Below are 54,932 nucleotides of genomic sequence, written 5' to 3'. Positions count from 1 at the left end.
GCAGTTTGCGTGCTGAATTCCTCAGTACACGAATGCCTTTCACTAACTTAAAGGCTGCACAGCAGGCGTTGGACGAGTGGGTTGACTATTACAACACCGCCCGCCCGCACCAAGGAATCGACATGATCACCCCGGTTGAGCGGTTCACCCCAGGCCCGGCGGGGGCACCGGCGCGGCCCAGCGCGCCGATGGTCGTCGATCGCAGCGGTGATGACTGGGTGTCACGTCGGGTCACCACCAACGGGGTCGTCAGCGTGGCCTGGCAGCAAGTCAGCGTCGGAGCCCACCACGCCGGCGCCCGCTGCGATGTCCACGTCGACGGCGACCTGCTGCGATTTTTCATCGGCGACGATCTGGTCAAGACCGCCGCGCGAACCAGCCACGGCGAGGTAAGAAACAAACGGGCCTTCCGCACCCGCGAACAGGCCCCATCACTAACCTAGGGTGTCAAGGATCAACCGAAGACGATCCGTCAAGGATCAACCGAGGTCGAACAGCGGCTCCAGCTACCAGCAAGTATGACGGTCACAGGGTCGGTTGTACCTCCTTTGGCTCTGGGATCACCGGCCTGTAATGACTCGGCGCTGGCCGAACTGCTGGGGCGGATTTGCCGGCGGGGCACGGCGGGGCCCACGGAGCTTGGGCTTCCGGCGTTCCCGTATCGCTGGTGGTACAGCCATGAGCGTCGGGTTATGCCGCCCGGATACTGTTCGGCTTCCGCTGGCTGTGGCGAGTTTCTGTGGCGAGTGATCAGGTCTTCGACGTCTTCGTGGCCATCCGCAAGTCCGACCGATCTTGTCTTGTAGCCGCGAATCTCACCCTGGTTCATGCAACGAGATAGCCCCAGCGTTCACCATCAGTCCATTCGGGCGGCAGAATCATCTCCGCGACCTCGGCAAGGCTGTAGGGCTTGGATGGGGCGGCGGCACCGTCATCTGGAATGTGGTGTTCCGGCTGTTCATCCATGCTGGTGGATTCTGCACGGCTTGCCCACAATCATGGCTTCAACGTCCGCACTCTTTTTATGCAAAACGCATAGAAGGGCTGGTGGCGGACGGCCTGCGGGGCGGCGACCTGATCGGTCTCGACGGGGTTGGTTGCGCATGAACTGTGGGGCTGAGCGCCGAGCGTGCTCGCGCCGTGGCGGTTCCCACGTTCCTGACCTGCGATTAAGGCGGCTGGCCTGGACGTCTGCTGTGGTTCGATCGGATCGTGTCAGACGTTAGATCTTCGGGGAGGATCTAACGTGATTCGCGATTGACGTTAAATTACATCGCTAGAATTAACGTCAGGCGCTGGAGGTGGCGCCAGATGTAACGCGAGAGGGCTGGTGACGACAAAAATGCAGGTTGAGCTCTTCGAAAACTCGCCAGTCGGCACCTTGGTTCCAATCTCTGGTATGGACCACCTGCTTGGCGAGGCGTACTCGCACTACGCGTTCGTGCCAGAGCCGTTGCCCGACGACATCCAACTTGCAGCACGTTCAGTGAAGGTGTTAGAGGAAGCCGCGCGAGCTTTGGGCAGGCTCGATAGCAAGATTCAACTGCTGCCGAACCCCAACCTGCTGGTTAGGCCATCGCTGCGCAAGGAAGCCGTGTCGACCACTGCGCTCGAAGGCACGTTTGCTCCGCTCTCGGAGGCCCTTGGCGCCGACTATGTCGACGAACAGCACCAAAGTGCCGAGATCAGGGAAGTCATGAACTATGTGCGGGCTGCAACGTTGAGCATGCAGATGCTCGACGAACTTCCCATCTGTCTCAAAATGCTTGGGCAACTTCAAGCGACGCTCGTCCGTGGCACGCGAGGCGATGCATACGACGCCGGTGAACTACGTCAGCGGCAGGTATGTATAGGCCAGCAGGGCGGAGGGGTCGACGCATCACGATTTGTGCCACCGCCGAACGGGGACATCTTGGTCGCTGGAGTGAGTGACTGGGAGAAGTGGGTCAACAAAAGCGACGACCTGCCTTTGCTAGTCAAGGTTGCGTTAGCTCACTACCAGTTCGAGACGCTCCACCCGTTCAGCGACGGTAACGGCCGCCTCGGCCGGCTCATCATCACCCTGCAACTTATGCAGGCCGGCGTGCTGAAGTACCCCATCCTCAACCTGTCTCCCTGGCTCGAGCCTAGGCGGGAGCGCTACATTGACCATTTGCTCGAAGTCAGTATGACGGGCCAATTCGAGCCATGGATCAACTTCTTCTGCCAAGCGGTAGTTGCCAGAGCAGACGCCGCCACAGAAACGATCGCGGCGATGCTCGACGTCAGGGAGCAGTTTGCTGAAGAGTTGCGGGCTGATGGAGCGACTGGGATGGTGCTTCAGCTCGCCTCCGACCTGATCGGATTCCCCTATATCTCTGCTGGTGAAGCCGCTGAGCTCTATGGCGTTGCCTATCCCACGGCCAACAATGCCATTGCAAGACTCGTCAAACTCGGGATCCTCGAGGAGATAACCGGACGTGAATACGGGCGCATTTTCAGATGCCCTCGCGTATACGAAATCATTGCCCGGGCGTAATAAGGCCCGTCCGCAGTAGTCCACGCTCCAAACGTGCAGTTCGCACCGGGTCAATCGACCGGGTGGGGAACCGGGCAGCCGGTCGTGGCCGCCCGGGGCGGGCCGAATCCGCCTCCCGACGTCGAGTCGTCGTGGTGGGTGTACGCCATGGCGATGTCGTGGTAGCGCCGGGCGAAAGACGATATGGCATCCACCAGCTGGTCGACTCCCGGCGGTCCATTGCGATACAGGACACGTCGGGCCAGGTGCACCCCTGGCAGGCGGTCGCGCACGCCCAGGGCACGGGCGTTGAGAACTGCGGTCTGCCGGAACAATTCGCTGTAGATCCGGTATGGCACGTCGAATTCGGGAGCCCCTGCGACGAACTCATGCACTTCGTCAAGGCCGAACACCGGAACCAGCGGCGCGATGGCACTGGCGGCGAAGCCCTTGCAGATCGCGGTCGACAACAGCGAACGGGCCGGCCCCGGGAACCACGGCAGGTAGGTTTCGGACACGGCGTCCAACGGTTGCCGCACGGTGTGCATCAGTTCTTCCCGCCACCCGGACGGGTCGCCGCCGCGCGAGAAGATGTAGTTGAGCGAGCGAATCATCTCGCCGCCATCCCTGGCGCGCAGGCGTTCGGGGGCGCCGATGAGATGGCCGAACCAGCCGGCGAACATCGCTATGTCATCGAGGTCCCGCGCCGACAGGCGGCGGCCCAGCCGGTGATCGACCAGACGAGTCAACAGCGGCCCGTTTCCAAAGCCCAGTAGTGATGTCGCCGCGATCGGCTCCCCGAATTGAAGATAGTGATCGTCGCCCCACGCCCGGCGCAGTCCGCGACTGGCCAAGGCGTGCATGAGACGCACGCGCACGATGGTCTGGAAAACCTCGGTGCGCGGATCGTAGATGTCGGGCTTCATCGCCAGGGCGAACATCCGCAACGTCTCGACATAGCGGCGGACCGAGTCGCGCTTGAACCTGCCGGTCGCGCCGGTGGCGGCCGAGATGTCGGCGGTCATCGCCGTTTCGAACAACGCCCAACCGATGACCAGGCGTTGCGCCGAGAACGACGCGGTGGAGAGGAGCAGCCGGCCCCGGTCGGCGGCCTTGATATCCAGCCATGACGGGCGCGCGGTGACGTGGCCGAAGAAGTCCACGAGCTCGGGGGGAGCGTCGGCCACCGTGTCGATCCCGCGCGTCAACGCCTGCTCGAACATCGGCCGGACCGTCGCGGAGCCGGCGCGGTCGAAGAGATCGACGACCGGGATGACGCGTTCATCGGCCTGCCAGAACATGTCGTCGCGCGTCCTGGTGAAATCGTTCGGCTCCACCGCCTGGTCGATATCGATCCAGGGACCGAACAGGTACTCCCGACTCGGCCGCCACCGGTCGGCGAAGAGATCTCGCCCCGGCGGGATCGGGCGCAGCGGCCGGTCCTCGTGGTCCCGGCGGTTGAAGTCGACGTCGGCGAGGGTCAGCCGAGCCCGTCGAGTGGCCTTCGAGAGTGTCGGCATCTTCTCACGTTTGCACGAATGCAACTAATCCGTCAAGATCATTGCAATTATGCAGACAGCAAATGCGGCCATCATCCCGTTCCCCAGCCTCGCCGAGCGCCTCCCGGTACCGCCGCCGGCGCGGCTTGACCCGCTGCTGGACGCCACCGTGGTGTGCGTGGCCCGCTACGGACTGTCCAAGACGTCGGTCAGCGACATCGCCCGCGAGATGGGTGTCGCGCCCAGCACCGTGTATCGCAACGTCCGCTCGGTCGACAACGCCGTGCTGCTCGCGATCGCCCGTGACGGTCGCCGGCTGATCGACCGCATTCCGGAGGTCGTCGCCGGAATCGACGGGCCTCGGGTGATCACGGTGTTCCTCGCCGAGTCCATCCGGCAGTGCCGCGCACATCCCATGGTCGACAAGATCCTGCGCGACGAGGCCGACTGGGTCGGCAAGCTGGTCACCCGCAAACTCGATGGCATCTTGGAGTCGGGCGCCGAGATGGCCGCACCGCTGCTGGCCGCCGCCATGGAGGTCGGCGTCATCCGCAGGCAGGATCCCTCGGCATTGGCCCACTGGACCGCCCGGCTCGGGTTCACCTGCGTCCTGTCGCCGCCTCCCGGCGATCTGAACGAGGCCCTCGACGCACTGCTCTTGCCGGCGCTGCAGCCCAACTAACGACAATGATTTTCAATAAAACGTGATTCGCGCTACCATCAGACCCGCGCACCTCCCCTGATCCCTGCACCAGCGGTCGTTGCCGGTGCGCGCGACGCCGCGGCGGTGAAGTGAGCAATCCCGTTGTCTACCAACGCCAAACCTAAAGTCTCATCGTTGTTCCGCCACATCGAAATCCTGCACGGCGAGCGGCCATGGGGCAGCATGCTGGATTCCGGCGCCGGGGTGAAGTCCATGCAGTGGATCCAGACACTGGCGACCGACCGCTGGACTGCGGTCACCGCGGCGTCCAACATGGCTGAGTCGACCCGCGCCGCACTGGGCGAGGAGATCCGGCCGCAGGACCGGCTGCTGGTGGGCAACTGGATCGATGAAAGCCTGCTCGCCGGAGAGACCTTCGACACGGTGCTGGCCGACTATCTGGTCGGCGCGATCGAGGGCTTCGCCCCGTACTGGCAGGACCGGGTGTTCGAAAGGCTGCGCCCCCTGGTCGCCGGCGACGGCCGGCTCTATGTCGTCGGTCTGGAGCCCTACGTTCAGTACCGGCCCAGCACCGAGAGCGGCCGCATCGTCTGGGAGATCGGCCGAGTCCGCGACGCGTGCCTGCTCCTGGCCGGCGAGCGGCCCTACCGTGAGTACCCGCTCGAATGGGTGCTCCGGCAGCTGGAGCTGGCGGGTTTCCGGGCCGTGGAGAGCCGGCGCTTCCCGATCCGGTATGGCACCCGATACATCCACGGCCAGCTCGACATGTGCCTGCGGCGGCTCGAACGCTTCAGTTCCCCGGAACTCGGCGACTCGATGCGACAGTACGTCGAAGACCTACGGTCCCAGGCGCTGGCGGTACACGAACGCGAAGGCGGACTCCGGCACGGTCGCGACTACGTGATCGCCGCCGAGCCGATGGCTTGAAAAGCCTCAGATGTGCCTTCAGATATACATCGCCGGGTCGATATAGGTCGTCGGGTCCACCAGCGGCTCACGCTGCTTCTCGGTGCGGTGACGCACCGCGGCTGGGATTCCGGTGGCAATGCAGTCCGCCGGAACATCTTGGGTGACAACGGCATTGGCGCCGATCGCACTGCCGTCGCCGATGCTGATCGGGCCGAGTACCTTGGCGCCGGCGCCGACCGTGACGCCGTTGCCGATGGTCGGGTGGCGTTTGCCGTGACTCAGCGAGCGCCCCCCCAGCGTGACGCCGTGATAGACCATCACGTCATCGCCGATCTCGGTGGTCTCGCCGATCACCACGCCCAGGCCGTGGTCGATGAAGAACCGCCGGCCGATGGTCGCGCCCGGGTGTATCTCGATGCCGGTGGCAAACCGGGTGGCCTGGGCCAGGACTCGGGCCACCCCGCGCAGCGCCGGTCGGGCCCACAGTCGGTGCGCGATCCGATGTGACCAGATCGCGTGCAGGCCGGAATAGACCAGGGCGTTCTCGAAGTCCCCGCGCGCGGCCGGGTCATGATCGCGCGCGTTGCGCAGATCCTCGCGCAGCGTCGCCCATATGCCTGTCATCGACGTGATCATTCCCGAATGTGCTCGAACAGCGCCGTCGAGATGTAGCGCTCGCCGAAGTCGGGGACCACCACCACGATCAGCTTCCCGGCGTTCTCGGGACGTTTGGCCAGCTCCAACGCGGCCCACACGTTGGCGCCGGCCGAGATTCCGCCGAGGATCCCCTCCTCGGTGCCCAGGGCTCGCGACACCCGGATGGCGTCGTCGAACTGCGCGTCGATGATCTCGTCGTAGCAGTCGCGGTCGAGCACCTCGGGCACGAAGTTGGCGCCCAGGCCCTGGATCTTGTGCGGGCCGGGGTCGGCACCGTGCAGGATCGCGGAGTCCTTCGGCTCCACGCCGACGATCTGAACCTCCGGCTTGCGGGCCTTGAGGGCGTGCGAGACGCCGGTCAGCGTGCCGCCGGTGCCGATACCGGCGACAAAGATGTCGACGGCGCCGCCGGTGTCGTTCCACACCTCCTCGCCGGTGGTGCTCTGGTGGATCGCCGGGTTGGCCGGGTTGGCGAACTGGTCTGCGGACAGGGCGTTGTGGGTGTCGGCGACGATCTGCTTGGCCCTTGCCACCGCACCGGCCATGCCCTCGGAGCCGGGAGTCAGCACGATCTCGGCGCCGTAGGCCCGCAACATCACCCGCCGTTCGGTGGACATGGTGTCCGGCATGGTCAGAATCACCTTGTAGCCCCGGGCGGCGCCGACCATCGCCAGCGCAATGCCGGTGTTGCCGCTGGTGGCCTCGACGATGGTGCCGCCGGGGCGCAGCTGACCGGATTTCTCGGCGGCGTCGATGATCGCGACGCCGATACGGTCCTTGACGCTGTTGGCGGGGTTGTAGAACTCGAGTTTGGCCACCACCTGGGCGTCCAGGCCCTCGGTCAGCCGGTTGAGCCGCACCAGCGGGGTGCGGCCCACCAGCTCGGTGACGTTGTCGTAGATCCTGCCCATCAAGCGCCTCCCTCGGCAATGCGCCGCACTGCCCTGATAAACACGTCGATCTCCTCGAAGGTGTTGTAGAACGCGAACGACGGCCGCACGGTCGCCTCCAGGCCGTAACGGCGCAGGATCGGTTGCGCGCAGTGGTGACCCGCGCGCACCGCGATGCCCTCGGTGTTGAGCGCCTTGCCGACGTCGGCCGGGTCATGACCGGCCAGCACGAACGACAAGACACTGGCCTTCTCGTCGGCGGTGCCGATGATCCGCACCCCGGGGATATCGGCAAGGCGCGGCGTGGCGTATTCCAGCAGCGCGTGCTCGTAGGCGGCGATGCGTTCGATGCCCACGCGTTCCACATAGCGCAGCGCTTCGCCCAGGCCGACCGCATCGGCGATGTTGCCGGTGCCCGCCTCGAACTTGTTGGGCGGCTCTTGATACAGCGAGCGTTCCAGGGTGACGTCGGAGATCATGTTGCCTCCACCCTGCCACGGCGGCGTCTCGGCCAACGCCTCCGCGGTGCCGTACAACGCGCCGATCCCGGTGGGTCCGAAGATCTTGTGCCCGGAGAACACGAAGAAATCCGCGCCCAGCGATTGCACGTCGATCGGGATGTGGGGGACCGACTGTGCCCCGTCGATCAGCACCCTGGCGCCGTAACGGTGTCCGAGTTCGACGATGTCGTGTACCGGGGTGATGGTGCCCAGCGCGTTGGAGACGTGCGTGGCGGCCACCAGCTTGGTGCGTGGGCCCAGCAGATCTTCGAACTCACCCAGCAGCAGGTTGCCGGCGTCGTCCACCGGGGCCACCTTCAGGATCGCCCCGGTCTTCTTCGAGATCAATTGCCACGGAACGATATTCGCGTGGTGCTCCAGATGCGTGATGACGATCTCGTCGCCGGGGCCCAAATGCTTGCCGCCCCAGGCGTAGGCGACCAGGTTGATCGCCTCGGTGGTGCCGCGCAGGAAGACGATGTCCTCGCTGCGCGGTGCGCCCAGGAACCGCCGCACGGCGTCGCGGGCGTCCTCGTAGGCATCGGTGGCCCGCGCCGCGAGTTCGTGCGCGGCCCGGTGGATGTTGGAGTTCTCGTGGGTGTAGAAGTGCGACAACCGGTCGATCACGGCCTGCGGCTTCTGGGTGGTGGCGGCGTTGTCGAACCAGATCAACGGCTTCCCGTTGACCGTCTCGCGCAGGATCGGGAAGTCCGCGCGCACCGTGTCGACGTCGAAGACCTCATGGGAGTCCGGGATCTGCGGAACCGGTTCCGCGGTGTGGGCGGACGCCGGTGCGGACAGGAAGTAGTAGTTCGCCTCGTCGCCGCCCCCGGCTGGAGCGGGTGTGCCTCGCCAGTCCAACTGGGGAACCGTGGCGGTGCCCGCCGGCCAACCCGGTGCCGATCCACGCGGTGCGACCGGTGCCGACGCTGTCGCCGGGGCGCCGGCCAGGACAGCGGGCACGGTCGGCACGATGCCGGCCGGCACCGTGAACGCGGTGAGGTCGGCTATCCCGGGGGGCAGCAGCCCGGTGGGGTGCGGAACGGTGCCGCGTGGGGCCACCGCCGTCATCTGCGGCGGTGAGTCCAGGCCGGGCCGGGCGGTGAACAGCTGGTTGGCCAACACCTCCAGCTCGGCCGCGCTGACCGGTAGGCCACCGGTGGCGCCTACCGGTCCCTGGTCACTTGTACTCATGGAACTTGTCCACCGCGACGTCGTCGAGCACGGCAAGCGCATCGTCGGTGAGCACGGCCAGCGAGTTGTACAGCGTGACCAGGTAGGACGCGATCGCCGATCGGTTGATGCCGGTGAACCGCACCGACAGGCCCGGGGCCTGCTCGCCGACCAGGCCGGGCTGGAACAACCCGACGACGCCCTGACGCTCCTCGCCGGTGCGCACCAGCAGGAACTTGGTCTTGGAGCCCTCCACCGGAACCTTGTCGCTGGGCACGATCGGGATGCCGCGCCAGGTGATGAACTGCGCACCGAACAGGCTCACCACCACCGGCGGCACGCCGCGGCGGGTGGCCTCCCGGCCGAACGCGGCCACGCCCAGCGGATGCGTCAAGAAGAACCCCGGGGTCTTCCACACCTTGGTGATCAGCGAATCCAGGTCATCGGGAGTGGGCGGACCGGTCAGCGTGGAGATGGTCTGCTCCGGGGTGACCTGCGACAACAGGCCGTACTCCGGGTTGTTGACCAGCTCGAACTCCTGGCGTTCCTTGATGGTCTCGATGGTGAGCCGCAGCTGCTGGGCGACCTGGTCGTGCGGGCTGGAGTACAGGTCGGAGACCCGGGTGTGCACATCGAGCAGGGTGGAGATGGAGCGCAGCGTGTACTCGCGCGGGCTGGTCTCGTAGTCCACGTACGTCTGGGGGAGCGGCTCCTCCGAGCCGGCTCCCTGCTCGGCCGCAATGGCGACCTGGTCGGGGTTGACCACCCGGTTCACCCGGTAGATGCCGGCCTCGACCGGAACCCAGTTCAGCAGGTGCAACAGCCAGCGCGGGGTGATGGTGGCCAGCTGGGGGACGGTCTTGGTCGCATTGGCGAGTTGCCGTGCTGCGAGATCGCCGAGCGCCTGAGATTCGTTCTGAGCGGACGTCATTGCTTTCCTCCTGATGAGTGCCGGCGCCAATCATGGACCATCTTCCGTGTTTGCCCACCAGTTGCGCTCAGGGCGAATCGAATCCCCCGGTGGTCGCGCCGCTGCGGTACATGACGTAGGGTATGCCCATGTCGTACCTCGCACAGCCGCTGCCGCACGTCTCGTGCCGCCCCGCTGTGTGTTGTTGTTGTTGATTCTCTGACGCCCTGATTCCTCAGCGTTCTCAGCGTCGCAGCCCCGCCCTCCTTGGTGGCGATTCGCTGTCCTGCGCGCATCAGACCAGAAAGTCAACCCGGCATGACACTTGCAACCCCAGATCTGCGGACACGCGGAACCGCCCCCGCGGTGACCGCTCGCCGCAGGGTGCGTCCCCGCCCGGCCGTCGACATCGACCGGCTGACCCGGTACCGGGGCGGCACGTATTCGCACACCGTTGACCGCATCGTGTTCACCGACGGCACCACCGCGCGCACCGACCTGATCCGGCTGAACCCCGGCATCCCGGCGTATTCGCTGGACTTCCACGGCATCGCCCCGACCCGGCCGTCGGCCTACCGGATCGGCACCTGGTCGGCGGTGTCGCACCTGCGCACCTTGGGCCGGGGCGGCCGGGACGGTCGCGAAGTCCAGGTCGACTGGGTCCTGCGCAATTCGGTACCGCGACTCACCACCGTCGAGTTGAGTCGCCGGCTGCGCGCGGCCGGATACCGGCTGGGCAGCGGCAACATCACCGAGCACGAGGCGATCGCCGGCACCCAGGCCGCAATCTGGTGGGTGACCAACGGACTGGAGCTGGACACCCGTGCCCGCACCGAGCCGGTCCGGGTGTGGCGCGATCCAGACGGTGTGACCGTCGAGTTCGCCGAGGCGCTGGAGCTGGGGGGATACCACCTGGAACTGGTCGCGTCCGACTCGGTGACGGTGACTCTGCACAAGTCCGACGACGGCCGCACCTGGCGGGAGGTGCCGTCGTCGCGACTGACCACCGGTGCCGGCGGCAACCACCGCAAGGCGCTCGGAGTGGGAGCCACGGCCGGGGGCCACCGGTACTACCGGATAGCGGTCGAAGGACCGGAGATGCCGGCCACCATCGGCGACGTCGACTTCTGGCCGCACGGCACCAGCACCTATCGCAACGCCGACCGCGTGGTGGCCCTCTACCGGTACCTGCTGGCCGGCGCGGCACGGGCCCGCACCACCGCACCCGCACTGGACGTCTCGGCGGCCACCCTGGCCGACGGTGTGGTCGGGCCGCTGCGGCTGTCGGTCGCTGACTCCGCCGCGCTGAGTGCCGTGGGGGCGGAGCTGCTCGACGCCGAGGGCGCCGAGCTGACCGGGCCGGTGGAACCCGGAGGCGTCTTCTACCTGCGCCCGGATCCGGATGCCGGATCGGCGCGGGTGCGCGTCACGGTGCCCGGAACCGAGGACGGGTACGGCGGACGGGTGCTGACCGCCATCGCCGGTGAGGCGGGGTCGCACATGTTCACCCCGGTGGCGCTGGCGGTTCCGGCGGCGCTGGTCGTCGACTTCTCCGTCACCTGGTCACGGCGGGGGATTGGCCATCGGCAACCGAACCCGGAACACCGTCCAGCCCTCATGTGACTCCGCGCCCACCGAGCCGCGGTGCGCATCCACGATCGAGGCGACGATCGCCAGCCCCAGCCCGGTGCTGCCCAGATGGCCGGAGCGGGCCTTGTCTCCCCGGACGAACCGCTCGAACAGGTGCGGCAGCATCTCGGCGTCGATACCGGGCCCGTCGTTGGCCACCGTCAACTCCGCGGTGGGCCCGCCCACGCCGGCGCGGTCCTCGGTGATGGCCGTCGTGATCGTCACCCCGGGCGGATTGTGCACCCAGGCGTTCTTCAGCAGGTTGGTGACGACCTGGTGCAGCCGGGCCCGATCGCCGCGAACCCACACCGGGATCGCGGGCAGGTCCTTGATCCAGTGGTGGCTCGGGGCGGCCGCCGCCGCGTCGTTGACCGCGTCCAGCACCAGATCGACCAGGTCGACGTCTTCGAGGCGCAGATCCTGACCTTCACCAAGCCGCGACAACAGCAGCAGCTCCTCGACCAGCGACGACATCCGCTGCGCCTCGGACTCGATACGGGCCAGCGCGTATTCGGTGGTCCGCGGCAGGGTCGAACTGTCCTGCCGGGTGAGTTCGGCGTAGCCGTGGATCGCCGCCAGCGGAGTGCGCAGCTCGTGGCTGGCGTCGGTGATGAACTGCCGCATCCGCCGGTCGGCATCACTGCGGTAGGCCAGGGCGCTGTCGACGTTGTCCAGCAGCCGGTTCAGCGCGCCGGCGACGATACCCACCTCGTTTTCGGGGTCGACGTCGCTGTCGTCCACCCGGACGGTGATGCGTTCGTCGCTGTCGGTCAGCGGCATCGCGGCCACCGAGGCGGCGGTGGCGGCGACCCGGCGCAGCGGTCGCAACGCATAGCTGACCACGATGATCGTCAGCCCCGCGGTGATCAACAATGCCAGGGTGTACAGCGCAGCGGCGGCAGCCAGCCGACGCTCGACGGTCCGGTTCGCCAGGTCCAGCGAACCGCCGATGAACAACAGGTCGTCGTCGTCGACGGCGCGAGTGGCCACCCGATAGGAACCCAGGCTGCCCAATTCCACCGTCTGCGGCGGCCCACCGGCCCAGGGCCGCTCCGCGATGGCGGCCACCACGTCGGCAGGCGCGGGGTAGGGATTCTGCTTGGTGAACACCACCGCCCCGATCACCGCGCCGTCGCGCAGCACCGCCAGCACGTTGCCGGGGGTCTGGTCGCTGAAACCGAGCATGGCCTGCCCGATGTTCGACCGGCCGTCGGGTCCGACCACATTGTCGACGTGGCGATAGTCGGCGAAGTAGCGGCTGAAGGCGTTGAGAGACTCATACAGGTCGGCGTCGCTCATCGCGGTGACGTAGGTGCGCAGGCTCAGCACCGACACTGCGCCCACCGCGACGAACACCACGGTCACCACGGCCGACACCCCGAGCACCAACTGCCGTCGCAGGCCGCGCGGACGCCACCGGGGCGGGTTGCTGCTCATTCCGGCGGCTTCAGCATGTACCCCACCCCGCGGACGGTGTGGATCATCGGAGTCCGGCCGGCGTCGATCTTCTTGCGCAGGTAGGAGATGTAGAGGTCGACGATGCTGGTGCGCCCGGCGAAGTCGTAGTTCCAGACCCGGTCCAGGATCTCGGCGCGGCTCAACGCCCGTCCCGGGTTGCGCATCAGGAACCGCAGCAGTTCGAACTCGGTGGTGGTCAGCGCCACCGGCGTGCCGCCGCGGGCGGTCTGCCGGCTCGCGCCATCCAGGGTCAGGTCGCCGACGACGAGCACGTCGTCGACCGGCGGCGCCAACTGGGCGGACCGGCGCAGCAGGCCGCGCAGCCGGGCCACCAACTCCTCCAGGCTGAACGGCTTGGTCATGTAGTCGTCGGCGCCCGAGGTCAGGCCGGTGACCCGGTCGGCGACCGAGTCGCGGGCGGTGAGGAACAGTGTCGGAATGTAGGGGTCGGATTCGCGGACCCGCTCCAGAATCCGCAGCCCGTCGACATCGGGCAGCATGATGTCGAGAACCAGCAGATCGGGTTCGCCACTGTGGAACTTGGCAATCGCATCGCGCCCGTTGTGGGCGACGTCGACAACCCAGCCCTCGTAATGCAGGGCCATCGTCACCAGGTTGGTCAGGGCGGGCTCGTCGTCGACCAGCAGCACCCGGATCGGCGATCCGTCAGGCCGACAGATCCGCGGAAGCTGCCCGAGGATCGCCTTGCGCGGACGCTGATCGTCCGTGTTACCCGCCATCGGTCGCCATTTTCCCCCTCGACGTCTAGGGCAGCGGTGGAACCGCGGTGGAATACAGCCAGGCCTGCCACAACGGCTGCAAGGACTCCGAGGCGTAGCCGGCGGCCAGCCGGGTGAAGTCATCGGTGCCGGCGTTGCCGTGGCGGTAGCGGGTGGTCCAGTCGCGCAGCAGGGCGAAGAAGTCGTCGTCGCCGAGTCGGGTACGCAGCAGGTGCAGGGTGATCGCGCCGCGCTTGTACACCCGGTCGTCGAACATGTCGGCCGGCCCCGGATCGGCCAACAGCAGGTCCTGTGGCAGCCCGGTCAGCTGCCGGTGGTAGCGCCGGGCCAGGTCGTCGGTGCTCGGCCCGCCGGAATGCTCCGACCACAGCCATTCGGCGTAGCAGGCGAACCCTTCATGCAGCCAGATGTCGCGCCAGCGAGCCACGGTGACGCTGTTGCCGAACCACTGGTGGGCCAGCTCGTGGGCGACCAGCCGCTCGGATCCACCGGTCCCGTCGCAGTGATTGGCGCCGAAGATCGAAATCCCCTGTGCCTCAAGGGGGATCTCCAAGCTGTCGTCGGTGACCAACACCGTGTAGCCGGCGGTCAGCGGGTAGGGGCCGAACAGCCGGACGAACAGCTCCATCATCTGCGCCTGCGGTGCGAAATCCCGGTCGAACTCCGCGCCCAGCCGGGCCGGCAGCACCGCGCGGATGGGCACCGCCGAGCCGGGCAGCTGATGGGTGACGTACCGGCCGATCTGCAGGGTGACCAGGTAGGTCGGTGTCGGCTCGGGCTGCTCGTAGGTCCAGGTTGTGCGCGTCGCGCGAACCCGCCGCGACGTCAGCTCGCCGTTGGCGACCGCGTGATAGGGGCTGTCGGTGCTGATCTGGATCAGGTAGCTGGCCTTGGCCGTGGGGTGATCGTCACACGGGAACCAGGACGGTGCGCCGTTGGGCTGCCCGGAGACCAGTACGCCATCGGACAGCTCCTCGAAACCGACTTCCCCCCAAATGGTTTCGCTGGGCCGCGGGGATCCCGAGTACCGGACCGCGATCACCAGCGCGGCACCGGGCGGCAACGGGTTGGCCAGCTTGATCCGCAGTTTGGCCGCCGAATGGGTGAACCGGGCAGGTGGGCGGCCGTTCACCCACACCTTGGTCACCGACAGCGCGTCGGCCAGGTCCAGGGTGACCCCGCGCAGCGTGGCCAGGGCGACCGCGGTGATGGTCGCGGTGCCCGAGAGCCGGTTGCTGTGGACCTTGTACTCCAGATCGAGCTCATAGCGTGACACCCGGTAGCCGCTGTTGCCGCTGCCGGGCAGGTAGGGGTCGACGACAGGCTGGACGGCCTTGGCCGCCTTCGCCGAGGACTTGGCGGGTTTGCTCACGCCGCGGTCTCCTGACCGGTGGCGTCCGACGAGCCACGCTTCTTGCCGGACACCGTCCATGGCGCGATCGGATTGCCCTGCCAGCGGGTCGCCGGGGGCACCTCGTCGCCGCGCATCACCAGCGAGGCCGGCCCGACGGTAGCGCCGGCACCCAGCCGGGCCGCCGGCAACGCCACGCAATTCGGTCCCAGCGTGGCGCCGGCCTCCAGGGTCACGGTGTCCATCTGCATGATCCGATCGTGGAACAGATGGGTCTGCACCACACAGCCCCGGTTGACGGTCGCGCCGGCGGCCAGGGTCACCAGGTCGGCCTCGGGCAGCCAGTACGTCTCGCACCACACTCCCCGGCCGATCGTGGCTCCCAACGCCCGCAGCCACAGGTTTATCACCGGGGTGCCGGTGGCGGCGCGGGCGAACCACGGGGCGGCCACCGTCTCGACGAAGGTGTCGGACACCTCGTTGCGCCACACGAACGACGACCACAGCGGGCGCTGCGTCGCCCGGATCCGGCCGACGGTCAGCCATTTCGCCACCACCGCGACGCCGCCGGCCACCGCGCCCGCGGCCAGCAGCGTCACACCGCTGCCCAGGGCGGTCCAGCCGTAGCCGAACTGCGTTGCCCCCCACTGCAAAACGCCGAGCACCGCCACTCCGATCGCAAAGGTCACCATCACCGGGATCACCCGGAACGTTTCCATGACGGCGCGCATCAGTTTCAGTCGCAGCGGCGGGTGGAACGTCCGCTCGACGTCGAGGTCGGCGGCCTTGCGCCGCAGTCGCACCGGTGGGCTGCCCAACCACGACGAGCCGGTCTTGGCCTTGTGCGGCGCCGTCGACAGCACCGCCACCAAGGAGTTGTCGGGTACCCGCCGGCCCGGCTGGGTGATCCCGGAGTTGCCCAGGAACGCGCGTCTGCCGATGGTGGCCGGCGCGACGTGAATCCAGCCGCCGCCCAGCTCATAGGAGGCGACCATGGTGTCGTCGGCCAGAAAGGCGCCGTCGGCGATCGTGGTGAACTTCGGAATCACCAGCGCGGTGGAGATCTCGGTGCCCTCACCGACCTTCGCGCCCAACAACCGCAGCCACCACGGCGTGATCAGGCTGGCGTACACCGGAAACAGGTAGTCGCGGGCGGCGTCCATCAGGCGTTCGGTCGCCCACAGCTGCCAACCCGACCGGCTGCGCACCGGGTGGTAGCCCTCTTTCAGCCCGATCGACAACAGCCGTACCCCGACGATGGTCAAGATCGCGTAGCTGCCCAGCGCGGTCAGCGCGGCCACCGGTGTCCACAACGCCACCGGGCCGATCACCGCACCCGGTGTGGTGGCGTCGCGGGCGGCCCAACCGAGCACGGCTAGCCCGGCGCCCAGCGCCAGCAACGGCAGGCCGCCAAGCAGGATCGAGGTCAGCCCGTACACCGCCACCCACACCGGGCGCGGCGGCGGCCGGTGATCCGGCCACGGATGGTGCGCCTTGCCGGATTTCACCGCCGGAGAGCCGGTCCAGTACTGGCCCTTCTTCACCTCGCCCACCACGCCTGCCCCGGGGGCGACATCGGCGTCCTTGCCCACCGAGGCACCCGGCAGCAGGGTGCTGCGCGCACCGATGGTGGCGTCGTTGCCCACGGTGACGGGGCCGACGTGGAACTCATCGCCGTCGATCCAGTAGCCGCTCAGGTCCACCTCCGGCTCGATGGAGCAGCGGTGCCCCAGCGTCAGCATCCCGGTCACCGGCGGGGCGGAGTGCAGGTCGACGCCCTTGCCGATCTTGTTGCCCAGCGCCCGCGCGTAGTACACCAGCCACGGCGCCCCGGCCAGATTCTCGGCTCCGCTGGCGGCGGCGAGGCGTTCGGCGATCCACACCCGCAGATGCTCCGGGCCGCCGCGCCGATAGGTTCCCGGCTGCAGGCCGGCCAGCAATGCCCGCGCCCCGATCGCCGCGATGCCCATCCGGCCCAGCGGGGTGACGAACAGCACGAACGCGGTGATCACCCACCACCAGTCCAGCCGTACCAGCCAGCCCACCGGATGCACCGCCGACACCGTGTTGTTGATCAGCGCCAGCCACGTCACCCACTGCAGGCCGGTCAGCGTGGCCAGCGGCACCGACGCCACCACCTGCGCGGCCTGGGCCAGCAGGGGAGTCGGGCGCACCGGGCGCGTGACGGCCTCCGCCGAGGGATCGGTCCGGTCCATGTCGTCGAGGAATCCGGCCAGCGAGCCCAGGCGCGGACGATCGTAGAGCTGGGCGACGGTGGTCTGCGGGTAGCGCTGCCGCAGTGCGGCCACCAGCTGGGCGGCTTGCAGCGATCCACCGCCCAGGGCGAAGAAATCGGCCTGCTCGTCCTCGACCGGGGCACCCAGCACCTCGCGCCACAACCCGGCCAGCCAGCCCAGGGTGGTGTCGGGGTCGCCGGCGCCGGACGACCCGGGTTCCGGCCCCACCGGCCACGGCAGCGCGTCGCGGTCCACCTTGCCCGAGGTTCGGGTGGGCAACTCATCCACCAGCACCAGCCGGGGAATCAGTGCGGCGGGCAGTTGCCGGGCCAGCGCGGCGCGGGCGGCGACCAGATCGAAGTCCGGTTCGGCACTGACCAGATAACCGACCAGCAGCGGTGTGCCGCCGGCACTGGTGCGCACCGCGGCCGCGCCCCCGCTGACCCCGGGCAGCGTCACCAGCGCGGTGTCCACCTCGCCCAGCTCGATGCGCCGCCCGCCGACTTTGACCTGATCGTCGGCGCGTCCGCAGAAGACCAGCCCTTCTGCTTCCAGCCGCACCAGATCGCCGCTGCGGTAGGCGCGCGGCCAATCCAGGGCGGGCAGCGGCGCGTACTTCTCGGCATCCCGGGCGTCGTCGAGATAGCGGCCCAGGCCGACGCCCGCGATCACCAACTCGCCCACCTCGCCGGTGCCCACAGGCTGGCCGTCGGCGCCGATCACGGCCAAGTCCCAGCCGGTCAGCGGCAGCCCGATGCGAACCTGCCCGGAGCCGTCGAGTTGCGCGCCGCAGGCCACCACGGTGGTTTCGGTGGGGCCGTAGGTGTTCCACACTTCGCGGCCGTCGACCACCAGCCGGGCCGCCAGCTCCGGCGGGCAGGCCTCGCCGCCGAAGATCAGCAGCCGCACCGCTTCCAGTGCCTCGGCCGGCCACAATGCGGCCAGGCTGGGCACGGTGGACACCACGGTCACGTCACGCGCCACCAGCCACGGACCCAGGTCCATGCCGCTGCGCACCAGTGACCGCGGTGCGGGCACCAGACACGCGCCGTACCGCCACGCCAGCCACATCTCCTCGCAGGACGCGTCGAACGCGACCGACAGCCCGGCCAGCACTCGGTCGCCGGGACCGATCGGGTTGTCCTGCAGGAACAGCTGTGCCTCGGCGTCGACGAAGGCCGCCGCGTTGCGATGGGTGATCGCCACGCCTTTGGGGGTGCCGGTGGAGCCCGACGTGAAGATGATCCAGGCGTCGTCGCTGGTCGACGGCGCCGTGGCCTGCCACCCGCGCGACACCCCGGGCCCGCGGGTCAGGCCCCGCTCGGTGATCACCGCCGCCACCTGCGCCTCGTTGAACACCAGCTCGGCGCGCTCAAGGGGATCGTCGGCGTCCACCGGCACATAGGCCGCACCGGTGGCCAGCACGGCCAGGATCGCCACGTACAGCGCGTAATTGCCCGACGGCATCCGGATGCCGATGCGGTCACCGCGGCCGAGGCCGCGCGCGGCCAGCCACGCGACGCTGTCGGTGATGTCCTCGATCAGCTCGCCGTAGGTCAACACCACCTTGCCGTCGTCGATGGCGGGAGCGTCGGGGTAGCGGGCCGCGGTCTCTTGCAGGATGTCGATCAGGGTGCGGGGCTGCGGCGCAGAGTCGGCGCGCAGATACTGCGCGGGGACTTGCAGTGTGGGCACGACTGTAGAACGTACCGAGCACGGTCAGGCTGTGCAGCGCGTCGGCGTCACCTCGGCGCGTTGTTGCCGACCCCGGGGGGTGGGACTACCGACGCCCGCTGGGCCGCGCCACCCGACGGTGAGTGCCGTAGGCGGCAACGCCAACGGCGAACACCACAAGACCCGCCAGGACCGAGGTCAGCGGCAAGGCGAAGGCGACAACGGTGCAGCCGAACATGCCGAAGATTGGGATCCAGCGCGGGGGACGGCCCTCGGCGGGGGTCAGGGTCCAGGCCGCGGCGTTGGCCACGGCGTAGTAAACCAGGACCGCGAACGAGGAGAATCCGATGGCGCCACGGATATCGGTCGTGGCGGCCAAGACGGCAATCACCAGACCTACGGCGATCTCGGCGCGGTGCGGCACCCCGAACCGGGGATGCACCGCAGTCAGATACCCGGGCAGATACCGGTCACGGGCCATGGCCAGGGTGGTACGCGAAACCCCCAGAATCAGGGCCAACAAGGACCCGGCCGCGGCGAGTATCGCTCCGATCTGGACCGCTGGAGCCAGGCCTCCCGCTCCCGCGACCGTCACCACCTGCACCAGGGGCGCGGAGGCGCCGGCAAGACCTTCTGGGCCAAGAACATTCAGTGCCGCTATGGCCACCGCCGCGTACACCACCAGCGTGATGGCCAAGGCGATCGGGATCGCGCGCGGAATGGTGCGAGCTGGATCCCGTACCTCCTCGCCCAGTGTGGCGATGCGGGCGTATCCGGCGAAGGCGAAGAACAGCAGGCCCGCCGCCTGCAGCACCCCCGGCACAGACGCACCGGAGTGGTCGAACCGAACGGCTTCGGTACCCGGTCCGCCCAGTGCGGTCACCACAACCGTTGCCAGAACCACCAGCGTCACCACCACGATCACCCGGGTCAGCCATGCCGATTTCCGCACACCCAGCACATTGATGGCGGTCAGCGACAGCACCGCGGCCACCGCGATCGCGTGTCCGTGTGCGGGCCAAGCGTAGAAACCCACGGTCAGTGCCATCGCCGCGCACGAGGCGGTCTTGCCGACGATGAATCCCCACCCGGCCAGATAGCCGAAGAATGGGCCCAGCCGCTCGCGCCCGTAGACGTAGGTACCCCCGGAGGTCGGATACCGGGCAGCCAGCCGCGCCGAGGAAATCGCGTTGCAGTAGGCGATGATCGCCGCCACCACCAGCCCGATCGGCATCGCAGCACCGGCCGCTCGTGCCGCGGGGGCCAACGCGACGAAAATGCCGGCACCGAGCATCGAGCCCAGCCCAATCGTCACCGCGTCGAACATGCCCAGCTGCCGGCGCAGCTCACCGGCAACTGCATTGGTGTCGGGCCGGGGTGCGGACTTCCGCTGCGAATCGGGTGTCCCGTGATCCTCCATCAACCAAACCCGCCGTCTCTTGGCCCCGGTACGTTGAAGGCTAGGCGCAGCAGCGGGGGCAGCGCAGAACTGCTAGCGGGGCGCGACATAGCCGACCGGGCCGACCGCGATGCACACCGACAGCGCCGCGGTGTCGGCCCGCGCGGTCACGCTTGAGCCGGCGCCGGGAAGCCGTACGAAGACACGATTGAGGCCCGGCCGCACCCGGACCCGGACCTCGGGCCCGTCGGACAGCGACAACGTCATCGAACCGTCGACGTTGGCCAGGTAGTTGATCTCGGCGGTCCAGTCCGCCGGCAGCAGCGGACCGTCCAGCCCCATCGTCGCCGGACGGTCCGGCTGGATCAGATAGCCGCATCTGGGCACCGGTCCGGCGTTGATGGACCGAACCCAGGTCACCTGGGCCTCGGCGAGCTCTCCCGAGCTGGTCAGCGTCCGTAATCGCGTTGTGGCCGAAGCAAATTCGGGTCGGTCGCGAACCAGGGCGAACATGTGGCTGGCCAGGTTCTCCGGGTAGACCACCCGCTGCAGCACCAGCGGGTCGACCTCCTGGTCCAGCAGCGGTGCGTCGGATTCGGCCCGGGCAACAGCCAGGCCGTGCCGGGCATTCAGCAGATAGGGGCGAGCCGGGTCGTCACGCCAACGGGACAGGAACGTCGCCGTCGAATACAGGCTGCTCACCGTGAACGCCGCCGCCAGCGCGGTCACGGCCACGGTGCGCAGCGGTGAGGCGTCCAGCCACCGTGACGAATCCCGGTTGGGGGCGCTCAACCCGACGGCGCCCAGGATCGCCAGCACCACGACGAGGTCGGCCAGGTAGCGCAGGGTCTGAGCCAGCTCGAGTGCGGTGAACGCCGAGGACCGCATCAGATAGATCGGGACCTGGCAGGCCGCCGCGTAGCCGACCGCGGCCAGCCACACCGGCACCAGCCGGTGCTTGCGCGCCAGCGACACCGCCACCAGCCCCGCCAGCACCAGCCAGCCCAGCGTCATAACCACCGGTCCCGGCAGCGCCCACGGCGAGGCCGGCGCCCAGCGGGCCCACCGCCACGGCCCACCGGCCAGGCTCGGGATGACGCCGTGGGTGATCGAACGCAGCAGCAGGTCGCGGGTCATCTCCAGGTCGAAACTCCACCGCTTCTGGTTGACCACCGCCAGGTAGACCACGACCCACCCCCCGGTCACCGTCAGCGTCGCGGTCCACAACCGGGTTCCGGCCCGCCACGCCCCGGCCAGCGCGCTGCCCGGCGCCGTGCCGGCCACATAGCGCAGCAGGGCGGTCACCGTGAACGCGACGAACGGGATCACCGCGGCCTTCTCGAAGAACAACAGACCACCCAGATAGGCCAGTGTTCCGGTGAGTGCGTAGCGCCGATTCCCGGTGCGCGCCAACAGGATCGCGTCGGCGCACACCCAGGCCAGCGCCGCGCACATCGGCAGTGAGTTCAGCGCCGCCGCCCACCACGCGAAGGCGGGCAGGCTCAGCGGGCACCACAACGCGAAGGTCAGTGGCACCAGCAGCACCGGTCGCCAGCCCAGGATCACCCACAGCGCACGCAGCAGCGCGGCTGACGCCAGCAGCTGCAGCACCACCAGGCTGACCGCCGGCGCCGCCCACTGCAACGGCCACATCCTGCTGAGCGCGCCCGCCACCAGGAACGCGCCCGGCATCACATGCCCGTCGTGGTCGTCGAACAGATAGGACGGCGACAGCAGCTGGTGAGTGCCGGCCCGGCCGATCAGGATCAGGTCGTCCCAGTAGAAGTAGCCCCCGAACGCCACCACCGCCCGGACCACCAGCTGCGCGGCGATCAACGCAAGCGCCGCCCAGCACACCCACGGCAGGGCGGTGAAACGGGGACGCATTCGTCTTTCTTACCTGTCGGTATGGTGGGCCGGTGCGAGCACTGGTCACCGGGGCAGCCGGGTTCATCGGATCGACGCTGGTCGACCGCCTGCGGGCGGACGGGCATCAGGTGGTCGGGCTGGACAATTTCGCGACCGGGCGGGCCGCCAACATCGAGCACCTGGCCGATGACGCCGACTTCAGCTTCGTCGAGGCCGACATCGTCACCGCCGACCTGAGCGACGTGCTGGCGCGGCACCGCCCCGAGGTCGTCTTCCACCTGGCCGCCCAGATCGACGTGCGCCACTCGGTGGCCGACCCGACCTTCGACGCCTCGGTCAACGTGCTCGGAACGATCCGGCTCGCCGATGCCGCCCGCAGTGCCGGGGTGCGCAAGATCGTGCACACCTCCTCGGGCGGGTCGATCTACGGCACCCCACCGCGCTATCCGACCGGTGAAGACGTTCCGACCGATCCGGCTTCGCCCTATGCCGCCGGGAAGGTGGCCGGCGAGATCTACCTCAACACCTTTGGCCACCTCTACGGGCTGCAGTGCTCCCACATCGCGCCGGCCAACGTCTACGGCCCGCGGCAGGATCCGCACGGCGAGGCCGGGGTGGTGGCGATCTTCGCCCAGGCGCTGCTGGAAGGCCGGCCCACCAAGGTGTTCGGGGACGGATCCAACACCCGCGACTATGTCTTCGTCGACGATGTGGTGGACGCGTTCGTGCGGGCATCCGGCGAGCACGGCGACGGGCAGCGGTTCAACGTCGGCACCGGGGTGGAAACCTCCGACCGGCAACTGCACTCGGCGGTGGCGGCCGCTGTCGGTGCACCCGACGACCCGGAGTTCCACCCGCCGCGGTTGGGCGATCTGAAGCGATCCTGCCTGGACATCTCGCGGGCGGCGGACGTGCTGGGTTGGCAGCCGCAGGTCGCGCTGGCCGACGGCGTGGCCCGCACCGTGGCGTATTTCCGGCAGCTGAAGTCCCGCTGACCGTTGTGGCATACTTGCCCGTCGGAGGGGAGTATTCCCCAAATCGCAGTGTCGTCATCACGTCGCCCGTAACCGGACGACCGGGGCTGCGGGCCGGATAACCGGCGGAAGAGACCTCCAGCGCACCATTGACGCTGGAGGCAATCCATGGACGTTTTCGCGATCGGCCGTTTCGGTCTGGACGCTGTCGGTGCGGTCGCATCGGCCAGCCTGGACCTCGCGGCCATCCCGCTGCGTGAAGGCGCCAAGATCCTCGCCGGTGAGCGTTCCGATCTGACCGGCAGCCGGCGCAGCTGGCGTGGCGCCGGCCGGGCCTGGATCGAGGTTTGCGGGCTGGACGACCAGGACAGCGACGACGTAGCTGCCGAGGTCCTGGAAGCCCTGCGGGCCCAGCCGGGTGTGACCTCGGTGCGGCTGAACCGCCCGTTGTCCCGGGTGATCGTCGAGATCGACGACGAGACCTCGCTGGCCGAGCTGTGCACCATAGTGGAGGCGGCCGAAAAGGGGCTCGAACTGACCGCGCCGCAGACCGCGGCGCTGCCGGGCGACGGCCTGTTGCTGGCCGCCAAGGGTGCTTTGGTGGGCGCCAACGCGGTAGGGCTGGCGATCGCAACCGCGGGCAGCGTGCTGCGCTGGCCCGCCGCCCCCAAGATCTTCGACGCCGCGGCGTCGGTGGCCCGATACCAGCCGCTGGTACGGAACATGCTGGAAAGCCGGATCGGCCCGGCAAACACCGACATGGTGCTCTCGCTGGCCTCGCTCGGCTCACACGTCATCACCATGTCCCCGGTGATCCTGGCGGTGGACCTGATGGTGGAGGGCCTCAAAGCCGCCGAGACCCGTGCCGGAGCGCTGGCCTGGAACCGCTATGAGCCGGAGCTGGCGCGGTATGCCGATCACCCGGACGGGCACCGGGCGCAGCGTCCCGTCCCGATGCCGGAGGGCCCGGCCGAACGCCACCTGAAACGGACGGCGCTCGCGCAGGTGCTCGGCGCCGGGGTGGTGGGCGCGCTGACCCGCAACCTGGACATGACTTCGAACGCGATCCTGGCGGCTTCGCCGAAAGCGGTGCGCACCAGTCGCGAGTCCTTCGCGGCGACGCTGGGGCGCGGGCTGGCGGAGGCGCACGAGGTGCTGCCGCTGCGGCCGGACAGCCTGCGCCGCCTCGACAAGATCGACACCGTGGTCATCGATCCTCGGGTGCTGACCGGCGAGAAGCACCGGGTGGTGCAGATCCGCGGCGCCAACGAGCATGAGCTGCCGCAGGCGTGGAACAACGCGCAGCGTCTGCTGGACAAGCCGGGTCTGCGGCCGGGCTGGCACCGGGTTCCCCGTATGACGACCCGCGGGGCGACCCGCAAGGAGCCGGTGGACGCGCTGATCCTGCCCGCGCACCACGCGCTGGCCTCGGCGGTGGTGCTCGAGGGGCGTGCCTGCGGCGCGGAGCTGGTCACGGTGGACACCGACATCCTCGGTGAGCTGCGCCCCGGTTTCGACGACATCCGCCCCGTTGTCGGCGGAGACGATATGGACGAGATGGACGCCGCACTGGCCGCGGCCGTGACCGACCTGCAGCAGGCCGGGCACACCGTCGCGGTGCTGTCGACTTCCGCGGCGCAGGCACTGTCGGCCGCGGACGTGGCGCTGGGCGTCATGCCGGAGGACGACTCCCTGCCTCCTCCTTTCTATGCCGACCTGCTGCTGGCCGACCTGGCCGGAGCATGGCAGGTGCTGCGCGCGCTGCCGGCCGCCCGGGCGGCCACCGAGCGCGGGGTCGCGATCTCGATCGGGGCGTCGTCCATCGCCGGGCTGCTGCTGGTCCGCGGGGTCCGGGCGACCATCCCCGGTCTCGGGGCGGGACCGAGCCGCGGACCGGGGCCGGTGACGGTCGGTGCGGGCGCCGGAATGCTGTCGGGGTATCTGCTCGCCCGCCGGGTGCTGCGGGCCCACGCGCCGAAGCCGGCACCGGCCTACGAGTGGCATGCCATGACGGTCGAGCAGGCGCGCGAGCTGCTGGCCCCGGACGCGGTGACCCCGCTCGCCGAACGTGCGCCGGTCGACGCGGAGTCGCAGGGCATGTTCTGGCCGTACTTCCACGCCGTGCGTGAGGAACTGTCCGACCCGATGACGCCGATCCTGGCGCTGTGCTCGGCGGCCACCGCCATGCTGGGTTCGCCGATCGACGCCGTGATGGTGGGCACGGTGCTCACCGGCAATGCCATGCTGGCCGCCTACCAGCGGTTGCGGGCCGAGAGCCGGCTGAACGCCCTACTGGCGCAGCAGGCCCCGCCGGCGCGGGTGGTGATGATGGGGCCCGACGGGACTGCGACCTATCACGAGATCGTCGCCGAACAACTGCTGCCCGGTGACCTGATCGAGGTGCGCAGCAACGAGGTGGTGCCCGCGGACGCCCGCGTCATCGAGGTGTCCGACGTCGAGGTCGACGAGTCGTCGCTGACCGGCGAATCGCTGTCGGTCGGCAAGCAGCTGGATCCGACTCCCGGCGCCGAACTGGCCGAGCGCAGCTCCATGCTCTACGCGGGCACCACGGTGATCGCCGGCAAGGCGCTGGCGATGGTGACCGCCGTGGGCGCCGACACCCAGGCCCGCCGCGCCTCGGAACTGGCCTCCGGGGAGCTGTCCGAGGTCGGCCTGCAACACCACTTGTCCCAGCTCATGTACCGGACTTTCCCCTACAGTGCCGCCGGCGGTGTGGCCGTCGGCGCGCTCGGCCTGCTGCGCCAGGGCGGGCTGCGGGTGGCACTCGGCAACGCGATCGCGGTCGCTATCGCCGCCGTCCCGGAGGGCATGCCGTTGATGGCGACCCTGGCCCAGCACGCGTCTTCTCAGCGGTTGACCAAATCCGGTGCACTGGTGCGGATCCCGCGATCCGTGGAGGCACTCGGCCGGGTCGACGTGGTCTGCTTCGACAAGACCGGAACACTCAGCGAGAACCGGCTGCGGGTCACCACGGTGCGCCCGCTAGCCGGATACACCGACGACGACGTGCTCGGTACCGCGGCGCAGGCGGCACCGGCTCCCGAAGGTGCGGCGCATGCGCACGCCACCGACCAGGCCATCGTCGAGGGGGCGGCGGCCGCGCCCGGCGCCCGGGCGTGGATCGAACCGGACGCCCACCTGCCGTTCCGTTCCGGGCGGGCCTTCTCGGCCTCGGTGTTGGGCTCGGAGCTGTTGGTCAAGGGCGCACCGGAAGTGGTGCTGGGAGCGTGCAAGAACGCCACCCCCCGGGTGGAGCAGCAGGTGGCCGAGATGGCGGCCCAGGGGCTGCGGGTGATCGCGGTGGCCCACGGCAAGCTGACCGCCGCTCAGGTACGGGCCGTGAGCGACGATTCCGACCGGCTCGTGGAGGTGAGTGCCTCCGGGCTGACGCTGATCGGGTTCCTCGGTCTGGCCGACACACCCCGGGCCGACGCCCCGCAGTTGCTGGCCGATCTGGCCGCCCGCGGCGTCGACATTCGGATGATCACCGGCGACCATCCGATCACGGCCACCGCGATCGCCGCCGAGATGGGTGTGACCGTCTCCCCCGAGGAGGTCATCACCGGCTCGGAGTGGAACGCGTTGAACCGCAAGGAACAAGAACGGGTGGTCTGCGAACGGGTGATCTTCGCCCGGATGTCGCCGGAGAACAAGGTGCAGATCGTCCAGACCCTGGAGCGCGCCGGCCGGGTCTCGGCGATGGTGGGTGACGGCGCCAACGACGCCGCCGCGATCCGGGCCGCCACGGTGGGGCTCGGTGTGGTGGCGCACGGCAGCGACTCGGCGCACGCCACCGCCGACGTGGTGCTGACCGACGGGAAGATCGGGGCGCTGGTCGACGCGATCGACGAGGGCCGGCGGCTGTGGCGGGGCGTGCAACTCGCCATCTCCGGGCTGCTGGGCGGCAACGCCGGTGAGGTGATGTTCTCCGTTATCGGCACCGCGATCACCGGCAACTCCCCACTGAACACCCGGCAGCTGCTGCTGATGAACACCCTGACCGACGCGCTGCCGGCCACCGCGGTGGCGGTGAGCACACCGGCCGGCCCGATCGGCGGCGCGGTGCCCGGGCTCGATGAGAAGAAACTATGGCGTGCGGTGGCGTTCCGGGGCGGCGTCACCGGCGCGGCGGGCACCGCCGCCTGGGCCATGGCCAGCGTCACCGGCACCCCGCAGCGAGCGTCGACGGTGGGGCTGATCTCGCTGGTGACCGCCGAACTCGGTCAGACCGTGGTGGACTCGCGGGCGCCGCTGGTGCTGGCGACCGCGGCCGGATCCTTCGTGTTGTTCGCCGCGATGGTCTCCACGCCGGGCATCAGCCAGTTGCTGGGTTGCACGCCGGTCGGCCCGATCGGCTGGGCGCAGGGGGTCGGCACGGCCGCGGCGGCCACGGCTGCGGTGGCCGTGGCGAGCCGGTTCTCGGCCCCCGCCCAGGAGATCTCCGCCCCTACGGCGACAGCGGCGCCGGTGACCGAAGCTCCGGTGGCCAGGAAGGCCCCGGTGCAGAAAGCCGTGGCGGCCAAGAAGACCCCGGCGAAGAAAGCGCCGGCGGCCAAGAAGACACCGGCGGCCAAGAACGCCCCGGCTGCCAAGAGGACCCCGGCCAAGAAGACCGCGAAGAAAGGGTCCGCGAAACTGGAACTGGTGCGCTGAGGTGCCGCTGTAGTTGCTTCATCCGGCCGGCCGAAGCTCCTGTATTTCAGATATCTCGGCTGCCGGACGCTTCGCTGCCCGATGCTGAACCTCCAGCAGCCCGGCACGCCAGAGCAGCGCGTACAGCTCTTGTGCGGGCACCGTCAGGAGCATTGCGGTGGCTTCGACCAGTGGATCGGCCAGGATCTCGGTCGCCTTCATGTGTCCCAGCGTGACTGTCACAGCGGGACGGGTGGGAAACCTGTTGTTACCACCAGGCCAACTGTCGCCGAATTACTGGGGCTTATGCGGCGGTTGGGCCTGTGCGAGCGCGACTACTCTCGCCAGCCGGGCATAGCGCAGCTCCAGGTCGCGAAAGCGCATGTAGGTGCTCAGGGTGGTGAAGGCGAACACGATGACCAGGACGTACAGCATCAGGTCGGTGCCGCGCCGCACCCCGAGCCAGTTGGCCACCACCGTGGTGTCGTCCGGCCGCAGCACCGCATAGATGCCGGCCACCACGAACCCCAGGTAGCCGACCTTCACCCAGGCCCGGGACTGGGCGGACCCCCGAGACAGCAGCAGGTAGATCAACAGTGCCAGCACCGCCGCGATCAGCAACACCTTGATCCAGTTCATCGCGACATCCTCTTGCGCAGCAATCCGTCGAACATGATGTTGACGCCGTTGAGCAGCGGCTGCCCCTTCGACTTGGAGTAGTCGGTGTAGAGCACCTCGACCGGTTCTTCGCCCACCCGCCAGTCGTTTTCGGCGATCAGAGCGATGAACTCCCCGGCATGGCTCATGCCGTTCATGGTGATGTCGAGGCGGTCGGCCACCCGCCGGTTGAACACCCGCAGGCCGTTGTGGGCGTCGGAGAGCCCCAGCCGGCGGCTCCGCGGACTCAGCCACACCGCGGCCCGCAACACCAGACGTTTGAGCGGGGGTACCGCCGCGGTCGCCGCGGGCGCGGCGAACCGGGTGCCGATGACGATGTCGAGGTCGGCGGCGTCGAGGCGTTCGATCATGCGCACCACATCGGCCACCCGGTGCTGCCCGTCGGCGTCGAAGGTGGCGAACAGCCGGGCGCCCGGCTGGCTGCGGGCGAACTCGACCCCGGTCTGGATGGCCGCACCCTGACCGAGGTTGACCGGATGGCGCACCACGTAGGCACCGGCGTGCCGGGCCTTGACCGAGGTGTCGTCGGCGCTTCCGTCGTCGACGCAGACCACGAAGTCGAAAACCGACCGCAGCCCGGCGATCACATCACCGATGACGGTCGCCTCGTTGAACGCCGGGACGATGATCCAGATATCGGGGTAGCGGGTGTCGATAGCTAAAAACTACACGCCCTGCGGGTTCAGGAATCGCTGCGCAACGCCACCAGATGCACCCCGATTCCCACCAGCGGCCCGCACAGCAGTGCCACCACCGTCCTGGTCGGCAGGTCCAGCGGGAGCAGCAGAAGCAGCGTCGACGCCACCGTGGCACCCACCCAGCCGAGCGCGTAGGCGCGATGCAGCGCCGCGGCCACCGTCGCCACGCCGGTCAGCGTCAGCAGCGCGATCGCCGTCGCCGCCATGGTCAGTCCCGCCAGCAGCAGCCCGCTGGCGCGGTAATCCGAACCGAACACCGTGCGCAGCAGCCACGGTCCGAGCAGTCCCGCCGCCACCGCGCCCACCGCGCCCAGCGCGGCGACGGCCGCCGCCGGTGTGCTCAGCGCCCGCAACCGCCGCCCGCTCTGGTCGACGAAGTGCGCGATCAGGTTGCCCTGCATAGCGGTCAGCGGCACCAGCAACGGCGCCCGGGTCACGGTGACCGCCAGGATCACCACGCCGCCCGCGGCCCCCAGTTCGCCGTAGGTGGCCTGCAACAGCACCGGAAATCCCATCACCAGGATCGCGCTGGCCCCCGCGGCGGTGATCGAATGTGCCGCGCCGCGCAGGAACTCCCTCGTGCTCACCGGGGTCAGCAGTCGTGCCGCCGATCGGGCCGCGGGGGAGGCGGCCAGCAGCAGCAGCCAGGCCACCGCGCCGGTGACGGTGGCCCACAGGAACCCGACCAGACCCCAGCCGATGAAGAACGTCGCGGTGGCCACTGCCACCCGGATGCCCGCATCGGTCACCATCAGCGCCCCGTACTGGGTCCACCGGTTGGCGCCGGCCAGCATGCCCAGCAGGGTGGCGTGCACCGCGAAGTTGGCCAGTCCGAAGCTGAGCAGGCCGACCGACAGCCAGCGTGCCTCGACGAACACGTGGCCGCTCCACAGCGGCGAGCTGGCGGCCACCACCCCTGCTGCCACCAGACCGGCAAGCCCGGCCACCCGCAGTGGCCGGGTGTGCGCCCCGCCCGAGGTGCCCGGCGAGGCCTCCAGGGCTGCGAGGCCGAACCGGACCTCCCGGGTGGTTTCCTGCAGCAGACCGTTCGCGGCGCCGTTGACCAAGCCGAACGCACCCCAGAACACACCGAAAACCGAGAAGCCGGCCGGATCCAGGTCGCGCGCCGCCAGGTACAGCACCGCATACCCGCAGAGCGCGCTGAGCAGGGTCGCGGTGCCGACCCGGGCCATACTGGCCCGGGCGACGGGGCCGGTGGGGAGCCCACCGGGGAACCGGGGGGATCCGGTACCACCGATATCGGTCACCACGGCGAAAATACTAGGCGGGCCGCGGGGTACGGTCGGTCCGCCCGTTAAAGAATCTGGCACCAGCGCCACCTCGACGACCGGAGGCCCACCGTTGGACCCGTCGCTGTTGGAATGGCTGGTGACGTTCGCAGTCCTGGGCGCGGTGCTCGGATTCGACCTGTTTCTGGTCGCCCGCCGGGTGCATGAGCCGTCGATGCGCGAGGTCGCGACCCGGCTGTCCTTCTACATCGCGTGCGCGTTGGGATTCGGCGTCTGGATCTGGCTGCATTACGGAGCGAAGTACGGCATGCAGTTCTACGCCGGCTGGCTGACCGAGTACAGCCTGTCGGTGGACAACCTGTTCGTGTTCGTGATCATCATGAACAGCTTCAACGTGCCCAAGAAGTATCGGCAGGAGGCGCTGTTCGTCGGCATCGTCCTGGCGCTGTCGTTCCGCTCGGTGTTCATCGCGCTGGGCGGGGTCGCCGTGCAACGGCTGTCGTGGACGTTCTACGTGTTCGGCGCGTTCATGGCCTACACCGCGGTCCGACTGCTCCGCCACAGCGACCACACCGGCGAGGGGGGCGACGAGGGCGAGGGCGGCAACAACTTCGTGGTGCGCTTCGCCCGCACCCACTTCAATGCCACCGACCGCTGGGCGGGCGTGCGGTTCTTCGTCCGCGACTCCACCGGGTCCTGGGCCGTCACCCCGATGTTCCTGGTGGCGCTGGCGCTGGGCACCACCGACCTGGTGTTCGCGATGGACTCCATTCCGGCCATCTACGGGCTGACCAGCCAGCCCTACCTGGTGTTCACCGCCAACGTGTTCGCCCTGATGGGACTGCGGCAGCTGTTCTTCATCCTCGGCAGGATGCTGAACCGGCTGGTGTATCTGTCCCAGGGGCTGGCCGTGATCCTGGGATTCATCGGGGTGCGGATGGTGTTGCACGCGCTGCGCACCAATGAGGTGTGGTTCATCAATTCCGGCCGCAATTTCAACGTCCGGGAGATCCCCACGCCGGTGAGCCTGGCCGTCGTGGTGGGAGTGCTGGTGCTGACGACGGTGGCCAGTCTGTACAAGACCCGCAGCGTGGCGGCCGCTGATTAACGCGGCTAAACCGGCGAATCAGTGACCGGAGGTCTTGAACCGCTCGATCGACCGGGCGATCTCGGCCTCGGCCTCGGCGCGACCCACCCAGTCGGCGGCCTTGACGTACTTGCCCGGCTCCAGGTCCTTGTAGTGCACGAAGAAGTGCTTGATCGCGTCCAGCTCGTAGGACGGGACGTCGCCGATGTCGGCGATGTGGTCCCAGCGGTGGTCGCCGGCGGGCACGCACAGCACCTTGTCGTCGCCGCCGGCTTCGTCGGTCATCCGGAACATCCCGACCGGACGCGCCTCGACCAGCACACCGGGAAACACCGACTGCGGCAGCAGCACCATCGCGTCCAGCGGGTCGCCGTCCTCGCCGAGGGTGTCCTCGATGAAGCCGTAGTCGGCCGGGTAGCCCATCGGCGTGTACAGGTAGCGGTCGAGCTTGACCCGCCCGGTGGCGTGGTCGACCTCGTACTTGTTGCGCTGGCCCTTGGGGATTTCGATGGTCACGTCGAATTGCACCGGGACAGTCTAGAGCGGGCCGGATTGACGCCGGGACTCCGCCCGTCGGGCAGAATTGCGCCTGACAGGCAGGAGAGACATGCAGTCCACTCGGTGGCGACACAGCAGCACCCATTTGGGCATCGCGGCCGCGGTACTGGCACTGGCCGCCGCCGCGGTGGTGGTGGCAGCGGTTGTGCTCCCGGACGAATCCGGGGCGGGTGCGCGCGCCGTGCCGCCGGCGCCGGTGGCGACCGCCGATCCCGGGGTGGTGCCGGTCCCCGACGACGCTCCGGTGCCGACGGGAACCGCCCTGGCGGCGGCCATGGCCACCGCGCTGGCCGACCCGAATCTGGGCCATCTGACCGGCCGGATCACCGATGCGCAGACCGGTAAGGCCCTGTGGACGCAGCAGGAAGACCTGCCGATGCAGCCGGCGTCGACCAACAAGGTGCTCACCGCCGCCGCCGCCCTGCTGGCGCTGGATCCGAGCACCCGCGTCACCACCAGGGTGACGGCCGGGGATCAGCCCGGGGTGGTGGTGCTGGTCGGCGGCGGCGACCCGACACTGTCGACGGCCGAGGTCGACCAGGACACCTGGTATCGCGAGGCGGCGCGCATCGGTGATCTGGCCGATCAGGTCCGCCGCAGCGGGTTCACGGCCACCGAGGTCCAGGTCGACGTGTCGGCTTTCACCGGTCCGACCATGGCGACGGGCTGGGATCCCGAAGACATCGAAGGCGGGGACATCGCCCCGATCGAGTCGGTGATGGTCGACGGCGGCCGAATCCAGCCGACCACGGTCGAGTCCCGGCGGTCGACGACTCCCGCGCTGGACGCCGGGCAGGCGCTGGCCGCGGCCCTGGGCGTCGACCCCGACAGGGTGAGCATCACGAGCTCATCGGTGACCGGACGCGAACTGGGCGCGGTTCGCTCGGCGCCGCTGGTGGTCCGGCTCGGCGAGATGATGAACGCCTCCGACAACGTGATGGCCGAATGCATCGCCCGGGAGGTGGCCGCGGCGATGGGCCGGCCCCGGTCCTTCGCCGGCGCGGTCGACGCGGTGATCAACCGGCTGGCCACCGCCCACATCGCGGTCAGCGGAGCCAACCTGCAGGACTCCAGCGGACTGTCCGTCGATGACCGGCTGTCGGCCCGGACCCTGGACGCGGTGGTGCAGGCGGCGGCCGGACCGGACCAACCGGAGCTGCGGCCGCTGCTGGACATGCTGCCGGTCGCCGGCGGCAGCGGCACGCTTTCGGAGCGGTTCCTCAACCCCAAGACCGGACGCGGAGCGGCCGGCTGGCTGCGCGCCAAAACCGGTTCGCTGACCCGCACCAACGCGCTGGCCGGCATCGTCACCGACCGGGACCGGCGGGTGCTGACCTTCGCCTTCATCTCCAACGACGCCGGGCCCACCGGGCGGACCGCCATCGACGCACTGGCCGCGGTCCTGCGGACCTGCGGATGCGGATGAGCGAATTCGACGTCGGGAGTGCGGTGGACTGGGGGTTCGCCGCGACGGTCGGTGGCTGGCTGGCCCGCCCGGCTCCACCCATGACCGACTACACCCGCCGCCAGGTGGTCGAACAACTGCATGGCAGCGCACGGGCCGCCGAACCCCTGGTGCGGGAGGTGACCGGCCTGGGTCTTGAAGGCTCGGCCGGCGCGATTCCGGAAGCCCGGGTCATCGACCGCCGGGAGTGGATCACCGCCGCCGCCCAGTCGATGCGGGTGATGATGGGCGGCACCGACCAGCCCGCCGGTTTCCTCAGCGGCCGGCTCACCGGGGCGCAGACCGGTGCGGTGCTGGCGTTCGTCTCGTCGGGCATCCTCGGCCAGTACGACCCGTTCTGTGTCGAGAGCGCCGATGGTGCGGGGCAGCTGCTGCTGGTCTACCCCAACGTCGTCGCCGTCGAGCGTCAGCTGCAGGTGACGCCGGCGGACTTCCGGTTGTGGGTGTGCCTGCACGAGGTGACCCACCGGGTCCAGTTCAGCGTCAACCCGTGGCTGGCCGGCTACATGTCGGAGGCGTTGGCGGTGCTGACCGGCGAGAGCAGCCCGGATCTCACCCAGGTGGTGGGCCGGCTGGCCGACCATCTACGGGGACGCAACACCGCCGGGGGCCCATCGGGGATCCTGGGCCTGGTTCGGGCGGTGCAGTCCGAGGCCCAGCAAACCGCATTGGATCAGCTGATGACGCTGGGCACCCTGCTCGAGGGCCACGCCGATCACGTGATGGACGCGGTCGGGCCGGTGGCCGTCCCGACTGTGGCGACCATCCGGAGCCGCTTCGAGGCACGTCGTCAGCGCAGCCAGCCGCCGCTGCAGCGGCTGCTGCGGGCGCTGTTGGGCCTCGATGCCAAGCTCAGCCAGTACACCCGCGGCAAGGCTTTCGTCGACGCCGTGGTCGGCCGGGTCGGCATGGACCGGTTCAACGCGGTGTGGTCGGGACCGGACACCCTGCCGCTGCCCGTCGAGATCGAAGAGCCCCAGCGGTGGATCGACCGGGTGCTGTAGCCCGGCTGCGCGCCGCGCTCGGGGCTTTCGCCGAGAAGTATCTGCCGCAGCAGGAGCACTGGGCGGTGGCGTTGTCGGGCGGGCCGGACTCGCTGGCGCTGACCGCCGTCGCCGCCCGGCTGCGGCCCACCAGGGCGCTGATCGTCGACCACGGCCTGCAAGCGGGCTCGGCGCAGGTGGCTCAGGCCGCGCACGGCCAGGCCCTCGAACTGGGATGCGTTGATGCGCAAGTGATCCCGGTGGTCGTCGGAGTGGCGGGTGGTCCGGAGGCGGCGGCGCGCACGGCCCGCTACGCCGCGCTGGCCGACGCCCGCGGTGCGGACCCCGTGCTGCTGGGTCACACGCTGGACGACCAGGCCGAGACGGTGCTGCTTGGGCTGGCCCGCGGCTCGGGTGCCCGTTCGATGGCCGGGATGCGACCGCACGACCCGCCGTGGTGCCGGCCGCTGCTGGGGGTGCGGCGCGCGCTGACCCGAGACGCCTGCGCGGAGCTGGGTCTGACGCCGTGGCTCGACCCGCACAACAGCGATGTTCGCTTCACCCGGGCACGACTGCGCTCGGAGGTGCTGCCGCTGCTGGAGGACGTGCTGGGCGGCGGGGTGGCCGAGGCGCTGGCCCGCACCGCGACCGCGCTGCGGGAGAACACCGAACTGATCGACGCGCTGGCCCAGCAGGCACTACCCGGAGCCACCGCCGGTGTCGGCTTGGACGTCGCGGCCCTCGCGGAGCTGTCGGGCCCGGTGCGACGGGAGGTGATCCGGGTCTGGCTGCTCGCCGGTGGCGGTCGCGGCCTGACCGACCTGCAGATCCGCGCGGTGGACCGGCTGGTCACCGATTGGCGGGGGCAGGGCGGGGTGGCCGTCGGGTCGGACCTGCGCGGCGAGCGGCTGTTCGCGATCCGCCGCGACGGGCAGTTGCGGCTGCGCCGGGAGCCGATCTGAGCGTCGGACGTGAATTTGTCCGCTGGGTTGGTTGTCGAACATCGCGCATGGCACGCTGTTCTGGTGGCTGCGATCTCGCCGGGGGAGACACCCGAGCTGTACGCCGGTGACATCAAATCGGTACTGCTGACCGAGCAGCAGATCCGGACCCGCACCGCCGAACTCGGTGCGCAGATCGCCGCCGACTACAACGGTGGCGAGAGCGAAGACCTGCTGCTGATCACCGTGCTCAAGGGCGCGGTGCTGTTCGTCACCGATCTGGCCCGGGCGATCCCGCTGCCCACCCAGTTCGAGTTCATGGCGGTCAGCTCCTATGGCTCGTCCACCTCGTCGTCGGGGGTGGTGCGCATCCTCAAGGACCTCGACCGTGACATCAGCGACCGCGACGTGCTGATCGTCGAGGATGTCGTCGACTCCGGCCTGACCCTGTCGTGGCTGCTGCGCAACCTGGCGACCCGGCGGCCCCGGTCCCTGCGGGTGTGCACTCTGCTGCGCAAACCCGACGCGCTGGGCGCCGGCGTCGACATCGCCTACGTTGGCTTCGACATCCCGAATGACTTCGTGGTCGGCTATGGCCTGGACTACATCGAGCGCTACCGCGACCTGCCCTACATCGGGACCCTGGATCCGCGGATCTACGAGAGCTGAGCGTTCTGATTTTCTGGATTTGCTGCGCCTGACTTGGAGGACACCTGAAGAAGGCTCCCATTCTCTCCAGTTATGTAGCCGCCGTGATCGTCGGCGTTGCGGGCGCTGTTGCCGTGGCCGCGGGGGTCGCCTCGGCCGAACCCGTGCTGGACGGCCACTACATGTTTTACGCCGACGGGGATCATGGGACGGTCACCGACAAATCGGGGACGCATCCGAGTCTTGTCGATCCCGAGGTTGCCGAGTGGACGATCAGCCCGTGCGGGCCGGGTTGCGCCCACGTGGACTCGAGTTCGGGAAAGACGTTCGAGTACCGTCTTACCAACGGCCGCTGGGAAACGACCGGCGACCTGGCGTACACCCTGCACTGCGCCGAGGGGGCGCACGATGGCCCAAGATTCCCCTCAACGTGGGTGCAATCGTTTGACGCAGTCACACTGACCGGCACCTACACCAGTACCGGCACCATCGACTGCGGCGAGGGGCCCGAGCTCGTGACTTTCCACGCCCCGGTCCGGCTGATCAAGCACTAGGCGGCAAACACAGGCTGTGGTTGCGCCCGCAGCGAACCATTCTGTTACCGTCGGCCAACGCGTCAACGATGCTGCGGGCCAGCGCGCCGGGCTACCCCGGCTGCGGATCTGTAGCACGATCGGTAGGTGTGAACGCCGTGTCAGCATCAACGCGAAATGGTCGGGCCCGCGCCGGTAAGTCGATCTTTGCGGGCTATCAGGCGGGCGGCAGCTATCGCAACAGCTTTGATGAGATGTTCGACCCCAAGGGCAACGCCAGGGCCGCGTATCGGGGTATCCACAGCGCGCTGGCGCCCGCCGACGACGAGCAACTGCAGGCCAGAGTCGATGCGCTGGGCCGGGCATTCATCGAACAGGGTGTCACCTTCTCGCTGTCCGGGCAGGAACGACCGTTTCCTCTTGATGTTGTGCCACGGGTGATTTCGGCCAGCGAGTGGAGCAAACTGGAACGCGGGATCGCGCAGCGGGTGCGGGCGCTGGAGCGGTTCCTGGCCGACATCTATGACGATCAGGAGATCCTGCGCGATGGGGTGGTCCCCAAGCGGTTGGTGACCTCGTGCGCGCATTTCCATCGGCAGGCTGCCGGCATCAAGCCGCCTAACGGGGTGCGCATCCACGTTGCGGGGATCGACCTGGTGCGGGACGAGCTGGGCGAGTTCCGCGTGCTCGAAGACAATCTGCGGTCCCCCTCGGGGGTGTCGTACGTGATGGAGAATCGTCGCACCATGGCCCGGGTGTTTCCAGACCTGTTCGCCACCCACCGGGTGCGGCAGGTGGGTGACTATGCCACCCATCTGTTGCGGGCGCTGCGGGCGGCTGCGGCGTCCAACGAGGCCGACCCGACCGTGGTGGTGATGACGCCCGGGGCGGCGAACTCGGCTTATTTCGAACATTCGCTGCTGGCCCGGCAGATGGGCGTGGAACTGGTCGAGGGGCGGGATCTGTTCTGTCGCGACAACATCGTGTACATGAGCACCACCGAGCGCGAGCAGCGCGTCGACGTCATCTATCGCCGTATCGACGACGAGTATCTCGACCCGCTCCAGTTCCGGGCCGGTTCGGTGCTCGGTGTACCGGGGCTGGTCAACGCTGCCCGTGCCGGGAATGTCGTGATCAGTAGTGCGGTGGGTAACGGGGTGGGCGACGACAAGCTCATCTACACCTATGTGCCTCAAATCATCAAGTACTACCTGGGTGAGAAACCGATCCTTGCCAACGTGGACACGTTGCGCTGCTGGCTGGAAGACGAATGTGATGAAGTTCTTGACCGTATCCACGAGCTGGTGATCAAACCCGTTGAGGGATCGGGTGGCTACGGCATCGTGTTCGGACCGCAGGCATCTCGCCGGGAACTCAATATTCTGGCCAAGAAGATCAGGGCAAATCCGCGTGACTGGATCGCGCAGCCGGTGGTCCAGCTGTCCACCATACCCACCAAGGTCGGAGATCGCTTGGCGCCCAGGCATGTTGATCTGAGACCGTTCGCGGTCAACGATGGTGACGACGTGTGGGTGTTGCCCGGCGGTCTCACCCGCGTGGCGTTGGAGGAGGGTTCGATGGTGGTGAACTCGAGCCAGGGCGGCGGGTCGAAAGACACCTGGGTGCTGGCGCCGCGCCGGACGGACAAGCAGCATGAGCTGTCCGGCGACCAGCTGGTACGCGGCCGGGATCTACCGACCGACAACGTCGCCGATCAAGGGCCGCAGATGTTGGCCACCGATCTGCTGCAGCAGCAACAGCAACAGCAGCAGCAGATATTCGATCGTGGTGATCGCCGATGATGCTGGCTCGCAACGCCGAATCGCTGTTCTGGATCGGCCGTTACGTAGAGCGGGCCGATGACACCGCGCGCATCCTCGATGTGGCAGTGCACCAGCTGCTCGAAGACGCCACCGTCGACCCCGACCGCACTTGCCGCCTGGTGATGCAGGTGCTGGGACTGGACCCGCTGGACGATGACCAAGCTCAGGACTTGTGGACGTTGACCGAGCGGGTGGCGTACGCGGGCGCGGGCTCGGGATCGATCGCCGACAGTATTGCCAGGGCGCGTGAAAATGCCCGCGGCGCCAGGGAAGTCACGTCAAGTGAGATGTGGGAATGTCTGAACACCACGTTCAACGGCCTGACCGACGCCGAACGCGCCGCCAGGCGGTTGGGGCCGCACGAGTACCTGTCCTATGTGAAGAACCGGTCAGCGATGTTCGCCGGCCTGGCCGACGCCACCATGAGTCGCGACGATGGATACCGTTTTCTGTTGCTTGGACGTTCGGTCGAGCGGGTCGACATGACCGTGCGGATGTTGCTCTCCCGTGCCGGCGACCGGTCCGGGTCGCCGGCCTGGGTGACGGTGTTGCGTTCTGCCGGTGCCCACGACACCTATCTGCGCACCTATCGTGGCGCCCTCGATGCGAATCGGGTGGTGGAGTTCATGTTGTTGGACCGGCTGTTTCCACGTTCGGTCTTCCATGCCATCACGCTGGCCGAGCAGTGCCTGATGGCACTCGACAGTCGTAACGACAGTCGGGTCGGGGCCCGGGCCGAAGCGCAGCGCCTGCTCGGCCGGGCGCGCAGCAGTCTGGAGTTCATGCCACCGGGCTTGCTGCTGGAAGACCTGCAACATCGTCTGATCGGTTTGCGAGAGACGTGCAAGGACGTCACCGAGGCGGTGACTCAGCAGTATTTCCATGTGGCATCGTATCTTTCATGGACCGGGGCTCGATCGAGCGGAGGCCGCAACTACGACGGTCAATTGGTCGGGGAGGGTGAACTGTGAGCTGGCGGATGCGCGTGGTGCACTCGACCGGGTTCGCCTATAACGCGCCGGTCACCTCCTCGTACAACGAGGCGCGTCTCACGCCGCACAGCGACAGTCGGCAGAATGTGATTGTCAATCGGGTAGAAACCGTGCCCGCGACCCGGACGTACCGGTATATCGACTACTGGGGAACCGCAGTGACGGCGTTCGATCTGCATGCGCCACATGAAGAACTGGAGGTATCCGGCTCGTCGGTGGTGGAGACCGAGCCCGACGTCTATCCCGACGACGCCGAGCCGGTGGACTGGGATGATCTGACCAGTGAGTACGTCGTGGACAGATTCAACGAATTGCTCACCTACACAGCATATGTACCTCGCAACCGATCATTGGCGGCCACCGCCCGACGTCTGACCAAGGGGATGGCGCCGTGCGAGGCGGTAAAAGCGGTGTGCTCCTGGGTCCATTCGGAAATGCAGTACGTGCCCGGCACCACCGGGGTGCATACCTCGGCGGTCGACGCCTGGATCGAGAAAAAGGGAGTCTGCCAAGACTACGCACACTTGACCTTGGTCTTGTTGCGCAGCGTGGGGATCCCGTCACGTTACGTGTCGGGTTATCTGCATCCCAAGGCCGACGGTGAGATCGGGGAAACCGTGGTGGGGGAGAGCCACGCTTGGATCGAAGCGTGGACCGGGGCGTGGTCGGGCTATGACCCGACCAATGACGTGCCGATCACCGAGCGGCATGTGTCGGTGGGGCTGGGCCGAGACTATTCGGATGTGACTCCGTTGAAAGGCACCTATATAGGTGGCGAGGCAACGGATTTGGACGTGGTGGTGGAGATCACCCGTCTGGCATGAGGCGTTACCGGGGCCGCTAGAAGGGCGGCGGGTCCTCGTCCGCGGTGTTGGGCGCCACCTGGGGGGACCAGCGGGCGTGGCGGGCGGCACGTCGGGCTTCGCGGGCGCGGCGGTTCTGGCTGCGCTCGGCGGCGACGTAGCGGGCGTGGCCGGCCGCGCGGGTGTGGCGGCGCTGAGGGATCCGCAGGGTGCGGTCACCGCCGGGTTCGAGACGTGATTCGACCGGCTTGATTTCGCCTGTCGGGACGCACAGTTGGGGAAACAGCCATGCGCTGCCCGGCGTGGTGACGTAGGTCTGACCCGAGGGGGACCGCCAGATCACGGTGCCGTCTGCCAGCTGCTGATCGGTCCAGCGCAGGAATGTCTTGACCAAATGATGTTGGCGGCACAGCGCTTTCAGATTGGAGGCGTGCGTGGTACCACCCAGGCCGTAGGGCACGGTATGGTCCAGGTCGCAGCCGATCGCCGGTTTGTCGCAGCCGGGGAAGCGACAGGTCAGGTCACGGCAGCGCACGAAGTCGGCCAGGGCCCGCGACGGCACGTAGCCCCGTTCGGGTGGGTTGTCGGCAGGGTGAACCAGGGGCCGCAGCCGCGCGTTGCGGGCCAATTCGGCCAGCAACTCGGCCGGAACCAGAGCATCGTCACCGATGAGGCTGCCCGGTGTCTGGCTGCCGCCGGTCAGGCTGGCCTGCTCGGCGATGACGTGGATGAGTACCGGCCTGGGGGCGGGTTTGCCGGCGGCGGGGCACTCCGGCCGGCCGCAACGACAATCCAGCCGGTCGGCCCCTGCCGCCAGGGCTCCCAGAGCATCGGCACGGCGCTGAGCGCGGGTACGTGGATCCTGGTCGCACACCGTGTCGACCAGCGCGTCGAGCCGGGCGTCGAGCACCCGGGCGTCGGGAGTCAGCAGGCGTCCGAACAGATCGCTGACCCCGTCGCCGGCGTCGTTGATGACCACCTCCCGGCCGGCCTGCCGGCGCCGAACCTGCCGTACCGCATCGCGGTCGGCTCGGGCCACGATCTTGTCGACATAGCCCGCCAGCCGCCCCTGGGTCAGCGACGACCAGCGCGACACCTTGGCCGCCAGCACGGTGTCGACCCGACTCAGGACGTCGGGTTCGGTGATCAGATCGGTGCGAAACACCAATGCCTGAAACATCCAGTAGTCGATATCGCCGGCGACCAGCAGCGCACCGCACTGCGGCAACCGATCCCGCATCGCCCGGGCATAGCGCACAAAACTGGAGGCCAGCGCCTCGGAGACATTCAAAGCCGCGGCCACTTCGGCCGCAACCGCCACAAACGTGTCGGTCACCCACTGCTCGTTGGCGGCGTGTTCGCGGGCCCGCAGGCCGTCCAACTCACCGATCGCGGCCAACCGCTGCCCGGCAGCCTGATTCTGGGCCCGGCTCGCCGCGCAGATCCGGTCCACCAACACCGACGACTCCGGCGTCTGCGACCAAGCTCGTTCGAACATATGTTCATACTACGTGGGCCCACCGACAAGGAACCCGGATCAGAAGGTTGGGGGTCTAGTTCAGCTCCCACACCGCAGTCACCGAGAAGCTCACGGTCTGCTGGCCGGGTTCCACCGGGGGTGCGGCGGCCATGGCGCGCGGCATCGGCATTCCCACCGGTACCGGCGGCGGGCTCGCGTCGGCGGCCTCGGAGATCGAGATCACCCGGCCCAGGTGCAGGCCGGACAGCTGCGCGTACTGCTCGGCGCGGTCCTTGGCGTCGTTGAAGGCTCGCTCGCGGGCGCCGCGCACCAGCTGCGAATCGTCCTCGATGGAGTAGCTGACGCCATTGATCCGGGTGGCGTCCCCGCCGGCCCGCACGATCACCGCCAGCACCTGCGAGGCGGAATCCCGTTCGACCTTGACCCGGATCGTGTTGCCGGCCCGGTAGCCGGTGATGCTCGCCGACCCGCCGGGTTCGGGATTGCCGTACTGCGGCTGCAGGCTGACCTGGGTGGTGCTGATGTCCTTGCGGTCCACTCCGGCGTCCACCAGTGCGTCGATCACCGCCTGCTGGCGCTCGCTGGTCTGGTTCATCGCGCTGGTGACATCGCCGGCGACGAACTCGATGCCCGCCTCGGTGGTCAGCGTGTCCGGAACACCCTGGACCTCACCGGAGCCCACCACCGTCACCTCGCGCGGAATCTCCGCGCCACCGCCGGGCGCGGCGTCGCATCCGGCCAGCGCAGTGGTGGCCAAGCCGGCCAGCCCCAGCGTCATCGACCAGCGGAGAATCATCCGGGCGCGGTGTGTCGGCATGCTTGGCACCCTAGCGGAGTCAGCCGCCATGTCGGGGTAAAGGCCGATGCGGCACACTGAGGAGATGACCGCGGAGACCACCGCAGCTCCGTCGCGAGCATTGTCCAGCGCAATCGAGCCGTTCTCCGGGCAGGTGTACTTCTCCCCGGAGTGTCACCGTGGCTACGCGGCACTCGGTTTCGGCGCCAGCCCGGCCACATCCGACGGCGTCGAGATGCCCGACGGGCCGGCCTATTTCTGCAGCCGTGGCTCGGCGCTGGGGCAGGCGCCCGGGGAGGTGATCGCCGCGACCTTCGCCGTGTTCAACCCCGCCGTGGTGGTGCCGGCGGTCGGATACGGCTGGACGCTGACCGACGCGCAGGCCATCCGCGCGGCCCGCACCGACGGCGCGGCGGGCCAGCTGCGCCGAGTGCTGGGCGCCGCCCCGGACGGCCTCGACCGCGCGGTGCAGCTGCTGCACCGCGCCACCGACGGGCTCTCGTTGGCCGGAAAGCCCCTCTTCGCCGGGCTGGTGGCCGACGGGCTGGTCGGTAAGCCGCTCACCGATGCCTGGCAGCTCACCGACCAGCTGCGTGAGTTCCGCGGCGATGCGCACGTGAACGCTTGGACCGCAGCCGGATTCGACGCCGTCGAGATCGGTCTGATCACCGAGCTCTACCGCGGATTTCCGCGGCGCACTTACGTCCGGACCAGGGCTTGGAGCGATGAGGAGCTGACCGCCGGGGAGGCCCGGCTGGCCGAGCGGGGTTTGGCTCGCGACGGCGTGCTCACCGACGCCGGACGCGCCGCCCGCGAGGCGGTCGAGACGGCCACCGACGCGGCGTGCGCCCCGATCGTCGCCAACCTCGGCGATGACCTGGGCGAGTTGGTCGAGCTGGTGGGCGGCTGGTCGAAGCAACTGCTCGACGCCGGCGCCTTCCCCAGGGGCTAGGGCCATCTGACTACGGCGTGACCAGGATCTTGCAGTGCCGGTCGGGGTCGGCCAGGTCCTCGAAAGCCGCACCCACGCCGTCGAGTCCGACCTCACCGGTGATCAGCGGCGCCACGTCGATCCGCCCCTCGGCGATGGCCTGCAGCGACGCGGTGAACTCCGCGGGCTCGTAGGCCAGGACGAACTGCACGCTGATCTCCTTGGCGATGCCGTAGAACGGATGCACGGTGTCGGGTTCCATGCAGACCCCCGCGACCACCAGCCGGCTGCCCACCGGCGCGCGCCGCAGCACGTCGTCGATGATGCCCGGCACGCCGACCGCCTCGAAGATGACCTTCGGTTTGACCGTGTCGAACGGCGAACCCTGCGCCGGATCCAGTACGCGATGCGCGCCCATGGACGTCGCAAGATCCCGTCGAGCACGTGAATAATCAGCGGCCACAATGTCTTCCACGCCAGAGGTGCGCAGTGCCGCGATGATCGCCATCCCGATCGGGCCGCAGCCCAGCACCAGCGCGGTCTCGCCTGGCAAGACACCGGATTTGTTGACCGCGTGCAGTCCCACCGCCATCGGCTCGGTCAGCGCAGCGTGGCGCAGGTCCAGGCCGTTGGGGATGGGAACCAGCAGCGGAGCCGACAGCAGCATCTTCTCGGCGTAGCCGCCCACCGTGGTGTTCGAGTAGACGATCGGCTCAATGCCTTTGGCGGCCAACAGAACCGGAATCGACGTGACCGGCGTGCCGGAGGGAAAGGTGTCGGTGTCGGGTCCGGCCTCCAACACCCGCGCGCTGAACTCATGGCCCATGAAGATGTCGGCACCCAGGTCGACGGATGTCCGGGAGGAGGGGCTGCCGGACATGGACTGCGTCGCCGCCAGCACCTGGTCTCCGTGCGCGGCGAAGTGCAGGTCGGATCCGCAGATACCGCAGGCCGCCACCTCGACGAGCACCTGGCCCGGGCCGGGCGTCGGATCCGGCACATCGTCCCGGTAGACCATTCGACCGTCGCGCAGCACCGCCGCGCGCATCAGTGGTACCCCATCAGCGGGGCCCGCCAACCTGATCGGCACCCGACTCGGTGACGTGCTCGACGACGGCGTTCTTGATCGCCTCGCCGACCCGGCCGAACAACGTGTCGCGCATGCCCCTGGCCCATTCGTGTGATGCCCTGGGCGCGGCGAGCTGGCCCTTGAAGTGCGGAATAACCTTGCGGGCCAACAGTTCGTAGCTGTGATAGGTGGCTTCGGGGGAGGCCCAGTCATGTCCCAGGAACAGCAGGGTGCCGAACCCGCCGGAGCGCTCCAGCAGGCCGGTGATGTGTTCGATCGCGTCGTCGGGGGTGCCGATGCAGCAGCTTCCGGCCGCGGCGTAGGCCTCGACGAACTCGGTCGGTGTCTGCGGCGAGCCCTCGACCTCGCTGGCCAGCGGGACGAACCCGGCCGCGCCGAAATAGTTCGCGAAATCCTGCAGGCCGTAGGTGCAGTCGGCTATCGCCTGCTCGCGGGTGTCGGCGATGTGCATGATGCTCAGTACCCGCCAGTCGGCCCGGTCCGGTTCGTCGCGGCCGGCCTTGGCGGCCTGATCGCAGACCAACTGCCAGGTGTTCTCCAGCGCGGCGAAGCCACCCGGCACCGACATGGACAGCGACAGCAGCGAGGTGCCCAGCGCACCGGCCAGCCGTGGACCGGACGGGGAGATCATGGCCGCCGAGGAGACTTCCGGGTAGGGCCAGGTGTACGGACGAATGTGCAACGCCGCGTCGCGCAGGGTGAACCAGTCCGAATGCCGGGTGATCAGTTCGCCGGGTTCGGCCCGGAACAACGCCAGGATCGCCTCCAGCGACTCCTGCATCATCCGGCGCTGCTCGACGGGATCGATGCCCATCATGTGGGCGTCGGTGGGCAGTGCACCCGGCCCGGCGCCGAACATCACCCGGCCGCGGGTCAGGTGATCCAGCAGCACCCAGCGGTCGGCCACCATCAGCGGGTGGTGGTAGGGCAGCGAGACGACGCCGGTGCCCAGCCGGATGTGTTTGGTGCGTTCGGCCGCTGCCGCGATGAACACCTCCGGGCAGGCGATCAGTTCATAGCCGCCCGAATGATGCTCACCGAACCAGGCTTCGTCGAAACCCAGCCGGTCCAGAGCGACCACCCGCTCCAGGTCGTATTCCAGGGCGACCGTGGGTGATTGACCCAGCGCGTGAAACGGGGTGATGAACACCCCGAAGCGCAGTGGCCGGCCGGTCATGATGCCGCTCCGGCCGGCAGGCCCGCCAGGAACTCCAGCAGCGCTGCGTTGACCTCGTCGGGCCGCTCCTGCTGCAGCCAGTGGCCGGCGCCGTCGATGAGTATCTCGCGGTAGGGCCCGGTCGCCAGTCTGGTGGACCGGTCGCGGCGGGTGAACGTCAGTACCGGGTCGGCGGTTCCGGCGATGAACAGTGTTGGAACGTCGATGGTGGCGGCGGGCGGGTTGGTCATGATCTCCCAGTTGCGGTCGAGGTTGCGATACCAGTTCAGGCCGCCGGTGAAGCCGGTGCGGGTGAACTCGGCGATGTAGTGGTCCAGTTCGTCGGCGCTGATCCAGTCCGGACGTGCCGCGGGTTCGGGTAGTCGCTCGATGAAACCCATCGGGCCGGGGGCGGCCATTCGTGCCATCGTTTCGGCGTCGGGAGGACGCAGGCCACCGATCATTCGCCGCATGGTGCGGGCCGGGTCGGAATTCAGTTCCGTATCGGCGACGCCGGGTTGCTGGAAATAAAGCATGTAGAAAAAGTTCTCGCCGAATATATTGCGGAACGCCGCTGTGGGCGGGACTTGCGGGCGGGGCACCGGCGGCACGCTGAGCCCCGCCACAGCGACCACCCGGTCGGGGTGCAGCTGCGCGGCGCCCCACGCCACCGGGGCGCCCCAGTCATGGCCGATCCAGACCGCACGCTGCGCGCCGACATCGTCGAGCAGACCGACCAGGTCGCCGGTGAGCGCCGCGATGTCGTAGGCCGCGATCTCATCGGGTCGCGACGAACCGCCGTAGCCGCGCTGATCGGGTGCCAGCACGTGGAATCCGGCGTCGGCCAGCGCCGGTATCTGATGTCGCCAGGAGAAGGCCAGCTCCGGGAAGCCGTGTGCCAGCAACACGACCGGGGCGCCCGGCTCGCCCGCTTCGGTGACCCGCAGGGTCACGCCGTTGGTTTCGACCAGTCGCTGGGTTGCTCGTTGGATTGCGGGGGCCACCGTCACACCAAAGCACAACCGGACTCCGGTGGAGAAGGGATTGCCCGCGCTGTCGGGCGAGGGCGGTAGCCTGAACATGCCCAGCTGCATGTACTGGAAGGATTTGGCCGCGCCCGGCCGATGTCTGATGAATCGCAAAAACGTGATCCGCACCGTCACCGCGATCGCGGTGGTGTTGTTGCTCGGTTGGTCGTTCTTCTATTTCAGCGACGACACCCGCGGATACAAACCCGTCGACACCTCGGTCGCGGTGGCCCAGATCCACAGCGGCAACGTCAAGAGCGCCCAGCTCGACGACCGTGAGCAACAGCTGCGGCTGGTGCTGAAGAACCCGCTCACCAGCGTCGAGGTCACCGACAAGGCCGGACGCAAGGCCGACAACCGGGCCGAGCAGGTCGACAAGCTGATCACCAAGTACCCGACCGGGTACGCGGTACCGCTCTACACCGCGTTGACGGCTAAGAAAGCCGAGATCAACACCGTCGTCAACCAGGGCAGCGTGCTGGGTTCGCTGCTGATCTACATGCTGCCGATGCTGCTGCTGATCGGGCTGTTCGTGATGTTCTCCCGGATGCAGGGCGGCGCCCGGATGGGCTTCGGGTTCGGCAAGTCGCGGGCCAAACAGCTGGGCAAGGACATGCCCAAGACCACCTTCGCCGACGTCGCCGGCGTCGACGAGGCGGTCGAGGAGCTCTACGAGATCAAGGACTTCCTGCAGAACCCTGCCAGGTACCAGGCGCTGGGCGCGAAGATCCCCAAAGGCGTGCTGCTGTACGGCCCGCCGGGTACCGGCAAGACCCTGCTGGCGCGTGCGGTCGCCGGTGAGGCGGGCGTGCCCTTCTTCACCATCTCCGGCTCGGACTTCGTGGAGATGTTCGTCGGGGTGGGCGCCTCCCGGGTGCGGGACCTGTTCGAGCAGGCCAAACAGAACAGCCCCTGCATCGTGTTCGTCGACGAGATCGACGCGGTCGGCCGGCAGCGCGGCGCCGGTATGGGCGGCGGACACGACGAGCGTGAGCAGACCCTCAACCAGTTGCTGGTGGAGATGGACGGGTTCGGTGAGCGGGCCGGAGTCATTCTGATCGCGGCCACCAACCGGCCCGACATCCTCGACCCGGCCCTGCTGCGGCCCGGCCGGTTCGACCGCCAGATCCCGGTCACCAACCCCGACATCGCGGGTCGGCGCGCGGTGCTGAGGGTGCACTCCAAGGGCAAGCCGATCGCACCCGACGCCGATCTCGACGGGCTGGCCAAGCGCACCGTCGGCATGTCCGGCGCCGACCTGGCCAACGTGATCAACGAGGCGGCGCTGCTGACCGCGCGTGAGAACGGCACCGTCATCACCGGCGCCGCGCTGGAGGAAGCCGTGGACCGGGTGATCGGCGGTCCGCGCCGTAAGAGCCGGATCATCAGCGAGCACGAGAAGAAGATCACCGCCTACCACGAGGGCGGACACACCCTGGCGGCGTGGGCGATGCCCGACATCGACCCGGTCTACAAGGTGACGATTCTGGCTCGCGGCCGCACCGGCGGGCACGCGGTGGCGGTGCCCGAGGAGGACAAGGGATTGCGCACCCGCTCGGAGATGATCGCCCAGCTGGTCTTCGCCATGGGTGGGCGGGCTGCCGAGGAACTGGTGTTCCGCGAGCCCACCACCGGCGCGGTCTCCGACATCGAGAAGGCCACCAAGGTCGCCCGCGCCATGGTCACCGAATACGGCATGAGCGCCAAGCTCGGCGCGGTCCGCTACGGCACCGACCACGGCGATCCGTTCTTGGGCCGCACCATGGGCACGGCGTCTGACTACTCCCACGAAGTGGCCCGCGACATCGACGACGAGGTGCGCAAGCTCATCGAGGCCGCGCACACCGAGGCCTGGGAGATTCTCACCGAGTACCGCGACGTCCTGGACGTTCTGGCCGGGGAACTGCTGGAGAAGGAGACGCTGCACCGCGCTGACCTGGAGAAGATCTTCGGCGACGTGGCCAAGCGGCCCCGGTTGACGACGTTCGACGACTTCGGCGGTCGGGTCCCGTCCGACAAACCGCCGATCAAGACGCCCGGCGAGCTGGCCATCGAGCGTGGCGAGCCGTGGCCGCAGCCGACGCCGGAGCCGGCGTTCAAGGCCGCCATCGCGCAGGCGTCCCAGGAGGCGGCGGCCAGGGCGGGCGAGGCCGGTCACACCCCCAACGGCAGCAACGGCGCGCCCGGCGGCGGAGACGCTGCGGCACCGGGAACCCAACCCGACTACGGTGCGCCGGCCGGCTGGCACGCGCCCGGCTGGCCGCCGCAGCATCCGCAACAGCAGCCGCAGCAGGCCGGCTACTGGTATCCACCCCAGCACTGGCAGCAGCAGGGCTATCCGCCTGCCCAGCACCGCCCCCCGTATCAGCCGTACCCCGGTGCGAGCCCGCCCCCGCCCCCGCCGGCGCCGTCCGGTGAGGCCGAAGGCCGCCGCCGAGCGGAGAACCGCGGAGCCGAGAACAACCGATCCGAGCCGCCGTCCGGTGACTGAGAAAGTGGGGTCGGTGATGACGCCGGCAGTCTTCGATCAGGCGCGCGCCGAGGCGGCCGTGCGCGAACTGCTGTTCGCGGTGGGCGAAGATCCGGACCGGGCGGGTCTGCTCGACACCCCGGCGCGGGTGGCCCGGGCGTACAAGGAGATGTTCGCGGGGCTCTACACCGACCCGGACACGGTGCTGGAGACCACCTTCGACGAGGAACACGAAGAGCTGGTGATCGTCAAGGAGATCCCGCTGTACTCGACGTGCGAGCACCATCTGGTGTCCTTCCACGGTGTCGCGCACGTCGGTTACATCCCCGGCTACGACGGCCGGATCACCGGCCTGTCCAAGCTGGCGCGGGTGGTCGATCTGTACGCCAAGCGACCCCAGGTGCAGGAGCGGTTGACCGGGCAGGTCGCCGACGCCCTGATGCGCAAACTCAACCCGCGCGGGGTCATCGTGGTGGTCGAGGCCGAGCATCTGTGCATGGCCATGCGGGGAGTGCGCAAGCCCGGCGCGGTCACCACGACGTCGGCGGTGCGCGGCCAGTTCAAAACCGACAGCGCGTCGCGCGCCGAGGCCCTGGAACTCATCCTGCGCAAGTGAGCCCGACACGCGTGCAGGTAGTCGGGGTGGTCAACGTCACCGCCGACTCCTTCTCCGACGGCGGGCGCTATCTGAGCACCGATCGTGCCGTCGAGCACGGACTGGCGCTGGTGGGCCAGGGCGCGGCGATCATCGACGTCGGGGGTGAATCGACCCGGCCCGGAGCGGTGCGCGCCGATCCGCGGGCAGAGGCGCAGCGGGTTATCCCGGTGGTGAAACAGCTTGTCGAACAGGGAATCACCGTCAGCATCGACACAATGAATGCCGCCGTCGCCGGCGCCGCGCTGGACTGCGGTGCCGGAATCGTCAACGACGTGTCCGGGGGTCAGGCAGACCCGGCCATGGCGCCGCTGCTGGCATCCTCTGGCGCCCGGTGGGTCCTGATGCACTGGCGGCCGGTCGACCCGCAATACCCGCATCGGGTGCCGTGCTACCGAGATGTCGTCGCCGAGGTACGCGAGGACCTGCTCGCCGCCGTCGACGCCGCCATGGCCGCCGGTGTGGACCCGGAGAAGCTGATCATCGACCCGGGCCTGGGCTTCGCCAAAACGGCGCAACACAATTGGGCTCTGCTGCATGCACTGCCGCAACTGGTCGAAGTCGGAATACCGGTTCTGGTCGGGGCGTCTCGCAAGCGGTTTCTGGGTACGCTGCTGTCCGGGGCCGACGGCGCGCCGAGGCCGCCCGACGAGCGGGAAACGGCCACCGCGGTGGTCTCGGCGCTGGCCGGAATGCACGGGGCCTGGGGAGTGCGGGTGCATGACGCGCGCGCTTCGGTCGACGCGCTGCGGGTCGCCGAGGCCTGGACTGCAGCCGGGGAGCAAGGAGGCGCGAGCGATGACTGATCGAATCGAGTTGCGCGGCTTGAAGGTTCGCGGCAACCACGGCGTGTTCGCCCATGAGCGGGCGGACGGTCAGGACTTTGTCGTCGACATCACGGTCTGGATGGACCTATCCCGGGCGGCGGCCAGCGACTCCTTGACCGATACCTACGACTACGGGCTGCTGGCGCAGCGGGCCGCGGCCATCGTCAGCGGTCCGGCACGCGATCTCATCGAAACCGTCGCCGCCGAGATCGCCGAGGACGTGATGGGCGATCCGCGGGTGCAGGCCGTGGAGGTGACGCTGCACAAGCCGAACGCCCCGATCCCGCTGACCTTCGCCGACGTCGCGGTGGTGGCACGGCGCGCACGGACCGACCGGCGCGGCAAGGTGGTCCCGGCGTGAGTCGCGCGGTGCTCTCGGTGGGCTCCAACCTGGGGGACCGGCTCGCCTTGTTGCAGTCGACGGTCGACGGCCTGGGCTCGGCGGTGCGCGAGGTGTCCGGGGTGTATGAGACCGAGGCGTGGGGCGGGGTCGAGCAGGCGCCCTTCCTCAACGCGGTGCTGATCGTCGAGGACCCGGCCGCCGACGGACCCCGCTGGCTGCGCCGGGCCCAGCAACTCGAGCAGGCGGCCGGGCGGGTGCGCGCCGAACGCTGGGGGCCGCGGACCCTGGATGTCGACGTGATCAGCTGCCGCGAGCCCGGGGCGACCGAGGTGCTGTCCGACGATCCTGAGCTGACCCTGCCGCATCCACGGGCACATCTGCGCGCGTTCGTCATGGTTCCCTGGCTGGCGGTGGAGCCGGATGCGCGACTGACGGTGGCCGGCCGACGGTGCGCGGTGGCGGATCTGCTGGACGAGCTGGCACCTGCCGACCGCGCCGGGGTGCGGTTGACCGACCTGGTGCTGCAGCTCTGATGGGCCCGACCCGCAAACGCAACGTGGCCGCCGCCGCCGCGGTGGTCGCCGTCATCAGCTTCCTGGCGGTCCAGCTGCTGTATCGATGGTTCCCGCCGATCACCGTGTGGACCGGGATATCGCTGCTGGCGGTCGCCATCGCCGAGGCGGCCTGGGGCCGCTACGTGGGCGCGAAGATCGACGAGGGCCATATCGGTCCCGGCCCCGGCCGGCTGCACCCGATCGCGGTGGCCCGCACCGTGGTGGTCGCCAAGGCCTCGGCCTGGATGGGTGCGCTGGTGCTGGGCTTCTGGCTGGGCGTGCTCGGCTACCTGCTGCAGCACCGGTCCACGCTGCAGGTGGCCGCCGAGGACACCGGCGGCGCTGTGGTGGCCGCGGTCAGTGCGCTGGCTTTGCTCGTCGCCGCGCTGTGGCTGCAGAACTGCTGCAAGTCCCCGCAGGATCCCGGCCAAACCGGACAGCTCACCGGAAATCAACCCGGGTAAGAATCGCCGAAGCAGGGCGACACGCGGAATGACCTCGTACAGGTACAGTCGGGCAATGCGCGCCAGCAAAGATGCGGTGGGGGCACCTCTCGCTGCACAGCGGCGAGGGGGACAGGGCGACGAGGTGGAGCGGCGCAGATGAATTCGGTCCTGTCCCGCGCCCCGGGTCGGCGTGGCGGTCGCAGGCCGGGCTGGACGTTGATGACGACGTTGCTGATCCTTGCGATCGCGTCGAGTTCGGCACTGGTGTTCACCAGTCGGGTCGAGTTGCTCAAGCTCGCGGTCATCGTGGCGCTGTGGGCCGCGGTCGCGGCAGCCTTCGTGTCGGTGATCTATCGGCGGCAGAGCGACGTGGACCAGGCTCGGGCCCGTGACCTGAAACTGGTCTACGACCTGCAACTGGACCGGGAGATCTCGGCGCGGCGCGAATACGAGCTGACCGTGGAGTCCCAGTTGCGCCGCGAGTTGGCCTCGGAACTGCGGGCGCAGGCCGCCGACGAGGTCGCGGCGCTGCGGGCCGAGTTGTCGGCGTTGCGGACCAACCTGGAGATCCTGTTCGACGCCGACCTGAGTCATCGGCCGGCGCTGGAGACTGACTCCTCTGCGCGCACGACTGTTCGCGCCTACAGCGACTGGGCCCGCACGGGTACGGAATCCGTCACGAGTCGGGTCGCACCTGCCGCTACCCCGCTCTTCCCGGAGGATCCGGTCACCCAGACCGCCGAGAACCCGATCATCGACGTGCCGGAGGTGCGGATTCCCACCGGCGGGATTCCAACTCCCCAGATGCCCCAGATGCCCCAGACGCCGCAGCCGGAGGGCCGCCGGCATCGACGGGCCGCCGAAGAACCGCCCCGCCGAAGCCCCGACGAGACCCCGCAGCCACCGCAGGCGCATCCGGCGCAGCCCGCTGGGGGCCGCTGGTCGCAACCGCCGCAGCCCTTCATCGCACCGGAACCCCGCCGTGAACCCGAACCGCCGCCACCGGTGCCCCAGCAACCCCGGCCCGCGGCCCCGGCTGCATCGGCGCCGGCCGCGTCTACCCCGGCTGCGTCGACCCCGGCCTGGAAGCCCGTCGGCGCCGAGGGGGAATGGCTACCGCCCGGCACACCGGGCAGCAACTGGTCTGCGGAGGCCTCGGCCGACTCCGGCCGGCACAGCGCGCATCGGCGCAGTGACGAGACACCCGCCCGGCACGGCCGCCATGCGGGTCCCACCGAGGCCGCCGACGGTTCGGTCAACGGCACCGAACCCACGCGCCCCGAAGGGGAGGGACGCCGGCGGGCGCGCTCCCGGCACGCGGCGGAGTCGGCCGGCAGCCACTCCCGGCCGGCGGACTCGGTGCCCGAGCCGCCGGTGTCGGAGCCATCGGTATCCGAGTCCCCGGCCCCGGCCCACGCGAGTGCGCCGACGGCTCGGCATTCCACCGGCGCTGAGCCGGGAACCGAGGCCCCGAGCACCGGAGGCCAGTCGGTGGCCGACCTGCTGGCGCGGCTGCAGCCCGGCGCAGGCGAAGGCCGCCGGCGCCGCCGCCGCGAGGACTGACACCCCGCGCGCACCTGCGACCAACGTCACTCCCCGGGCTGCGGCTGATCGGGATAGACTCTCCGGCGACCGTCCGGTACCCGCAGCGCGGGACTGGAACGAATACCAAGAGAACCTGTGAGGTCGTCTGCATGGCGCAGTTCGACGGATTGCGGCCCGCCCGGCTCAAGGTGGGCGTCATCTCCGCCGGCCGGGTCGGCACCGCGTTGGGCGTTGCGCTGGAGCGCGCCGAGCACGTGGTGGTGGGGTGCAGCGCGATCTCCGAGGAGTCCCGGCAGCGCGCCCGGCTCCGGCTGCCCGACACCCTGGTGCTTCCCGCCCCCGATGTCGCCGCGAATGCCGAACTGCTGCTGCTGGCCGTTCCCGACACCGAACTGGCGGGCATGGTGTCCGGCCTGGCCGCCACCGGCGCGGTGCGCGCCGGCACCATCGTCGTGCACACCTCCGGTGCCACCGGGATCGGCGTACTGGCGCCGCTGACCGAGCAGGGCTGCCTGCCGCTGGCCATCCACCCCGCGATGACCTTCACCGGCTCGGACGAGGACATCGACCGGCTGTCGGAAAGCTGCTTCGGTGTCACCGCCGCCGACGAGATCGGCTACGCCATCGCCGAGGCATTGACCCTGGAGATCGGCGCCGAACCGTTCCGCGTCGACGAAACCGCCCGCACCCTCTACCACGCCGCGCTCTGCCACGGCGGAAACCACGTGGTCACCGTGATCGACGATGCGCTGGCGGCGTTGCGCGCGGCGCTTCCCGGCCGCGTCGGCTCCGCGCAGGCCGAGGACCCCGACGGCATCGCTGAACGGGTGCTCGGGCCGCTGGTGCGGGCCGCGCTGGCCAACACCCTGCGCGACGGGCGGGTAGCGCTGACCGGCCCGGTGGCCCGGGGAGACTCGGCCACCCTGGCCCGGCATCTGGATGCGCTGACCGGCGTGGACCCGGACCTGGCCGAGGCCTATCGGACCAATGCGCTGCGCACCGCGCTTCGCGCCGGTGCCGACGACGACGTGCTGGCGGTGCTGGCGCGGTGAGCCCGAACACCGCCCGGGGCGCCCAGCCCACCTTCACCGCCGGTGCACTCAACACCTACGAGCGGCCGGACGACATCGCTCGCGTCAGCCGGGCGCTGCGGTCCACCGGCCGCCGGGTGATGCTGGTGCCGACCATGGGCGCCCTGCACGCCGGGCACCTGTCGCTGGTCCGGGCGGCCCAGCGGGTGCCCGGCTCGGTGGTGGTGGTGTCGATCTTCGTCAACCCGCTGCAGTTCGGCGCCGGCGAAGACCTCGACGCCTATCCGCGCACCCTGGACACCGACCTGGCCCTGCTGCGCGCCGAAGGCGTCGAGCTGGTGTTCACCCCGACCGCCGCGGCGATGTACCCGGGCGGCCCCCGCACCGCCGTGCATCCGGGTCCGCTGGGAGCCGAGCTCGAAGGCGCCGCGCGCCCGA

The 54,932-nt window shown here is 69.0% G+C and carries 47 protein-coding genes and 1 pseudogene (1 of these 48 running past the window's edge); 26 read left to right on the top strand and 22 right to left on the bottom strand.

The features are described 5' to 3' along the window. Positions 1 to 443 (top strand): integrase core domain-containing protein (locus AWC16_RS20250; protein WP_165759213.1); only part of this gene is annotated, 443 nt, incomplete at its 5' end. Positions 444 to 825: 382 nt separating this feature from the next. On the opposite strand, the gene AWC16_RS24540 is transcribed toward AWC16_RS20250, so the two are convergent. Next, positions 826 to 966, bottom strand: coding sequence for a hypothetical protein (locus tag AWC16_RS24540; protein WP_165759277.1), 141 nt, complete (start codon positions 964 to 966; stop codon positions 826 to 828). Between the two features lie 433 nt (positions 967 to 1,399). Here AWC16_RS24540 and AWC16_RS20245 point away from each other — a divergent pair, with 433 nt between their 5' ends. After that, positions 1,400 to 2,518 carry a Fic family protein gene (locus AWC16_RS20245; RefSeq protein ID WP_207572364.1) on the top strand — a complete coding sequence of 373 codons (1,119 nt, stop codon included), beginning with the start codon at positions 1,400 to 1,402 and terminating at the stop codon, positions 2,516 to 2,518. A 50-nt stretch (positions 2,519 to 2,568) separates the two neighbouring features. Here AWC16_RS20245 and AWC16_RS20240 read toward each other — a convergent pair whose 3' ends face one another. Further along, positions 2,569 to 4,017, bottom strand: a complete 1,449-nt coding sequence (locus AWC16_RS20240; RefSeq protein WP_085266504.1) for an oxygenase MpaB family protein — start codon at positions 4,015 to 4,017, stop codon at positions 2,569 to 2,571. Between the two features lie 49 nt (positions 4,018 to 4,066). Between AWC16_RS20240 and AWC16_RS20235 the strand changes: the two genes are divergently transcribed. Both AWC16_RS20235 and AWC16_RS20230 read left to right on the top strand, forming a co-directional pair. Then, positions 4,067 to 4,678: a TetR/AcrR family transcriptional regulator gene (locus AWC16_RS20235; protein WP_085266503.1), complete on the top strand. Its 612-nt coding sequence runs from the start codon at positions 4,067 to 4,069 to the stop codon at positions 4,676 to 4,678. A 147-nt stretch (positions 4,679 to 4,825) separates the two neighbouring features. Continuing rightward, a pseudogene (locus AWC16_RS20230) lies at positions 4,826 to 5,587 on the top strand (class I SAM-dependent methyltransferase); the annotation flags it as partial. 18 nt (positions 5,588 to 5,605) lie between these two features. On the opposite strand, the gene epsC reads toward AWC16_RS20230, so the two are convergent. The 4 genes from epsC to AWC16_RS20210 are packed head-to-tail and all read right to left on the bottom strand — an operon-like array spanning position 5,606 to position 9,720. Continuing rightward, positions 5,606 to 6,193, bottom strand: coding sequence for a serine O-acetyltransferase EpsC (gene epsC / locus AWC16_RS20225; RefSeq protein WP_085266521.1), 588 nt, complete (start codon positions 6,191 to 6,193; stop codon positions 5,606 to 5,608). 8 nt (positions 6,194 to 6,201) lie between these two features. After that, the gene (gene cysK / locus AWC16_RS20220; protein ID WP_085266502.1) at positions 6,202 to 7,137 is read right to left on the bottom strand and encodes a cysteine synthase A; all 936 of its coding nucleotides are present in this window, start codon (positions 7,135 to 7,137) and stop codon (positions 6,202 to 6,204) included. Beyond that, the gene (locus tag AWC16_RS20215; protein WP_085266501.1) at positions 7,137 to 8,810 is read right to left on the bottom strand and encodes a family 2A encapsulin nanocompartment cargo protein cysteine desulfurase; all 1,674 of its coding nucleotides are present in this window, start codon (positions 8,808 to 8,810) and stop codon (positions 7,137 to 7,139) included. Before AWC16_RS20215 ends, cysK begins: the two co-directional genes overlap by 1 nt. Next, positions 8,797 to 9,720, bottom strand: coding sequence for a family 2A encapsulin nanocompartment shell protein (locus tag AWC16_RS20210; RefSeq protein ID WP_085266500.1), 924 nt, complete (start codon positions 9,718 to 9,720; stop codon positions 8,797 to 8,799). The genes AWC16_RS20215 and AWC16_RS20210 overlap by 14 nt, the downstream gene beginning before the upstream one ends. Before the next feature lie 297 nt (positions 9,721 to 10,017). Between AWC16_RS20210 and AWC16_RS20205 the strand changes: the two genes are divergently transcribed. Beyond that, entirely contained in the window at positions 10,018 to 11,322 is a 1,305-nt protein-coding gene (locus AWC16_RS20205; protein WP_085266499.1) for a TQXA domain-containing protein, read from the top strand. On the opposite strand, the gene AWC16_RS20200 is transcribed toward AWC16_RS20205, so the two are convergent. From AWC16_RS20200 to AWC16_RS20175, 6 genes are all read right to left on the bottom strand, one after another. Continuing rightward, positions 11,263 to 12,765, bottom strand: coding sequence for a sensor histidine kinase (locus AWC16_RS20200; protein WP_085266498.1), 1,503 nt, complete (start codon positions 12,763 to 12,765; stop codon positions 11,263 to 11,265). The two genes, AWC16_RS20205 and AWC16_RS20200, sit on opposite strands and share 60 nt — an antisense overlap. After that, positions 12,762 to 13,526 carry a response regulator transcription factor gene (locus tag AWC16_RS20195; RefSeq protein WP_085266497.1) on the bottom strand — a complete coding sequence of 255 codons (765 nt, stop codon included), beginning with the start codon at positions 13,524 to 13,526 and terminating at the stop codon, positions 12,762 to 12,764. Before AWC16_RS20195 ends, AWC16_RS20200 begins: the two co-directional genes overlap by 4 nt. A gap of 25 nt (positions 13,527 to 13,551) precedes the next feature. Further along, a complete protein-coding gene (locus tag AWC16_RS20190) occupies positions 13,552 to 14,898 on the bottom strand; it encodes a M1 family metallopeptidase (RefSeq protein WP_234812358.1) in 1,347 nt (448 codons plus the stop codon). Then, complete coding sequence (locus AWC16_RS20185; RefSeq protein ID WP_085266520.1) at positions 14,895 to 18,800, bottom strand: Pls/PosA family non-ribosomal peptide synthetase; 3,906 nt, start codon at positions 18,798 to 18,800, stop codon at positions 14,895 to 14,897. Before AWC16_RS20185 ends, AWC16_RS20190 begins: the two co-directional genes overlap by 4 nt. Positions 18,801 to 18,894: 94 nt before the next feature. Continuing rightward, positions 18,895 to 20,115, bottom strand: coding sequence for an APC family permease (locus AWC16_RS20180; RefSeq protein ID WP_234812362.1), 1,221 nt, complete (start codon positions 20,113 to 20,115; stop codon positions 18,895 to 18,897). Between the two features lie 165 nt (positions 20,116 to 20,280). Continuing rightward, positions 20,281 to 22,074: a hypothetical protein gene (locus AWC16_RS20175; protein ID WP_085266494.1), complete on the bottom strand. Its 1,794-nt coding sequence runs from the start codon at positions 22,072 to 22,074 to the stop codon at positions 20,281 to 20,283. A gap of 32 nt (positions 22,075 to 22,106) precedes the next feature. Here AWC16_RS20175 and AWC16_RS20170 point away from each other — a divergent pair, with 32 nt between their 5' ends. After that, a complete protein-coding gene (locus tag AWC16_RS20170; RefSeq protein WP_085266493.1) occupies positions 22,107 to 23,051 on the top strand; it encodes an NAD-dependent epimerase/dehydratase family protein in 945 nt (314 codons plus the stop codon). 147 nt (positions 23,052 to 23,198) lie between these two features. After that, entirely contained in the window at positions 23,199 to 27,704 is a 4,506-nt protein-coding gene (locus AWC16_RS20165) for a cation-translocating P-type ATPase (protein ID WP_085266492.1), read from the top strand. A gap of 18 nt (positions 27,705 to 27,722) precedes the next feature. On the opposite strand, the gene AWC16_RS20160 is transcribed toward AWC16_RS20165, so the two are convergent. The 4 genes from AWC16_RS20160 to AWC16_RS20145 form a co-directional block, all read right to left on the bottom strand. After that, positions 27,723 to 27,905: an Rv1535 domain-containing protein gene (locus AWC16_RS20160; RefSeq protein WP_085266491.1), complete on the bottom strand. Its 183-nt coding sequence runs from the start codon at positions 27,903 to 27,905 to the stop codon at positions 27,723 to 27,725. Positions 27,906 to 27,977: 72 nt separating this feature from the next. Beyond that, positions 27,978 to 28,322, bottom strand: a complete 345-nt coding sequence (locus AWC16_RS20155) for a DUF2304 domain-containing protein (RefSeq protein WP_085266490.1) — start codon at positions 28,320 to 28,322, stop codon at positions 27,978 to 27,980. After that, positions 28,319 to 29,017 carry a glycosyltransferase family 2 protein gene (locus AWC16_RS20150; RefSeq protein WP_085266489.1) on the bottom strand — a complete coding sequence of 233 codons (699 nt, stop codon included), beginning with the start codon at positions 29,015 to 29,017 and terminating at the stop codon, positions 28,319 to 28,321. The genes AWC16_RS20155 and AWC16_RS20150 overlap by 4 nt, the downstream gene beginning before the upstream one ends. Positions 29,018 to 29,043: 26 nt before the next feature. Continuing rightward, positions 29,044 to 30,252 carry a hypothetical protein gene (locus AWC16_RS20145; RefSeq protein WP_085266519.1) on the bottom strand — a complete coding sequence of 403 codons (1,209 nt, stop codon included), beginning with the start codon at positions 30,250 to 30,252 and terminating at the stop codon, positions 29,044 to 29,046. A gap of 169 nt (positions 30,253 to 30,421) precedes the next feature. Here AWC16_RS20145 and AWC16_RS20140 point away from each other — a divergent pair, with 169 nt between their 5' ends. Further along, on the top strand, positions 30,422 to 31,417 hold the full coding sequence (locus AWC16_RS20140) for a TerC/Alx family metal homeostasis membrane protein (protein ID WP_085266488.1): 996 nt from the start codon (positions 30,422 to 30,424) through the stop codon (positions 31,415 to 31,417). Between the two features lie 18 nt (positions 31,418 to 31,435). Here AWC16_RS20140 and AWC16_RS20135 read toward each other — a convergent pair whose 3' ends face one another. After that, on the bottom strand, positions 31,436 to 31,924 hold the full coding sequence (locus tag AWC16_RS20135; RefSeq protein ID WP_085266487.1) for an inorganic diphosphatase: 489 nt from the start codon (positions 31,922 to 31,924) through the stop codon (positions 31,436 to 31,438). 79 nt (positions 31,925 to 32,003) lie between these two features. Between AWC16_RS20135 and dacB the strand changes: the two genes are divergently transcribed. From dacB to AWC16_RS20095, 8 genes are all read left to right on the top strand, one after another. Next, positions 32,004 to 33,380 (top strand): D-alanyl-D-alanine carboxypeptidase/D-alanyl-D-alanine endopeptidase, encoded by a 1,377-nt coding sequence (gene dacB / locus AWC16_RS20130; RefSeq protein WP_085266486.1) that lies wholly within the window; start codon positions 32,004 to 32,006, stop codon positions 33,378 to 33,380. After that, the gene (locus tag AWC16_RS20125) at positions 33,377 to 34,423 is read left to right on the top strand and encodes a zinc-dependent metalloprotease (protein WP_085266518.1); all 1,047 of its coding nucleotides are present in this window, start codon (positions 33,377 to 33,379) and stop codon (positions 34,421 to 34,423) included. The genes dacB and AWC16_RS20125 overlap by 4 nt, the downstream gene beginning before the upstream one ends. Continuing rightward, the gene (gene tilS, locus AWC16_RS20120; protein ID WP_085266485.1) at positions 34,402 to 35,364 is read left to right on the top strand and encodes a tRNA lysidine(34) synthetase TilS; all 963 of its coding nucleotides are present in this window, start codon (positions 34,402 to 34,404) and stop codon (positions 35,362 to 35,364) included. Before AWC16_RS20125 ends, tilS begins: the two co-directional genes overlap by 22 nt. A 15-nt stretch (positions 35,365 to 35,379) precedes the next feature. Continuing rightward, on the top strand, positions 35,380 to 36,012 hold the full coding sequence (hpt, locus tag AWC16_RS20115; RefSeq protein ID WP_085266517.1) for a hypoxanthine phosphoribosyltransferase: 633 nt from the start codon (positions 35,380 to 35,382) through the stop codon (positions 36,010 to 36,012). Positions 36,013 to 36,095: 83 nt separating this feature from the next. Then, positions 36,096 to 36,545 (top strand): hypothetical protein, encoded by a 450-nt coding sequence (locus AWC16_RS20110; protein ID WP_133056017.1) that lies wholly within the window; start codon positions 36,096 to 36,098, stop codon positions 36,543 to 36,545. 233 nt (positions 36,546 to 36,778) lie between these two features. Then, the gene (locus AWC16_RS20105) at positions 36,779 to 38,326 is read left to right on the top strand and encodes a circularly permuted type 2 ATP-grasp protein (RefSeq protein WP_234812361.1); all 1,548 of its coding nucleotides are present in this window, start codon (positions 36,779 to 36,781) and stop codon (positions 38,324 to 38,326) included. Next, complete coding sequence (locus tag AWC16_RS20100; RefSeq protein WP_109561511.1) at positions 38,326 to 39,318, top strand: alpha-E domain-containing protein; 993 nt, start codon at positions 38,326 to 38,328, stop codon at positions 39,316 to 39,318. The genes AWC16_RS20105 and AWC16_RS20100 overlap by 1 nt, the downstream gene beginning before the upstream one ends. After that, on the top strand, positions 39,315 to 40,163 hold the full coding sequence (locus tag AWC16_RS20095) for a transglutaminase family protein (protein ID WP_085266481.1): 849 nt from the start codon (positions 39,315 to 39,317) through the stop codon (positions 40,161 to 40,163). The genes AWC16_RS20100 and AWC16_RS20095 overlap by 4 nt, the downstream gene beginning before the upstream one ends. A gap of 16 nt (positions 40,164 to 40,179) precedes the next feature. Here the strand turns inward: AWC16_RS20095 and AWC16_RS20090 are convergent, their stop codons facing one another. Further along, entirely contained in the window at positions 40,180 to 41,640 is a 1,461-nt protein-coding gene (locus AWC16_RS20090) for an HNH endonuclease signature motif containing protein (RefSeq protein WP_085266480.1), read from the bottom strand. Between the two features lie 55 nt (positions 41,641 to 41,695). Then, positions 41,696 to 42,439, bottom strand: a complete 744-nt coding sequence (locus AWC16_RS20085) for an SIMPL domain-containing protein (RefSeq protein WP_085266479.1) — start codon at positions 42,437 to 42,439, stop codon at positions 41,696 to 41,698. 64 nt (positions 42,440 to 42,503) lie between these two features. Between AWC16_RS20085 and AWC16_RS20080 the strand changes: the two genes are divergently transcribed. Beyond that, entirely contained in the window at positions 42,504 to 43,370 is an 867-nt protein-coding gene (locus tag AWC16_RS20080; protein ID WP_085266516.1) for an SCO6745 family protein, read from the top strand. Between the two features lie 10 nt (positions 43,371 to 43,380). Here AWC16_RS20080 and AWC16_RS20075 read toward each other — a convergent pair whose 3' ends face one another. From AWC16_RS20075 to AWC16_RS20065, 3 genes are read right to left on the bottom strand one after another with little or no spacing between them, the layout of a single operon-like run. Next, positions 43,381 to 44,397 (bottom strand): zinc-binding dehydrogenase, encoded by a 1,017-nt coding sequence (locus AWC16_RS20075; RefSeq protein WP_085266478.1) that lies wholly within the window; start codon positions 44,395 to 44,397, stop codon positions 43,381 to 43,383. A 13-nt stretch (positions 44,398 to 44,410) separates the two neighbouring features. Further along, a complete protein-coding gene (locus AWC16_RS20070) occupies positions 44,411 to 45,616 on the bottom strand; it encodes an LLM class flavin-dependent oxidoreductase (protein WP_085266477.1) in 1,206 nt (401 codons plus the stop codon). After that, the gene (locus AWC16_RS20065) at positions 45,613 to 46,617 is read right to left on the bottom strand and encodes an alpha/beta fold hydrolase (protein ID WP_276062630.1); all 1,005 of its coding nucleotides are present in this window, start codon (positions 46,615 to 46,617) and stop codon (positions 45,613 to 45,615) included. The genes AWC16_RS20070 and AWC16_RS20065 overlap by 4 nt, the downstream gene beginning before the upstream one ends. 109 nt (positions 46,618 to 46,726) lie before the next feature. Here AWC16_RS20065 and ftsH point away from each other — a divergent pair, with 109 nt between their 5' ends. From ftsH to panC, 9 genes are all read left to right on the top strand, one after another. Next, complete coding sequence (ftsH, locus tag AWC16_RS20060) at positions 46,727 to 49,114, top strand: ATP-dependent zinc metalloprotease FtsH (protein WP_085266514.1); 2,388 nt, start codon at positions 46,727 to 46,729, stop codon at positions 49,112 to 49,114. A 16-nt stretch (positions 49,115 to 49,130) separates the two neighbouring features. Beyond that, positions 49,131 to 49,709 (top strand): GTP cyclohydrolase I FolE, encoded by a 579-nt coding sequence (gene folE, locus AWC16_RS20055; RefSeq protein WP_085266513.1) that lies wholly within the window; start codon positions 49,131 to 49,133, stop codon positions 49,707 to 49,709. Then, positions 49,706 to 50,554 (top strand): dihydropteroate synthase, encoded by an 849-nt coding sequence (folP, locus tag AWC16_RS20050; RefSeq protein WP_085266476.1) that lies wholly within the window; start codon positions 49,706 to 49,708, stop codon positions 50,552 to 50,554. The genes folE and folP overlap by 4 nt, the downstream gene beginning before the upstream one ends. After that, positions 50,547 to 50,936, top strand: coding sequence for a dihydroneopterin aldolase (gene folB, locus AWC16_RS20045; RefSeq protein WP_085266475.1), 390 nt, complete (start codon positions 50,547 to 50,549; stop codon positions 50,934 to 50,936). The genes folP and folB overlap by 8 nt, the downstream gene beginning before the upstream one ends. Beyond that, the gene (gene folK, locus AWC16_RS20040) at positions 50,933 to 51,451 is read left to right on the top strand and encodes a 2-amino-4-hydroxy-6-hydroxymethyldihydropteridine diphosphokinase (protein ID WP_085266474.1); all 519 of its coding nucleotides are present in this window, start codon (positions 50,933 to 50,935) and stop codon (positions 51,449 to 51,451) included. The genes folB and folK overlap by 4 nt, the downstream gene beginning before the upstream one ends. Then, the gene (locus AWC16_RS20035) at positions 51,451 to 51,936 is read left to right on the top strand and encodes a DUF3180 domain-containing protein (RefSeq protein WP_085266473.1); all 486 of its coding nucleotides are present in this window, start codon (positions 51,451 to 51,453) and stop codon (positions 51,934 to 51,936) included. The genes folK and AWC16_RS20035 overlap by 1 nt, the downstream gene beginning before the upstream one ends. Positions 51,937 to 52,074: 138 nt before the next feature. Then, positions 52,075 to 53,481: a DUF6779 domain-containing protein gene (locus AWC16_RS20030; protein ID WP_085266472.1), complete on the top strand. Its 1,407-nt coding sequence runs from the start codon at positions 52,075 to 52,077 to the stop codon at positions 53,479 to 53,481. Positions 53,482 to 53,612: 131 nt separating this feature from the next. Then, entirely contained in the window at positions 53,613 to 54,515 is a 903-nt protein-coding gene (locus tag AWC16_RS20025; protein WP_085266471.1) for a Rossmann-like and DUF2520 domain-containing protein, read from the top strand. Beyond that, positions 54,512 to 54,932, top strand: partial view of a pantoate--beta-alanine ligase gene (gene panC, locus AWC16_RS20020; RefSeq protein ID WP_085266470.1) — the start only. It continues 491 nt past the right edge of the window; the window shows 421 of its 912 coding nt (coding positions 1–421); the start codon lies at positions 54,512 to 54,514; the stop codon falls past the right edge of the window. Before AWC16_RS20025 ends, panC begins: the two co-directional genes overlap by 4 nt.

The organism is Mycolicibacter longobardus (assembly GCF_002102265.1).
Lineage (GTDB): Bacteria > Actinomycetota > Actinomycetes > Mycobacteriales > Mycobacteriaceae > Mycobacterium > Mycobacterium longobardum.
Note: the sequence above shows the minus strand (reverse complement) of the source record. Positions and strands in the feature narration are given on the sequence as shown.

What these genes read in the sequence shown, in the direction of transcription:
- AWC16_RS20035 (WP_085266473.1), top strand. Translation starts at nt 51,451, where the DNA reads ATGGGCCCGACCCGCAAACGCAACGTGGCCGCCGCCGCCGCGGTGGTC.
- AWC16_RS20085 (WP_085266479.1), bottom strand. Translation starts at nt 42,439, where the DNA reads ATGCCGACACACCGCGCCCGGATGATTCTCCGCTGGTCGATGACGCTG.
- AWC16_RS20145 (WP_085266519.1), bottom strand. Translation starts at nt 30,252, where the DNA reads ATGGCCCGGGTCGGCACCGCGACCCTGCTCAGCGCGCTCTGCGGGTAT.
- AWC16_RS20235 (WP_085266503.1), top strand. Translation starts at nt 4,067, where the DNA reads ATGCAGACAGCAAATGCGGCCATCATCCCGTTCCCCAGCCTCGCCGAG.
- AWC16_RS20075 (WP_085266478.1), bottom strand. Translation starts at nt 44,397, where the DNA reads ATGCGCGCGGCGGTGCTGCGCGACGGTCGAATGGTCTACCGGGACGAT.
- AWC16_RS20165 (WP_085266492.1), top strand. Translation starts at nt 23,199, where the DNA reads ATGGACGTTTTCGCGATCGGCCGTTTCGGTCTGGACGCTGTCGGTGCG.
- dacB (WP_085266486.1), top strand. Translation starts at nt 32,004, where the DNA reads ATGCAGTCCACTCGGTGGCGACACAGCAGCACCCATTTGGGCATCGCG.
- AWC16_RS20240 (WP_085266504.1), bottom strand. Translation starts at nt 4,017, where the DNA reads ATGCCGACACTCTCGAAGGCCACTCGACGGGCTCGGCTGACCCTCGCC.
- AWC16_RS20125 (WP_085266518.1), top strand. Translation starts at nt 33,377, where the DNA reads ATGAGCGAATTCGACGTCGGGAGTGCGGTGGACTGGGGGTTCGCCGCG.
- AWC16_RS20245 (WP_207572364.1), top strand. Translation starts at nt 1,400, where the DNA reads ATGGACCACCTGCTTGGCGAGGCGTACTCGCACTACGCGTTCGTGCCA.
- folE (WP_085266513.1), top strand. Translation starts at nt 49,131, where the DNA reads ATGACGCCGGCAGTCTTCGATCAGGCGCGCGCCGAGGCGGCCGTGCGC.
- cysK (WP_085266502.1), bottom strand. Translation starts at nt 7,137, where the DNA reads ATGGGCAGGATCTACGACAACGTCACCGAGCTGGTGGGCCGCACCCCG.
- AWC16_RS20030 (WP_085266472.1), top strand. Translation starts at nt 52,075, where the DNA reads ATGAATTCGGTCCTGTCCCGCGCCCCGGGTCGGCGTGGCGGTCGCAGG.
- AWC16_RS20210 (WP_085266500.1), bottom strand. Translation starts at nt 9,720, where the DNA reads ATGACGTCCGCTCAGAACGAATCTCAGGCGCTCGGCGATCTCGCAGCA.
- AWC16_RS20155 (WP_085266490.1), bottom strand. Translation starts at nt 28,322, where the DNA reads ATGAACTGGATCAAGGTGTTGCTGATCGCGGCGGTGCTGGCACTGTTG.
- AWC16_RS20215 (WP_085266501.1), bottom strand. Translation starts at nt 8,810, where the DNA reads ATGAGTACAAGTGACCAGGGACCGGTAGGCGCCACCGGTGGCCTACCG.
- epsC (WP_085266521.1), bottom strand. Translation starts at nt 6,193, where the DNA reads ATGACAGGCATATGGGCGACGCTGCGCGAGGATCTGCGCAACGCGCGC.
- ftsH (WP_085266514.1), top strand. Translation starts at nt 46,727, where the DNA reads ATGAATCGCAAAAACGTGATCCGCACCGTCACCGCGATCGCGGTGGTG.
- AWC16_RS24540 (WP_165759277.1), bottom strand. Translation starts at nt 966, where the DNA reads ATGGATGAACAGCCGGAACACCACATTCCAGATGACGGTGCCGCCGCC.
- AWC16_RS20175 (WP_085266494.1), bottom strand. Translation starts at nt 22,074, where the DNA reads ATGCGTCCCCGTTTCACCGCCCTGCCGTGGGTGTGCTGGGCGGCGCTT.
- folB (WP_085266475.1), top strand. Translation starts at nt 50,547, where the DNA reads ATGACTGATCGAATCGAGTTGCGCGGCTTGAAGGTTCGCGGCAACCAC.
- AWC16_RS20100 (WP_109561511.1), top strand. Translation starts at nt 38,326, where the DNA reads ATGCTGGCTCGCAACGCCGAATCGCTGTTCTGGATCGGCCGTTACGTA.
- AWC16_RS20200 (WP_085266498.1), bottom strand. Translation starts at nt 12,765, where the DNA reads ATGAGCAGCAACCCGCCCCGGTGGCGTCCGCGCGGCCTGCGACGGCAG.
- AWC16_RS20195 (WP_085266497.1), bottom strand. Translation starts at nt 13,526, where the DNA reads ATGGCGGGTAACACGGACGATCAGCGTCCGCGCAAGGCGATCCTCGGG.
- AWC16_RS20080 (WP_085266516.1), top strand. Translation starts at nt 42,504, where the DNA reads ATGACCGCGGAGACCACCGCAGCTCCGTCGCGAGCATTGTCCAGCGCA.
- AWC16_RS20160 (WP_085266491.1), bottom strand. Translation starts at nt 27,905, where the DNA reads ATGAAGGCGACCGAGATCCTGGCCGATCCACTGGTCGAAGCCACCGCA.
- AWC16_RS20105 (WP_234812361.1), top strand. Translation starts at nt 36,779, where the DNA reads ATGTTCGACCCCAAGGGCAACGCCAGGGCCGCGTATCGGGGTATCCAC.
- AWC16_RS20025 (WP_085266471.1), top strand. Translation starts at nt 53,613, where the DNA reads ATGGCGCAGTTCGACGGATTGCGGCCCGCCCGGCTCAAGGTGGGCGTC.
- AWC16_RS20205 (WP_085266499.1), top strand. Translation starts at nt 10,018, where the DNA reads ATGACACTTGCAACCCCAGATCTGCGGACACGCGGAACCGCCCCCGCG.
- AWC16_RS20070 (WP_085266477.1), bottom strand. Translation starts at nt 45,616, where the DNA reads ATGACCGGCCGGCCACTGCGCTTCGGGGTGTTCATCACCCCGTTTCAC.
- AWC16_RS20090 (WP_085266480.1), bottom strand. Translation starts at nt 41,640, where the DNA reads ATGTTCGAACGAGCTTGGTCGCAGACGCCGGAGTCGTCGGTGTTGGTG.
- AWC16_RS20180 (WP_234812362.1), bottom strand. Translation starts at nt 20,115, where the DNA reads ATGTTCGACGCGGTGACGATTGGGCTGGGCTCGATGCTCGGTGCCGGC.